Here is a 56,626-nt window from a genome sequence, read left to right on the forward strand (position 1 = left end):
AAAAGGTAACAAAGGTAACAGTATTTTCAGTTATCAGTTAACAGTCATCAGTCAACAACCGGTAAGATGTAAAAACTTTGCGCCTTTGCGTCTTTGCGTGAAACAAACAAGGTACCAGCCAACTCGTAACTATTTCAAAAAAGTTACAAAAGTTACACTTTTTCCACTATTTTCTATCAATTATTTTCTCCTCAAAGCTAAGGTCGGGGGATTGAGGGGGCCTATCAATATTTCAAAGAGCTATCGACTAACAGCTAAAGGCTATCGGCTCTGATTACATAGATAAACCTTTTCAAAAAGATTAGACTCTAAATGTTGATTGGCTTTAATAATCTACCTATTTAGCTTTATGCTTCTCCCCGTAGATATGATGTATTATACCATCTACCAACCCCACTTTAGGTACATATATCTCTCCTATTTTACATGCCTTACTTACTATAAGGAATATTTTAAGAGCAGGAATGATGACATCGGCACGGTATGTATTCAATTTAAAATTCTGAATCCTCTCTTCATAACTCATATCCTTCAAGGTATCGTACAATACCTTTAACTCGGGATAAGTCAGATATTCCTTTTCCCTTTTACCCAGCATTTTATGCACCTTGTTGATATTTCCTCCGGAAGCAATTATGCTGAGAGGTGCGTATTTCTTATATATTTCTTTCAACCACGATTTGAAGCGTTGTTCCTCATCTTCTTTTACAGCATCCACAAGCATACGTACAGTTCCCAACTGGAAAGAATTCGAAGTGATTTTTTGCTGGTTACCGAATACTACGACCTCGGTACTTCCTCCTCCTACATCAACATACAGATAACTACGGTTTTTGTCCATCAAATTGTTCAAGCCTCCGGCTTCATATATTATATCAGCTTCCTCCTGTCCACTAATGATTTCTATATCGATACCGCTTTTTGCGAGGATGGTCCCGGTTATATCTTTCCCGTTCTTAGCATCACGCATGGCACTGGTGGCACAGGCCCTGTAATCCGTAACCCCATAGGCTTTCATTATATGGGAAAAGCCTTGCATGGCATCGATCAGACGTTGTTTCTTATCTTCGCTTATCTCATTTTTAGTGAATACGTCTTCCCCTAGCCGGATGGGTACACGCAGAAAGGCGACTTTCTTGAAGTCGGTACCTGTTCCGGAAGTTTCTATATTATTTATCAATAGGCGGATAGCATTAGAGCCTATATCTATGCCGGCAAATATATCGGTGTTCATCTGGTTTCTTTATTGAGGTTTTTATAAAAGTCGTACAGGGCCATTTGGGAACGGCACGGCGGATTATCTCCTTTCTCTACATATTCGTTACTACCAAATATGGTAAGATCCCGTGCTTTTTCGTTATCAGACCACTGTATACTGAAGAATTCTTTTAAAGTTTCTTTTATCTTTTTATCAAGTATAGGGGTACCTACCTCGACCCGGCGGTCAAGATTACGGGTCATCCAGTCGGCACTCATTATATATATATTTTCATCACCATTATTGTGGAAAATAGCAAGCCGCGCATGCTCCAGATATTTATCTACAATACTGATAACCCTGATATTTTCACTCTGGTCTTTTACCTGAGGCTGCAGGCAGCAGGCTCCTCTTACTATCAGGCGTATTTCCACTCCGGCCTGACTGGCTTTATACAGCAGACTTATCATATCCTCATCGGTAAGACTGTTGAATTTAGCATGTATATATGCTTTTTTACCACCCTGGGCATTCTTTATTTCCTGTTTTACTAACGTTTCAAATTGCTCCCTCATGTAATACGGGGAAATCATCAGCTGCTTAAACGAAAAGTGTTTATGCGTATTAAGTAAGAAATCAAAAACAGCCGCAGCATCGGCAACTATTTGCGAATTGGATGTAAACAGACCGAAATCACCATAGATTTGCGCTGTCGATTCATTAAAGTTACCAGTACCAATATAGGCATATCCTCTATCTTTACGTTGCACCAGTACCAGTTTGCTATGTACTTTCAATCCATTTGCGCCATGTATGACTTTTATTCCTTCCTTTTGCAGCAATTCGGAATATTCAACATTCTGCTCTTCATCAAAGCGCGCAAGTAGTTCGAGCAGAACGACGACTTTCTTTCCGTTCTTCGCCGCATTTATCAGCGCATTTATCACTTTCGAACGTTCTGCCACACGGTAAAGCGTTATATATATGCTTTCCACTTTGGGGTCGATAGCCGCTTCACGGAGAAAGTCGATAAAATGGTTGAATGTATGATAAGGATAATTAAGTAGAATGTCTTTTCTGCTTATAACTTTTAATATACTCGAAAATGCTTTTATATCAGGATGCTGTAAGGACTCAGGACTTTTACTTTCCAGATCGGGACGGACTTTCGGAAATTTCATCAGATCACGCATCAAATGGTATCTGCCGCCGGCATCCAGTCCTTCATTTCCTTTCAGTCTCAACTTAGTGGCGATTATATCTAATAAGTCATCCGGCATTTCCTTGTCGTAAATCAGGCGTACAGGCTGTCCGTGCAGACGGTTCTGTAATCCGTCTTCCATCTTTTCTATCAGGCTCTTCGATATATCGTCATCCAGAGTCAGCTGTGCGTCACGCATCAGCTTGAATGTATAGGCCGATATATATTTGTAATTGAACATGAAAAATATTTCGTCGAGGCACAGCCGGATAATATCATCAAGAAAAATAATATCATTCCTGTCTTTCACAGAAGGCAACACGATGAACCGGGGACATGAACTGCTTACCGGTATCTGAATAATAGCATACCGTGGATTTTTACAGTTCTTACCTGAGGTCATCTTTACGGCATGATAGATATTGTTATCCTGCAAAAATGGTATCTGAGTTGTTTTCTTTAAAATAAGAGGAACCAGTCGCTGACTGACAACAGATGAAAAATAATCGCGGCAGAATTGTTTTTGTTTTCTGCTCAATTGCTTTTCATTAATAACATATATTCCCTGTTGTTCCATTTCGTCGAGAACCTCGGTATAGGTATGCACAAACTTTTTTTGTCCCGCATATACTCCGGCATTTACAAGGGGTAGCAGTTCTTTGCCTGTGTATCCACCCGAGAACCGGGGCGTTTTTTTCCCCTTTATCTGGCTCAACCGGACAATATTGGCTACCCGGACCTTGATAAATTCATCCTGGTTGTTCGAGAATATTCCCAGAAAGCGGAGCCGTTGCATCAAAGGTACGCTCTTATCCTGCGCCTCCTGCAATACACGTTCATTAAAAGCCAGCCAACTTAAATCTCTGTTATTTATCATTACACAAGTGTTGTAAGGTGTCTGAGAAAGGTTTTTTCAGCCGAATCCACCCATTTGCGGAATGAATCGCCCGAATTTTCCTTCGTTTCCATATAATTCAATAACACACTTATATTAAAATTGTTCCCGATAACCCCTCCCCCAAAAGATACGGTATCAGCAGCATTTACTTCTTGTTCTATATGTGCCGGTATCATCATTATAGGTTTATCGAGGTAAAGGGCTTCACATACCGACTCAAATCCGGCAGTGGTAACATATCCCCGGCATCCGCTCATAAAGTTAAGGAATTTTTCATCATCAATTGTGTGAAGTGTTAAATTTTTATCGATGTATTGCTCTTTATCAGCATCTTTTTTATCCCAGAAGAAATGCAGATTAATATCGGGATGCTTTGCATGCCATGTTCTTACTTCTGTCTCATAACCGTGGTTCAGCATATAACCCAATATGTAGTCTCCCTTTGTAGGTGTAAGGTCTAATACTTCTTTCCTTAGTAATGGGGGAACTACAGCAATACGTTCCGGTATATAATCCTTCAAAGGATAAAATGATAGGGCAAGGGTCTTGGTGGCCCCTACGCTACATAATAAAGTATGCAGGCGAAGAAACATCATACCCTGCCCGTCTCCTTTGCCATGTGTATATCCGGGATGTTTGAGAAGGTACTGGTGTCCTATGTTAATAACGGGAACATCCATACTGAAACGCAAGTGGGCAAAACCAGTCAGTATTTCATAGAAATTGATTACGACATCCGGCTCGTTTTTCTTTATACGCCTGTGTATTTTTTCTATGCTTTTCTTATACTTTCTGAGCCTTTTAGGTGTAATGTTATATAATATCGTTTTTAGCAGGTGTATATGTTTTTTATCTTTTTTGAAACTGAAAGACAGTGTGTCGAAATCCCGGACTTTCGCTCCTATTTTTTCATAAAAGAAATCCGGTATCTCCCTTACTTTACTTTTCCCGATCAGTACTTCAACTACTTCGTGCCCGTTGCGGCGCAGTATTTCGGATAGGGCTATGGCTTGTGTCATATGTCCGCGACCGTCTCCCTGAACGATGAATAGGTATCTCATATGGCTAATTTTACTTTTTCAGGGATTTTATCCTCTTTTACAACTTCCGTCACCTTTTCTTCCTGAGCGTACATGACTACTTCCCAGTTTCCGTCATAGTCCTCAGTCAATGCGGATAAGGATTCTACCCAGTCACCCGAATTGAGATACAATATTTCATCATAATAAGCCTTTTCAGGGTGGTGAATGTGCCCGCAGATAACACCATCGCACTTTTTCTTCCGAGCTATTTCCACAATATGCTTCTCGTAGTCACTAATGTAGGAAACGGATGCTTTCACCCTTTTCTTTACCTCACGCGAAAGTGAATAATACGGCAAGCCTTTCTTCAAACGCCTGTTGTTGTAATATTTATTTACCCACATCAGGAGGGTATAACCTATATCGCCGATTTTCGACAGCCAGCTGTAACGGCTGGTAACCATATCGAATACGTCGCCGTGTATCACATAGAAACGCTTGCCGTTGCTCGTATGTATGTAATCCTTTACAATCTTTATATTCTGGAACTGGAGAGGCAGGATACGATCAAGAAAGTCATCATGATTCCCTCTCAGGTAGATGATTTTCGTATCGTGTTGGATATCCAGCAAGAGCTTTATAAAGTTGCTGTGGCGTTTTTTCCATTTTGCTTTTTTTCCGCGCATGAGTTGCCACCCGTCAATGATGTCACCGCATAGGATGAGCGTGTCACATGTATTTTCTTTCAAATACTTTGTAGCTTCTTTGGCTTTCGACCATTTCGAACCTAAATGTATGTCCGATAAAACGATGGTCTTGTGATGTTTTTTTTGATTCATATCTATTCTTTTTTTATCGTTAACAAAAGAATAAATATATTATGACAGCACTGTTAAGGTCTCATGAATAAACAGTTAAGCGGGCTGTTTTCCTCTTGACTGAGGCTGAGAAGATTCTTTAATATCAGGTGTTGATACGGGCATATAGTTTTTCAGGTATAAATCTTTGATTATACCGTCGGCTACACCGATTATAGGTGTTTCTATAACCAAAGCCCGTGCCAGTTTCATTATACGCAGATATATATCAATGGCCGGAAGGAGAACATCTGCCCGGTTCAGGTTTATGTTATATTTGAGAAGACGTTCCTCGTAACTCATCTTTCTCAGTTTACACGAAAAACTAACGAGTTCTTCCCGCCTTATGCGTCCACAGCGGCGAAGCAGTGAGTCCAGTTTATTTATATTGCCTCCGGAGCCTATCAGGGATACTTTTACAAAATCTTTGCAATATTCGGCCAGCCAGTCTTTCATTCTTTCCCATTCGGCTCTTTCCTCTTCCTGAGATAAATTCCGTAAGGTTCCCAATCTGAATCCCTCCGTGGCAATCTCTTTATTCTGATGGAATATAACCATTTCGGTGCTTCCGCCACCTACATCAGTGTATATATAGGCCCGATTTTCTTCCAGAAGTTCGTCTATACTGTTTGTCAGTATAAAACGCGCTTCTTCTTTACTGTCTACTATCTCTATTTCTATACCCGATTTGGCATATACATAATCGAGCACTTCATTAGCGTTTGTTGCTTCCCTGATGGCTGATGTAGCACAGATACGCCATTTTTCCACATCATTTACCCGAATCAGGCCATAGAAAGCCTGCATCAGTATAGCGAGTTTTTCTTTTTTCTGTTCACTGATCAATCCGGTAGAAAAGGTGTCTTCTCCTAACTTTAGAGGTATGCGTATCAGGGAATCTTTTTTGAAGATTGCTTTGCCATGATAGTCGAGTACATCCGTAATCAGCAGACGTACTGAGTTGGAGCCAATGTCGATAGCCCCCAATCGTTTTATATCCATCTCTTTACATTTTTGTTTCGTCAAAAGTATGAGAAGGCGATTACGAAACGATTAAGCAGCGGTTAAGTTTGGAATCAGGAAACTAAAATTCGTTAAACAAGTTATTAAACAACCTTTTCGATGAAGATTGCTTCAAATAAATTTTTGGCTTTTTCTTTTACTTCCTCCATATCTACTTTATAGCCCAACTCTTTCTCCATTGAAGTTACTCCTTTGTCAATAAAGCCACAAGGATTAATAAGCGAAAAAAAAGATAAATCGGTATTTACATTCAGTGCAAATCCATGCATAGTTACAAAGCGGCTGCTACGTACTCCGATGGCGGCGATCTTCCGCGTTTTTGAAGGTGTGGTTGTATCGAGCCATACGCCTGCCGCACCATCGAGGCGTTCCGACCGGATATCATAAGTTCGAAGAAGCCGGATAATAATTTCCTCTACGTTAAAGATGTATTGACGTAAGCCTATACTATAAAATTCCAGATCAAATATCGGATAACCAACAAGTTGTCCAGGGCCATGGTAAGTAATATCACCTCCCCTGTCTATTTGGAAAAGTGACACACCTTTTTCTTTCAGATAAGTTTCCTGAAAGAGTAAATTCTCTTGTTTGCCATGTTTGCCGATTGTGATAGTATGGGGATGTTCGCAGAAGAGCAGATGATTTTCGGGCCTGATCCCTTTATCCTTGCAGGCTAAGGCCTCTGCGAATAGCTGCTGCTGATAGTCCCACGCTCTGCCGTATTCTATTGTTTTCAGATCTTCGTATATCATATGAGTTATCTATTTTTTTACTTTTCCCGGATTTTTATTTATGTAATCTTTCCAACTTGTAAATTTTACTTCCTGAGAAGGGTTGTTTGTTTGAAAAAAATGGCAAACCGCAGCAGCTAATCCGTCGGTGGCATCCATCTGCGGCAACATATTTTCATCCGGTATTTTCAGAAAGTTTTGTAACATATAGGCAACCTGTTCTTTAGCAGCCCTTCCGTTTCCGGTAATCGACATCTTTATTTTCAATGGAGCATATTCAAAAATGGGAATATCCCTCGATAAAGCAGCAGCCATAGCCACACCCTGAGCGCGACCGAGTTTGAGCATACTTTGCACGTTCTTTCCAAAAAAGGGAGCCTCAATGGCCAGTTCATCAGGTAAAAATTCGTCAATCAGGCCGATTATCCGCTCAAAAATACGGCGAAGTTTGAGATAATGGTCATCATACTTACTTAACTGGAGTATACCCATAGCCAGCATCTCAGGTTTGTTATTCACCACCCGGAGAACGCCATACCCCATTACCTGGGTTCCCGGGTCGATACCCAGAATAATCCGTTCCTTTTCTATCATTATAATTCGATTTCTTCCAGTAATGTAACAAATCCCAGAGCTTTATTCCCGAAGCGTACCGTAATTTCTTTTTGTAAATCCAGACCTTCTGTCTCGAACCAGTGGTTGAGTGTGTCTACATTTTTCACTTTGAATTGCAGGGAATAACTGCTGCCGCTTTCCTCATGTTGTGCATGGATACGGGCGAATCGCGGTTCATGCAGGAATCCGCTGGTAGCAGCTTTCGGGATATATGTTTCTTTCATGTAGCTAATGTAATCACTGCAAGCATCGTCTTCTACATGAAAAGTCGTATTGAATATTATCATTTGTAAGTTTATTATATTTAAACAAAAGTACAAAAAGTTTATCTATATATAACTTTTGGCTGCCAGCTGATAGTTGATAGTTCTTTGAAAGAATTAATTAGCAAATTTGAAACATCGTTCAACGGAACGAAGTGTAGTTAAAATTAGCATATTAGCAAATGTTTTAAACTAAAAGTGGTAAGTGAAAAATTAAAAGTGATAAGTGAAAAACATTCTTCGTTTAAAAGTATTTTTTGTTATCCATTCTTCACTTTTCATTCTTCGCTTTTCGTTTAAGAATATTTTTCGTTCTTCATTTTTCGTTAAAAACATTGGCACATCGGCAAATTGATTAATCGGTACATTGATTTCTGTTACCTTTGTTACTTTTTAACAATATACAGTTGATAAAATAAAAAGCGGATTAAATTATTAATCGTCAAACTTATCCGGGAGGGGAACGGGCAATGTTTAAGTTTTTAAGAGATAAAAGAAAAGCCTGATAATTAATTATGCAGGCTTTCATAAGAATTATTATTTTGTTTACTCGAAAACAATCTGTCGGTCTTTGATATATTTTTCTATTGCATTTTGTAATTCTGTTTTCTTCAGTTCATCTGTTACAAGCTCATATATAGGAATAAGTTTGTCTAAATTCAAGTCTACAAGGGCAGTATTATCTTCGGTTAAAGATTGAAACCATTTATTGATGTTTAATTGTGGATATTGTTTCTGTAGATTGTAGACTCCGGATGGTATCAGGCTATTGTCACCTCCATGGTTTTCAATATAGAGGATAGGAATACCATTTAGTTTTACATTGTTTTCATCTGGCGGATTACCCGGCCCATTAGGCCAATAGCCAATACTCCTGACAGTGTGCCTTATTCCATCTTCGACATACTGTTCTGTGTAGTATGTACCATCATACTCTGGGCTCACATAACCCGATTTATCTACCTTAGACCTATATATTAAATCCAGACGCATCCCTGTAACATACTCAATAATAATATGAGTACCGTATTTTTCAATGATTTTGTTTGAAGGCAAAGAAGTGAGGTCATTCGTGAAATCCGTTGTCAGATAATCATATAGATATTCAGGCCCGGTGTTTAGCGAGTGCCTGTACCAATAGTAATAATAGTGGATGCTTGCAAATGAGTAATCCTCTTTATTTTCATCCTTTTTGTTATACAGCATTTCATTATCAAGGATTACACCCGAGAAAGCGGCAATATTATCGGGTATCAGATTCCAATAGCTGTCATTGGATATATTTGTAAGATGTTTCGTATAACGCCATGCAGTGGAACCGGAAACCGTAAAGTTAGAACTTTCAAAGTATCCCATTTTATAGTAACGGCGCGACTCCTCAGCCAGGTATTTCTCCATGTCGATGATGGACTCTTTTACTGATAGATCGCTTGCATATGAGCCTGTATAATCATAACCCTTTCCTAACAAATCTTTTTTATTTGTAGCTGATTTTGATTTAAGGGGGGTAAATGCGTCCATCGGGTTGACTTCTTCCTGTTTTTCTTCAGGTTCATCTACTGTAAGATCATCGTCACTGGAACATCCTGTGAAGAATAAGAATAGGCAACATAGAAGCAGGGCATTAATTTTTTTCTTCATGTTTTTGTCGTTTAGGTTGTTCCAAAGTTAAAAAAAATAAATTGAAAATGAAATAAAAAAGTCCGTACAGGAATGTACGGACCTTCATATATAAGCGTTGGATATTAATATCCTCTGATAGCTTTAATTCCCGGAAGAACTTTTCCTTCGATGAACTCAAGCAATGCACCACCGCCAGTAGATACATAAGATACCTGATCGGCAAGGTTGAACTTGTTAACAGCAGCAACAGAGTCTCCGCCACCTACAAGAGAGAAAGCTCCGGCTTTGGTTGCAGTAGCAATCGCTTTGGCAACAGTTTCGGTACCATGAGCGAAATTGTCGAATTCGAATACACCCACAGGACCATTCCAAAGGATCGTTTTGGAAGCCATGATAACATCTGTGAATTCTTTTTCACCTTTAGGCCCTATGTCGAAACCAGACCATCCGTCAGGGATATTGCCGGCATCAGCAAACTGTGTATTGGCATCGTTAGCAAATTTGTCACCAAGCTTGGCATCACTTGCTATAACAAGATTTACACCGTTGGCTTTAGCTTTCGCCATAATGTCTTTGGCAAGTTCCAGTTTGTCATCTTCGCAAAGAGAATTACCAATCTTGCCACCATTCGCTTTTTCGAATGTGAAAGCCATACCACCGCCGATGATAAGGTTATTCACTTTGTCAAGCAGGTTTTCGATGATATCTATTTTCGAAGATACTTTAGATCCTCCGATAATTGCTGTGAACGGACGTGCGGTATCTTTCATTACTTTTTCTACAGCGTCTATTTCTTTCTGCATCAGATAGCCGAACATTTTATGTTCTGCATCGAAATAATCAGCAATAAGTGCAGTAGAAGCATGTGCACGGTGAGCAGTTCCGAAAGCGTCATTTACGTAAACATCCGCATAAGAAGCAAGTGTCTTTGTAAATTCTTTCTGGCTTTCTTTGATTGCTTTCTTTGCAGCAGCCTTAACTTCATCGCTTGCATCATCAGCCAAACCGCGTGGCTTACCTTCTTCTTCGGCATAAAAACGAAGATTTTCAAGCAAAAGAGCTTCGCCCGGTTGAAGAGCAGCCGCTTTTACACCAGCTTCTTCGCCTACACAGTCGTTAGCGAATTGTACATCGACTCCAAGAAGTTTGGATACATGGGCTAGAATATGTTTCAGCGAATATTTTTCTTCTACACCTTTAGGGCGTCCAAGGTGAGATGCGATGATCGGGCTACCACCGTCGGCTATGATTTTTTTTAGAGTCGGCATAGCTGCACGGATACGGGTGTCGTCTGTGATGTTGAAATCTGCATCCAGAGGTACATTGAAGTCAACTCTGACGAACGCTTTCTTTCCTGAAAAATTGAATTTGTCAATTGTAATCATGATTGTCTGTAATTAAATATAATTAATATAATTGATTATCAATATGTTGTTTGCTTGGATTTCCTATCCTTAAAAGCGGTACAAATATACTAAATTCTATGGAAGATTTTTTGCTTCAAAATGAAATTATAGTGAATTTTGACTTATTAGTATACATTACTCTGTTATTTGTTAGTCAGACTTTACAAAAGCAATGTGTTTCTGAAATTAATCGGTACAAAACAGTATAAATGCGGAAGAGATTTATCATTAGAGTGTCGACAGAAAGAACGGATGTGCAATTTTTATACAAAATCCGGTAAATGTATCGGATATGTTAAGGCTTGATATATCTTTGTTGAAAAATAAGAATATGAATGAATTGTTAGCCTACGGACTATTGGTCTTTACATCTTTTTTTACCCTTATAAATCCTATTAGCGCAATGCCTGTTTTCCTGGGACTTACTTCCGATATGGAATCGAAAGACAGGGTTGCCGTGGCAAAGCGGGCTGTATTGGTTTCGCTCATTATTGTATTGGTCTTTGCTTTCTCCGGGCAGTTTCTGTTCAGGGTATTTGGTATATCAGTCAACAGTTTCCGGATAGTAGGAGGCGCGATTTTCTTCGTTGTCGGTTTCGATATGCTTAATGCCCGACTGTCTCCGATTAAGGCTAAAGGGTCGGAAATAAAACAGACAATCAAAGATATTGCTATCACGCCGCTTGCCATACCTATGCTGTGCGGGCCCGGAGCGATAACGAATGCTATTGTTTTGATGGAAGATGCCGACAGTATATTGCTGAAAGTTGTATTTGTGGTGGCGTTATGCCTTATGTTACTGGTTACTTATCTCATTCTTATCAGTTCATCGAAACTGATAAAACGGTTTGGCGAAACCGGTATCAATGTAATGATGCGTCTGATGGGACTTATAGTGATGGTAATAGCGGTTGAGTTTTTCCTGGCAGGGATAAGGCCGTTTTTAGAGAGTCTTTTTAATTGAGAATTTCGGAACCGAAGGGGGTATCAAAACTCTTAAATTAATAATATGATGTATGTGTTATACACTATTTAATTTATCGGTTTAAATACTTCGTTCCGCTTAATTTTTTTTAACTCCGAATTATCGGTTTTCAGATTTAACATTTCTATTTTTGTCGTGCTTAGTAAAATAGGAGTGATATACCCGTAAAATATCTTGGGTTAATCTGAGTTTACTAATTATATTTGAGAAAAATCAAACATAAATATAAACGCAAAATAGAATAAAAGTATGGCGCAAGTTGATATTCGAGAACTTACCGAAAGGATACAAAGTAAAAGTTCATTTGTAGAGTCTCTCACAATGGGTATGGACAAGGTGATTGTAGGACAGAAGCATCTTGTGGAATCACTCCTGATCGGTCTCTTAGCCGATGGACATATCCTTCTTGAAGGAGTGCCGGGATTGGCAAAAACACTGGCTATAAAATCATTGGCATCGTTGATTGATGCTAAATATAGCCGTATACAGTTTACTCCGGACCTACTGCCTGCCGATGTTATCGGTACAATGATTTACAGCCAGAAAAACGAAGAGTTCTTCGTAAAACACGGACCTGTATTTTCAAATTTTGTATTAGCAGATGAAATAAACCGTGCTCCTGCCAAAGTACAGAGTGCATTACTCGAAGCCATGCAGGAACGCCAGGTGACGATCGGGGAAAAGACATATAAATTACCGTCCCCATTTCTGGTGATGGCTACTCAGAACCCTATTGAGCAGGAAGGTACTTATCCGCTTCCGGAAGCGCAGGTAGACCGTTTCATGCTGAAAGTAGTGATAAATTATCCGAAGAAAGAAGAGGAAAAATTAATCCTGAGAAACAACCTGACCGGAGATTATGGAAAATTAGCTCCGGTAATGAAAGCGGATGAAATCATTGGCGCCCGTGAAGTGGTGAAAGATGTTTATCTGGACGAAAAAATCGAGAAATATATTGTCGATATTGTATTTGCAACACGTTTCCCAGAAGAAAACGGCTTGACATCGCTGAAAGGAATGATCGGTTTCGGAGCCTCTCCGCGTGCATCTATCAGTCTGGCTTTGGCATCACGTGCATACGCGTTTATCAAACGTAGAGGCTACGTTATCCCTGAAGATATCCGTGCAGTATGTCACGATGTATTGCGCCACCGTATCGGACTGACATATGAAGCGGAAGCCAATAATACGAATTCCGATGAGATCATCAGCGAAATCTTGAATAAGATTGAAGTACCTTGATCAGTAAACAGTTGACAGTAAACAGTAAACAGTACTGAAATGATTCAAAAAGATAGTATAGTTTATGAGAAGGCTTATTCACTTGCAATAAAAGTTGTAGGATTGCATAAATCCTTAAACGGAAAGAATGAATATATCTTGTCGAAACAAATACTTAGATGTGGAACATCTATCGGTGCAAATATTGCTGAAGCTAATGGTGCAATATCGCATGCTGATTTTTCGGCAAAAATGAGTATTGCATACAAAGAAGTGCTGGAAACTAAATACTGGTTATCCTTACTTAAGGATACTAATTACCTGGAAATTGATACTTTTACAGAGATATATAAGAATGTGGATGAAATCGCAAGGATATTATTTTCGATACTAAAAACAACCAGAATAAAGTGACGGAAAATAGTGTACGATACTGTTTACTGTTTACTGTTTACTGTTTACTGTTTACTGAATTTATGGAAACAAGCGAATTACTAAAAAAAGTACGTCAGATTGAAATAAAGACCCGTGGCTTGTCGCGCAATATATTTGCAGGGCAATACCATTCAGCATTTAAGGGCAGGGGGATGGCTTTTTCGGAGGTACGTGAATACCAGTATGGAGACGATATCCGCGACATAGACTGGAATGTGACAGCCCGCTACAACAAACCCTTTATTAAGGTATTTGAAGAAGAGCGTGAACTGACAGTTATGCTTTTGGTGGATGTGTCTGCCAGTCAGGACTTCGGAACAAGGAACTCTCTCAAACGCGATATGGTTACGGAAATTGCGGCAACCCTCGCATTCTCAGCCATACAGAACAATGACAAAATCGGGGTGATCTTCTTTTCCGACAAGATAGAAAAATTCATACCTCCCAAGAAAGGTAAGAAGCATATACTGTATATTATCCGGGAACTCATAAACTTTCAGGCAGACAGTGCCAAAACCGATGTGGGAATGGCTTTGAAATATCTGACGAATGTTATCAAGAAGCGTTGTACGACATTTATGATATCCGACTTTGTAGATGTTCAGGATTATAATAATGCTCTGACAATCGCCAATCGTAAACACGACATCGTTGCTTTGCAGGTTTATGATAATCTCGAAACCCAGCTTCCAAATGTAGGACTTATGAAGGTTATGGATGCGGAGACCGGAGTGGAACGTTGGGTAGATACTTCGTCCAAAAGGGTACGTCAGGTATATCAGGACTGGTGGAAAAAACAGCAGGAGAATATGCAGACATCATTCAACCGGAGTAAGGTCGATAATGTTTCTGTCCGTACCGATGAAGATTATGTAAAGGCATTGATGGCCTTGTTTAAGAAGAGAAGCTAAATAATTTACTAATGTGAAAATATGCCAATGTGCCAATGAATATAAATATTGATAAACAAGATTGGCATATCGGCACATTAACAAATTGGCACATTAAATATATGTTGAAACTAAAAAATATACTATTGCTTGGCTTGCTTTACTGCCTGGGTTTTTCGCTATCGGCGCAGAAGTCGACGGTAAGGGCAACAATACAGCCATCGGATATCCTGATCGGTGAACAGGCAATCATTAATGTAGAGGTCATTGCCCCCAAAGGACGGGACATTATCTTCCCTGTCTATCCGGATACGCTGATAACAGGTATCGAGGTGCTGAAAATGCTGAAGCCGGATACGGTAATGACAGAGGTAATGACTATCAGTCAGAAATATGTCGTGACTTCGTTCGATTCCACACTCTACCATGTGCCTTATATGCAAGTGCTGGATGGTGTCGATACACTTCGTACAAACGATTTTGGGCTGAAAGTTTCCGCGCCGCAATTATCGGAGCAATCTTTAGCATACCTGGAGCAATTGAAGAATCACCAGACTGATTCCATAGACTTTGAAAAGCTCCAGATATCGGATATAAAAACAGTGCAAGACCCGCCGTTTGTATGGCAGGACTATCTTGAATATTTGTTTATTCCTCTGATTATACTATTGATCCTTGCTCTTATCGGGCTTGCCTTCTACTTCTATATACGGAAGAGAAATAAAGGTTATTTCTTTACCCCGAAAGTAATTTTGCCTCCTCATGTGGTCGCATTACAGGGATTGGATAAGCTGAAAACTTCTAAACTATGGCAGAAAGGACAGGAGAAAGAGTATTATACCGAACTTACAGATATTCTTCGCGAATACATTGACAGGCGATTCAATATAGATGCTCCGGAAATGATATCAGAGGATATTATTGCTTCCGTACATTTGGCTACTGATACAAAATCGGCAACAGATGGCTTATCTCAGATACTGAAATTGGCCGACTTGGTTAAGTTTGCCAAATACACTCCGTTTGCCGATGAGAATGATTTAAGTCTGGTAAACGCTTACCTGTTTGTCAATCAAACAAAAATAGAAGATAGACAGACACTGGAAGAGCAAAAAGATAATCTGGCAGAGAGTCAGACACCGAAAGAAAAAGAAAATAAAGAAGATAAAAAACAAAGCTAAAGATATATGATGGATATAGTATATGCCAATCCGAAATACTTATACTTACTCTTATTGCTGATACCGCTGATTGCGTGGTACATCATTAAGTTGAGGAAGATGCAGGCTGCATTTAAGATGTCTTCAGGCTTTGCTTTTGAGAAAGCACCTTCTACAATAAGAGTTTATCTGCGGCACTTTCCGTTTTTGCTACGGGTGGTTGCAATCGCGTTAGTTATAATTGTGCTGGCCCGTCCGCAGAGCGTCAATTCTTCGGATATATCGAACTCTGAAGGGATTGATATTGTAATGGCTCTCGATATTTCGGGTACGATGATGGCGCAGGATTTCTCGCCTACACGTCTCGAAGCAGCAAAGAAAGTGGCCGCCGAATTTATAAACGACAGGCCTAACGACAGGATTGGTCTGGTCATATTCGGTGGGGAAAGCTTTACCCAATGCCCGCTGACAACGGATCACAAGGTATTGTTGAACTTACTTACAGAGGTTAAATTCGGCATGATAGAGGATGGTACTGCCATCGGGCTAGGCTTGGCTAACTCTGTAAACCGGTTGAAAGACAGTAAATCCAAATCGCGGGTTGTAATACTTTTAACTGACGGTTCCAATAATGCCGGACAAATTGCACCTTTAACAGCCGCGGAACTGGCAGCGTCTTATGATATACGTGTTTATACCATAGGAATCGGTTCCAGAGGGACATCTACAGCAAGGATAATGACACCTTACGGCTTGCAGACTATGCAGGTATCAGGCGACTTTGACGAGCGTACATTGACGGAGATAGCAGCCATTACCAAAGGGCAATACTTCCGTGCGACGGATAATACCAGCCTGAGTGCGATTTACGATGAGATAGATCAAATGGAAAAAACCCATATAAGTGTAAATACTGTAACCAAGCGTAAAGAACTTTACTTGCCATTTGCCATCTTTGCTTTAGCTTTGGTGGGACTGGAATTGGTTCTTCGCCGTACATGGTTGAGGAATATACCTTAAAATAATTAGAAATTAGGAATTAAGAATTAAGAATGATGATGGGCTAAGGGTTTGTTTATAACGTATTAAAGCTTGTAACTCGTAACCTGTAACTCGTAACTACGAAATAGTATGTTTAAATTTGGAAATCCTGAATATTTGTACCTGTTTTTTGCCATACCTGTTTTTGTGATAGGCTTTATTTTCCTGAATATAAGGAAAAGGAAAAGTGTGGAAAAACTGGGAACACTTGCATTGGTAAAAAGAATGATGCCTGAACTTTCATTGAAACGTTCATATCTGAAATTCTGGGTTATACTTGTAGCCATCGGTTTTGGCATAGTTGTTCTTGCACGTCCGCAGTTTGGGACTAAAGTAGAAAAAGTGGATAAAAAAGGGATAGAACTGGTTATTGCCATAGACGTATCTAATTCGATGATGGCTGAAGATATAAAACCAAGTAGGTTAGCTAAAGCAAAGCAAATGCTGACCCGTATTATCGATGAACGCAGGGACGATAAGGTGGCTATAGTTGTATTTGCCGGAGAGGCTTTTATCCAGCTACCTCTTACACCTGATAATCAGTCAGCTAAATTATTCCTGGAAACTATTGATCCCAGTCTTGTGCCTGTTCAGGGTACAGCAATCGGTAGTGCAATAGATATCAGCATGAGTTGTTTTTCTAATGATACGGATATAGACAAGGCTATTGTCTTAATTACCGATGGTGAAGGACATGAAGGCGACGCGGAAGGAGCCGCAGCGCGGGCAGCTGAGAAGGGTGTACATGTCAATGTTGTGGGCATAGGTACTACCGAAGGTGCAATGATTCCTGTATCGCCGGGTTCAAACAATATGAAACGTGATACTCAGGGGCAGCCGGTCGTGACAAAGCTGAATGAAGAGATGTGCCGCCTGATAGCAAAAGCCGGAAAAGGGCTTTATGCGCATGCCGATAATTCGAATAGTGCACTGAAAAGCCTGCAAGCGGAGTTGGAAAAATTACAGAAAAAAGAAATAGATGGAATAGCATATTCCGAATATGATGAAAAATATCAGATTTTCGCTTGGGTTATGTTGGCACTGCTTCTACTGGAAATATGTATTTTTGATAAAAAGAACAGGATATTCCGGAATATTAGATTGTTCAAATAATTGAGAATGTGAAAGAAATGATGAAAAAAATTATATTTATAACATTATTCGTATTTGTAACTATCAGCCTATCCGCCCAGAAGGGAGTTAGAAAGGCTGTGCGAACAGGAAATAAGGCATATAATGAACAACGATATGGTGCAGCTGAAACCGAATACAGCAATGCGCTGAAAGAAAATGCAAGTTCGAAAGAAGCTTCTTTCAATTTGGCTAACACATATTATAAGCAGCAGAGATGGGATGACGCGCTAAAAGAATACCAGCATTATCTGACTTTGGAGAATGAAGATGAAACAAAGATGAGTTCAGCCTGGAGTAATATGGGTAATACATTCCTGAAAAAGAAAGGGAATGAAAAAGGACAGCAAATGCAGATGGCTCAGGGGGGACAACCTCAACAGGGGGGAGGACAACAGGCGGATAATTTGAAGCAGTCGATGGAAGCCTATAAAAATGCCTTACGCCTGAATCCTAAAGATGAAGAAACCCGCTACAATCTGGCTGTGGTTCAGAAAATGATAAAAGATAAAGAAGATCAGGACAAAGACCAGAATAAAGATAATAAGCAAGATCAGAATAAGGATCAAAAGCAAGATCCAAAACAAGACCCTAAGCAGGATCCGAAACAGGACCCTAAGCAGGATAAGCAAGACCAGAAGCAGGATCAGAACCAAATGTCTCAGCAAAATATGCAACAGATACTTCAGGCTTTGGAACAAGACGAGAAAGAAACACAGGAACGTGTAAAACAAGCTAAAGCTCAGGAACGAAAACAGAAGAACGAAAATAACAGAAAACAAAATAAAGACTGGTAATGAAGAGAAAAGGATATAGCTATTCAATTTGTCGGTTCTGCTTGTCAGTTGTATTACTATTCCCCTTTTTGTCGATGACCATAGGCCAGAATGTCAAGATAAATGTAAAAGCGCCCGAAACAGTGTTCACAGGGGAACAATTCAGAGTGGACTATGTAGTTGAAAGCGATAATGATATAAGAGAACCGGTAATAATAAAGAATATGGAGGGCTTCACCATATTGTATGGCCCTTCTGTTTCATCGTCGAGGGCAGTCAGGTTTAATAATGGCAAACGAATAACAATGTACATGACTACATCTTATTATTATCTGAAAGCCCCGAAAGAAGGGAAATATACTTTACCCCGGGCCGAAATAACGGTAAATAATAAGAAATACAAGGCCGGGGCGGTCAAAGTAGAAGTGAAGTCGCTAAAAGATATGGCGGACGAGGTCGATGCTTTTGTAAAAACAACCGTATCCAGAACAAGTGTAAATTTGTCTGATACATTGACGCTGACATATAAGTTATATACAACTAAAGAAATTAAGCGTATAATAAATACGGATTTTCCTGTTGTGAAAGATTTTTATACAACTAATGTAACACGCTCGCGTCAAACCTTTACTGATGAGGTTGTGAATGGTAAAACTTATAAGGTAGTCGAGCTTAGGCGCTTAATACTTCAACCTCGTAATCAGGGGCAAATGACTATTCCCGAAGGGCAGATATCGGTAGAATATTCTACTCCGACAGGCCGAAAAGTACGAGATATGTGGGGAGACGTGTACGATGAGACGATAAGAAGTGAAAAGTCTTTAATAATAGAGCCCGTAATAATACGGGTACAAGACCTGAAAGCAATATAAGTAAACGTTGATATTTAATATTACACTTTAAAGTTATGACTTTCGACCGATGCTATATTTAGATGGACAAACAACGTTCGACGGAACAAAGTGTAGTCAATAAGTAGGTCTGAGACCTTAAAGTTATTATTTTTGTATTTTGAATAAAAAAATAGACCTAACGAAAAAGAGTAAATAAAGTAATGAAAAAGTATCTGATTTTATTGACATTATTACTCATAAGCATTTCAAGCATATTTGCTGATAACATCACCTTTGTTATTAGCGCCCCTGCTTCTACAGTGAAGGGTGCACAAATCCAGTTGCAGTATGTATTGAAAGGTGGTGAAGGCCGGGAAATCCATGTACCGGATGAGATAAAAGGTTTTGACGTGCTTTACGGACCATCTGTTTCGCAAATGTATAGTTCTTCGAACATCAATGGAAAAGTGACTTCGGAGAGTAACATAACCTATACATATCTATTGTTGGCAAAAGAAGAAGGTACCTTTACCTTACCTTCAGCATCAGTAAAAGTAGGTGGTAGCAATTATAAATCGAATACTGCCCAGATAAAGGTCTTACCTCCCGATAAGAACGCTCAGCCGCAACAGCCCGGACAGCAGGTAAAGCCCACAACATCTTCTTCTACAGCCGGAAATGTCAATCCGAATGATGCTTTTGTAAGGGCGATATTCTCCAAAACTAAGGTGAAAGAACAGGAAGCGGTGACTGTAACATTCCGTTTCTACACAGTACTGAATATAAGAGATGTAGGGAAGATACAATTTCCTGAATTTGAAGGCTTCATGACCGAGGATTTCGAACTTCCGGCAAATCGCCAGATGGCTTTGGAGCATTATAACGGACGTAACTATTATACTGTAGATGTAAAGAAAACGCTCTTGTTCCCTCAACGGTCGGGTAAAATGACGATACCGTCGGGTACAATGGAAATCGTATTTGAAGTGGCTTCGGGTAAAAAAGTACAGACGTTCTTCGGCCCTCAGGAAGTAATGACCGAGGCTAAAAAGACATTGAAGACAACACCTGTTACAGTCGATGTATCTGCGCTTCCGATACAAAATAAGCCCGCTAATTTTTCGGGAGGAGTGGGAGACTTTTCGTTCAAACCGTCTATATCCGCAGAAAAAATTAAGGCAAACGACGCTGTTACTATCAAGCTGGACATAACAGGGACGGGGAATCTCAAACTTATAAAGAATCCCGAAGTCAAGTTCCCTAAAGATTTTGAAACTTACGATCCGAATGTAAAGAATGATTTTAAGTTGACTGAGAATGGTTTATCGGGTACAAAATCAATAGAATATATGTTCATTCCCCGTTATCCGGGTAAATTTACAATACCTGCCATCGAATTCTCCTACTTCGATACCAGAACCAGTTCTTATAAGACCGTTTCATCCCCATCATACACACTGGATGTAGATAAGGACCCAAATGCAGGAAAGAATGTGTCTACCAGTTATTCGAGCCAGAAAGAACTTGAAATGGAGCAGGATATCCGTTACCTTAAAACAGGGAATTATTCATTTACAGACCCTCAAAGTTTCTTTGCAGGCTCCCTTTCATATCTTCTGTGGTATCTGATTCCGTTAGTGCTGTTTATTACATTTACTATAGCATACAGGAAGCAGATAAAGGCGAATGCCGATATAGCTATGATGCGTACCAGGAAAGCGAATAAAGTGGCGACTAAGCGTCTTAAACTGGCAAAGAAATATTTACAGATGCAACAGAAAGATAGTTTCTATGAAGAAATCCTGCGTGCTGTATGGGGTTATCTGAGTGACAAGCTGACAATCCCGGTTGCAGACCTGAACAGGGAAAATATTGAAATTGAATTGTTGAAATACGGTGTGGGAGATGATCTGATAAGCCAGTTTATTAACATACTGGATACAGGGGAATTTGCCCGTTATGCTCCGTCCGAATCCGGGCACGCAATGGATGATCTCTACAACAATACAGTAGATGCTATCGGTAAAATGGAAAGTACAATTAAGAAAATAAAATAAGGTCTGATGAAACGAATCATATTATCTTGCCTATTCATATTTGCTATATATTCTGTTGCTTATGCACAGGATTCTATCCCGGTTGCGAGTGATTCGCCGGCAACTGCGACAGAAAGCCAACAGCAACCCGAAACTTCTTCCGATCCGGCTACAACGGCTTACAATGAAGGTGATTTCCGTAAGGCTATTGAAATACTGGAAGCTCAGAAGAACGAACAATTGGAAAAAGGGTTGGAATCAGCCCAATTGTATTATAACTTAGGCAATGCTTATTTCAGGGTGAATGACTTGGCCCATGCCCGCCTGAACTATGAAAAAGCCTTATTGCTCGATCCGGGAGACAGGGATACCCGTCACAATATTGAATATCTGTCTACAAAGATAGAAGATAAAATACTGGTTGCGGATACATTCTTTCTCAACATATGGTTCAGAGCCGTTCAGAACTTATTCAGTTCGAATACCTGGGCTGTCATAGCAGTAGTTTCATTCCTTTTACTGATGGGATGCTTATCCATGTTTTTCTTCAGCCGTTATGTCTTCACGAAGAAAACAGCTTTCTATATAGGAATAGTGGCTTTGGTTTTAGTTATACTCGCAAACGTATTTTCGTTCGGTCAGAAGAACAAGATCAAACACAGGGATACCGCAGTTATCATGACCGGTTCGGCATCTGTGGTCAGTTCTCCGGATATTAACAGCAAGGAGTTATTCATATTGCACTCGGGAACAAAAGTATATATAACAAAAGAAGACCGCAACTGGCTCGAAATAGAAATAGACAATGGCAGTGTGGGTTGGATTCAGCGCGAAAAGCTGGAAGTAATATAATTTGTCTTAAAATGAAAAACAGCTGATGAGCCTTGTAGAAAAGATATTGCCATACGAACGGAATTTATTTCTATGGCTCAACGAACATCATACAGACTATTGGGACACATTTATGTGGATATATAGCGGTAAACTTATCTGGTTACCATTAGCTATAACCGGTCTGGTTGTATTTGTATATAAAATAAAATGGAGGGAAGCCCTTTTGCTTCTTATTTGTGCTGTATTAGTCGGAGTTTTATGTGACTTTGTTTCGGCGAATCTTATCAAACCCTATTTTGAGCGATTGCGCCCCACACATCATCCCGATTTTGAAGCCTTTGTGGAAGTAGTAAAAGGATATCGCGGAGGACGTTACGGGTTTATTTCCAATCATGCAGCCAATGGTTTTGGAGTTGTAGCTTTCACCTCCCTGTTATTCCGGTATAAGTATCTCACTATTACAATGATAATATGGGCTACCATAACAGCGTATTCCCGCGTTTATCTGGGAGTTCATTTTATTTCCGATGTTGTCGGAGGTGCTGTCTGGGGCACTTTAATAGGCTTTTTAGTGTATTATATTTATTTAACCTCTCGCCGGCATATTCTGAAAGTTCCTAAAGAGGAGGTTAGAATACCTGTCTATAGCAAAGAAAGAGCAAAGATACTTGTCGGCGCAATATTGCTCACGATAGCATCAATTGCTATATATAGTGTAATATTTGATATTCCTTCATGAAATCCGTTGTTTTTCAAAAAAGAATTTTATAACTTTAGAACATATTCCTAATCATTTACCATTTAAAACTTAGAGAGTATGACTAGAGTTATTACATTTTCAGAGCTTCGCAAAATCAAGGATAGTTTACCGGATGGAAGCATACATCAGATAGCTGAAACTTTACAAATCCCTGTAGAAACGGTTTGGAACTACTTCGGAGGATATAGCTACGAAAAAGGGCAAAGTTGTGGCGTACATATAGAACCCGGGCCGGACGGAGGTTATGTTTCTCTCGATGATACCACTATTTTGGACATGGCTTTAGAGATGATGGAAGCGAAGGAAGCTTAAGAAAAAATACAGAGATGAATGCCAAAAGTGTTCATCTCTTTTAAAATAAGTACAACAACAATAAATATATACAGCAATGGGAGACAAATTGGTAACACTTGCGATTCACACAAACGAAAAAGCCCAGATATTGAAAGGCGTATTGGAAGGTGAGAATATTGAAGTCCATATCAATGATGTGGATTTGGATAATCCGGGAGTATCACCCGGCGTTCGTATCCGTATCAAAGAATCCGATCTGCCCAAAGCCCTGAGCGTAGTGGAGAGTCGTCACTTATTCAGCTACGATGAGGAAGAAACATACAGGACTGATGACGGGCGCAAACGCATCCTTATTCCGGTCGATTTCTCCGATTATTCGCTTAAAGCATGTAAGATAGCCTTTAACCTGGCTCGTGATCTCAATGCGAAAGTAAAGATACTTCATGTATATTTCAATCCCTACTATCCAACTGCACTACCGATGGCTGAAGCATTTGCCTATCAGGGAAAGGAAGAAAAGGAATTCCAGAATATTATAGAGAAAGTAAAGGAAAATATCCAGAAACTATGCAATACGATAGACCAGAAGGTTTCGGAAGGGGAATTCCCTTCGGTAAACTATTCTTATGTATTGCGTGAGGGCTTGCCCGAAGAAGAGATAGTGACTTTTGCCAAAGAATATAAGCCGACACTGATACTTATGGGCACCAGAGGCAAGGATCAGAAAGATGCCGACCTCATCGGCAGTGTAACGGCGGAGGTGATAGAAATGACTCACGTTCCGTTAATTGCAATTCCGGAAAACACACCATTCTCGGATTTGAGGGAAGTGAAGAAAATGGCATTCCTTACAAACTTCAGTCAGAGAGATTTGATCTCATTCGATTTGCTGGCAAAACTCTTGCAACCATATAGCGATGTACAGATTGTACTTACTCATATAGCCGTTAAGAAAGGTGACCGCTGGGACGAAATAAAACTTGCCGGAATCAAAGATTATTTCAGTAAGCAATATCCGGGCTTGAATCTCGACTATAAGTTGATCGACACCAATGATATGCTCAAAAGCCTGGACGAATATATAAAGAATGACAAAATACAGATATTATCCCTGACTACCAGTAAGCGAAATATCTTTGCCCGTATGTTTAGTCCGAGTATCTCGCGTAAGATGCTGTTTCACTCCGATACGCCTTTGCTGGTGTTAAGAGGTTAGAAAACTAAGTATATAATAGCATATAAATCTATTCGTTATCTTTGATGTTAACGGATAGATTTTTTTAGTAAACAGTCAACAGTTAGCAGTAAATTCAATTAGCAAATTGGTAAATTAGCATATTAGCAAATCGCGCGAAGCGACAAAACTTGTAACTTAAAAAAAGTAACAAAGGTAACACTTTTTTCAGTAAACAGTAAACAGTTAGCAGTTAACAACTTGTATCTCGTGTCTTGTCTACTCGTAACTTCCCCAAAAGGTAACAAAAGTAACACCCGCTCGCGCAGACGTCGCGTCTGTGTGTTGCGTAGCAAACATTTTCGCCCTGTCAACAAGACACGGACTGGAAGTCCGCGCCAGCAGGGGTAACTCTTAAAAAAGGTAACAAAGGTAACAGTTTTTTCAGTAAGCAGTCATTAGTTTACAGATCGTGACTCGTATCCCGTCTACTTGTATCTCGTGTCTCTTTTACTTGTAACTGCCCTAGGGCGAAGTAACTTGTAACTTTTTCTAAATCATTAAACCTTGAATCTTTAAAATCTGAATCCAATACTTCAAAGAACTCCCTTTCTTGTAAATCAGTACACTAAAAATAGTATAGATAAAGTTTGAGAAAAGTCTTTATCCTAATTAAAAGCAAATCATTACATCAAACTCCAAAAAAACAGTAATTTTACAGATACTTAAAAAATAATTCATTAATCGTAATGGAAATATCACCAAATGCAGATTTCTCAATTGTCATTGATGGTATCGGTCAGGTAATCCGAATGTGGGAGAATAAGCTGTTAAATCTTCCTGTAGAAACGATATCTGAGAAACGAAACACCCAGAACAGGACAATAAAGCAACTGATAGGGCATCTGATAGATTCGGCGTCGAACAATCAGCAGAGAATGGTGCGTTTACAATACAGCACCAATCTTGTATTCCCTGATTATACACAGGATAACGATCTCTGGATAGCCATACAGAACTATCAGGAATCGGATTGGATAAGCCTTGTAGGTTTATGGAAGTATTATAATCTTCATATCATTCAGGTGATAAAGAATGTAGACATATCTAAGCTGGGGAATATATGGACCGATTTCGAAGGCAATGTGGTAACGCTGGAAGATATGATTAATGGCTATCTCGGTCATTTACACCTGCATATGGGCGAAATAAAAGAGTTAGCCGACTGGAAATAGATAAGAATTTAAATTATATAATTAAATGAAAAAAACAATATTAATAACTATGACCGGATTATCAATGATGTTTGCCGGCTGCGGAGGGGGGCAAAAAGCACCGGAGAAGCAGGCTGAAGCGGACACTGTCCCTGCTAATTTCAAATATGAGGTAGATGCTTTTGCCGACCTCGAAATCCTGCGTTATTACGTTCCCGGATTCAACAATCTGACTTTGGAGCAAAAAGAACTGGTTTATTATCTCTCTATGGCTGCTGTCGAAGGGCGGGATATTCTTTTCGACCAGAACAACCGGTATAACCTGGCCATTCGCCGCACGCTGGAGGCTATCTATGGAAATTATAAAGGAGATAAGAGCTCGGCTGATTACAAAGAGTTTGAAGTATATCTCAAGCGTGTGTGGTTCTCTAATGGGATACACCATCACTACGGCGAGGAAAAATTCCTGCCGGGTTTTTCTAAAGAATTTTTCGCAGAGCAGGTAAAAAACTTACCGGCGGAACTTGTTCCGGTAAAAGAAGGTCAGTCCGTAGATGATTTTATAAAGATGCTTACGCCTGTCATGTTCGACGCTAAGGTAATGGCAAAGAAAGTGAACCAGTCGGGAGGTGACCTTATCCTTACTTCTGCCAATAATTATTATGGTGAAGGAGTTACCCAGAAAGAAGTCCAGGACTTTTACGGGGCAATGAAAGATACAACCGACCTTACGCCTATATCTTACGGGCTAAATAGCCGTTTGGTAAAACAAGACGGAAAACTGGTCGAAAAGGTTTGGAAAGTCGGCGGCTTGTATTCACCTGCAATCGAAAAAATAGTTTTCTGGCTCGAAAAAGCACAGGCTGTAGCCGAGAATGACGCGCAAAAGAATGTGATCTCAAAACTTATTTCATATTATAAGTCCGGTGATTTGAAAACGTTCGATCAATATGCGGTGGCATGGGTTGAAGATTTAAATTCACAGGTCGATTTTGTAAATGGTTTCACGGAAGTTTATGGAGACGCGCTTGGTATCAAAGCCAGTTGGGAGTCCATTGTAAACTTCAAAAATGTAGAAGCGACAAAACGTACCGAGATTATCAGTTCAAACGCGCAATGGTTTGAGGATCATTCACCTGTGGACAAAAGTTTCAAAAAGGAAAAAGTAAAAGGCGTATCTGCCAAAGTAATCACCGTAGCTCAACTTGGCGGAGACTGCTATCCTGCGACGCCTATCGGCATCAATTTGCCGAATGCGGACTGGATACGCAAAGATCATGGTTCCAAGTCGGTGACAATAGAAAATATCATGGAAGCATACGACGCGGCAGGCGCGCATACCGGATTTGGTAAAGAGTTTATGTGGTCTGACGCTGAGGTGAATATGATAAAGGAATATGGCTTCATTACCGATGTTTTACATACCGATCTCCACGAATGTCTGGGACATGGTTCGGGAAAATTACTGCCCGAGGTTGATCCTAATGCATTGGGAGAATTCAGTTCTACCATCGAAGAAGCCCGTGCCGACCTGTTCGGACTGTATTTCCTTGCCGATGCCAAACTTGTAGAGTTGGGCATTATCCCGAATGCGGACGCTTACAAAGCAGAATACTATAAGTTTATGATGAATGGCCTGATGACACAACTTGTACGTATCGAACCCGGTAAAGACATCGAGGAAGCGCATATGCGTAACCGCCAGTTGATAGCCAGGTGGGTTTATGAAAAAGGAAAAGCTGAAAATGTTGTCGAATATAAAATAAAAGATGGCAAAACATATGTTGTAGTAAACGATTATGCCAAATTGCGCATATTATTCGGCGATTTACTTGCCGAAATCCAACGAATCAAATCGGAAGGCGATTTCAATGGGGCAAAAGCTATTGTAGCGAATTATGCGGTAAAAGTTGATCAGAAATTGCATAAAGAAGTGCTGGAGCGTTACAAGACATTGAATATGAAACCATATAAAGGTTTTGTGAATCCGGTATTCCAATTGGTACAGGATAAGGACGGAAAGATTACCGATGTGAAAATCTCTTATACCGAAGGCTATGCGGAACAAATGATACGCTACTCGAAAGAGTTTTCGACATTGCCTACCTATAACGATTGATTCGGAATCCTGAGTTAGAGAAGAATGAATATAAAAGAATCCTGCAAGATAAATCTTGCAGGATTCTTTTATATCAGAACATCAGCATTTTCAACCCGAATGATAATCTTAGATATTCCTTCGGCCCCAGATAACTGTTCGTGAAAGCACTGGCGATATACAGGTCATTACTGCTTATTTCATAGAACAAAGTGAGGGACTTGGCAAAGAAGCGTTTGTCCGGCGGAATATTATATGTGATCCGTTGTCCCAGATAGATATTGAAGCGCATCTTTGTAGAGAATGAGTAATAGCTGTTCGGGTATTTGTCGGGCTCATTTACCCAGAAATCCCCGTCGAAGATAGTATTCACATACAGCCCGGTAGCCAGGGGATCTATCGAGAAATGTTTATTCAAATTCTTTTTCCATGGGATAAAGTTCTGCTTCAGGGTAAACGTTATTTTAGAACGCTTGGTCGAATATTTTGGCAGATATCCAAAGAATATATCCGTTTCCCACTGATTGTTTTTTCCGTAATCCCATCCCAAACCTAATGATATCAGTCCCATTCCACCGGCATACTGCACTTTGGTATAATTGGGAATAAGGTTTTCCCATTGCGATTTATACCTCTCAATGCGTCTGTCATAGCCATTTTGGGCAGCAAGTGTATTTGTTATAAGAAGCATTACAATAATGCTCAGGCATAATTTATATTTAAAATTCAATAACTTCATAATCGTATGTATCGTCAGGCTTAATTGTCAGCAGTAAATATTGGCGTCTGGCCACATTCGGAGTACCATAGTACATCACCCCGTCGTTGAACAGGTCGTCTACCTGTGCCCAGTGGTCGTGTGCATTCAGACAAAACTGCAATTTCCGGAATTCCTTTATATATCGTTGAAAAACATTAGCTACATTATTATTGAACTGTTCCGAATAAGGGCGTACATGCATTGCAAATATCGTCTTTTCATATTCTTCCCTTTCGTCCTTGTATTCCTGTTCTATGAACTGAAAATCGGGAACAGGATGCGAATAGTCGAATTCAAGGGCATTTGTATTCAGACAGATAAATTTAGTGTTACCAGCCAGAAACGAAAAGTTCACCTCACCGAATACTTCATGGAAGACATCTATACCATTAGCCAGGCAGTCATGGTTCCCCAGAAGTACCACATAAGGCACTTTCAGCTTATTCATAATATCCCTCTGCCACATAAACTCTTTCGTAAGGCCAAAATCCGAAATGTCTCCGCCGTGAATAACGAAATCGACATCATTCCGTTTATTTATAGTTTTCACAAAATCCTCGGTTTCATCATAGGCGCGTTGTGTATCCCCCGTCATCACAAAACGGATCGACTTCTTTCCCTTACAAGACTCTTCTATACGTGCAATGTTTTTTGCATTAATTCCCGTTTCCCCTTTTATACGCCCGTCATAGGGGTGGTACTCTATCATTTCACACGCGGTGAAAGTCAGAAGAGCAAATAAGGAGATATATATTTTCTTCATAAAAATTTAATAATAGTAAAGCAGGAGCAAGTTTACGGGTAATAATAGTTTTTAGTATCCGGTAAGCAGGAAATGTACCGGCACCGGTTCTTTTTTATACTTATTTTAACTAAACAGCGACCTTGTTAACATATTAGGCGACTGAAAAATCTCTTTTCTTAACGAGTACATGATAAATAAAGAAGTTCAGGTATCAATCATATTTTTTATAAAGGATTACGGGAACGAAGTATTATCGGATTATAATTCCTATCTTTATTCTAAAATAATACAACATGAAATTTAAAGAAGAACAAAAAAATAAATCGGTATTAACGACCAGTTACGTACTGACTAACGGTTCGCCCGTTACCTTCGTTTTATATGATGAAGACGGCGACTGGCAGCTCTTCGGTGAAGAGGATGTGACCGATGATGAAGATGCCTATCTCGTATCTGTGGACGAAATGCTGGAGATGGAGCCTGCACTACGCAAATTACCCGATTTACAGCCGGGACAAGCAGCTACCCGCGAAAAGGACAGCACCCGCTGGTTTATAGTAGAGGAGGAAAAGTAGATATTTAACATAGCCCGAACGGGATACCTATGCGGTATTCCGTTTTTTTTGTACTTTTGCCAGACTGAAACGACTTGAGACAAATCGTTTTTATTTTATTATTTATTAAAATTTTATTTCTATGAACAACGAAAAAGGACTGGACTTTAAATCCACGACTGAAACCGGAGAGAAAAAACTGTTCATCGAAACCTATGGCTGCCAGATGAATGTGGCGGACAGTGAGGTTGTTGCATCTGTAATGCAGATGGATGGTTATACCATGACAGATAAGCTCGAAGATGCCGACGCTGTGTTTGTAAACACATGTTCGATTCGTGATAATGCCGAACAACGGGTTATCCAGCGACTCGACTATTTCAATGCCCTGAAGAAAAAGAAGAAGTCCAAAATGATTATCGGAGTTCTTGGGTGTATGGCAGAAAGGGTGAAAGAAGAACTGCACGACAAACATCATGTTGATGTGGTAGTTGGCCCCGATGCTTATCTCGACCTGCCTAATCTGGTGGGTGCCGCAGAAAGTGGCGAAAAAGCAATCAATGTCGTTTTGTCAAAAACCGAAACATATAAGGATGTAATACCTTTGCGTATCGGAGGAAATCATATTTCGGGCTTTATATCCATTATGCGCGGATGTGATAAGGTTTGTTCGTACTGCATTGTACCTTATACCAGAGGACGTGAGCGTAGCCGTTTGCCTCAAAGTATATTGAACGAAGTTGCCGACTTACGCGATAAAGGTTTTAAGGAAGTAACTTTGCTGGGGCAGAATGTAAATTCGTACCGCTATGAGAACGAAGATGGTACAGTGGTAGACTTTTCCCGTTTACTCGAAATTGTAGCACTCGAAGCCCCCAAAATGCGTATCCGGTTTACCACTTCATACCCAACGGACATGACCGATGAAACGCTGGAAGTGATAGCGAAGTATGATAATCTTTGCAAATTTATCCACCTGCCCGTACAGTCGGGAAGCAGCCGTATGCTGAATGTAATGAAACGTAAGTATGACAGAGAATGGTACCTGAACCGTATCGAGGCTATCAAACGGATTATTCCGGGATGCGGGCTCTCTACGGATATAATGTGCGGATTCCATTCCGAAACGGAAGAAGACCAGCAGGAAACTTTGTCTCTGATGCGTGAAGTATGCTTCGATTCGGCCTTTATGTTTAAATACTCGGAACGTCCGGGAACATTTGCGGCTAAGAAATTGGAAGATGATGTGCCCGAAGATGTTAAAATAAAGCGTTTGCAGGAAATTATAGAATTACAGAACGAATGTTCCCTCGAAAGCAATAAAAGGGACATCGGTAAAGTGTTTGAGGTATTAGTTGAAGGATTCTCCAAACGTTCCAGAGAACAACTGTTTGGACGTACTTCTCAGAATAAAGTTGTTATCTTTGACAAGGGAAGTCATCGTATCGGAGATTTTGTAACTGTCAGAATTACAGGGAACACTTCGGCTACATTATTTGGCGAAGCTATATAAGGGTTTATTTAAATTTTAGCGGAAAATATTATTACAGACTCTGATAAAATATTACTATAAAATTTAAAGAGGCTCTAAGTTATAGATTGAATTAATAATGCATCTTTAAATTATAATTTATTTTCATTGTTTTACTTATCGGAGTACTAAATAGCTCTATGACGGTGAAATATATACATAGTTTAGTTATTTTTATTAAAGATTTTTCCTGCTTTTTCAAAAAGTAACTATATTAGATGTCCGTTTTGGAAAACATAGAAAGGAAATATTTGTTATAGAAAAAAGGATTAATTTAAAAATTTAAAGAATTATGAATAAAACTGGCTCTAATTTATTATTTTTAGCCATAGGCGCAGCATTAGGTGCTGCAGTAGGCTATGTTGCAGCTTCTGATAAGAAAGAAGAATGGTTAAAAGATATAAACAGCCTTGTAGATAAAGTAAAAGGCAATGTAAAACATGCAGCAGGCAGAGGCCGGGAAAAAATAGATGAGTTGAGGAACGATGTTGAATGACCAGAAAACAGACAAAAGCTTAAATACTCTGGTTGAAGAAATCAAATTAGAACTATTAAGCTATATCAACAAAAGAATCCGGTTATTTAAGCTGGATGCTTTTGAGAAGTTGAGTCTCTCGGCTTCTGCAGTAGGATATGGCTTAATAGTTCTGTCTATCGTCGCTGTACTTATGTTCTTCCTGCTTATCGGGCTGGCATTTTTCATAGGTGAACTTCTGAATAGTCTGGCAGCCGGATTCGGTATTATGGCTCTGTTTTCTTTGTTCGTTCTATTGATCGTTTTTCTGTTCAGAAGAAAGATAAAAGAATCTATACTGAATAGTACTATAAACTTTTTCAGAGGAATGGAGGATGATGATGAGAAATAAATTAACACCATTAGAAGAACTCCGTCAGGAAAAAGCAATAGCGAGGCGTGAGTGCGCCGAGAGTGAAGAGCGTCTGGGCGAACACTGGACGTACCTTTCCGATAATGCGGGCCCTCTCCTTTTTCAGAGCGCCATGAATACCGTACTTCGTCAATTCGGATTCGGACCGAAAGAAAAGTCTAAAGATACCGGAGATAGTGGAACTATAGCGCACAGTGGTTTACTGGGTAGCCTGATGGCATATTATCCTATTGTATGGGAAATAGTGCAACCGATGCTGTTACGTTTTGTCGTCAAAAAGATAAAGTCTATTTTTTCAGGAAAGAAAAAGAAAAGACGGAGAGACTGTGACGATGACGACGATTAATTCAACCGAAAAAGAAATAACAGGAGACAAGAGAGTGGTGGAGAGCCGTTTTCTTGTTTTTTGTTCTTAGATAATTCATATTAGCAACTGCCTAAATCTTTTCTTCCTGTATTATAAGTAAAATGCTTACAAATAGAGTTGAAAATATACTGCACAAGATGAATATGCACGGCAAAGAGAAACGACCATTTCTTTTTGCTGTTAACTTTGAACTGACTGAAGGTTTTTTTTCAGAAAACCCTTTGGAACAGACAGAGATATTATTCGATATAAGGGGGCAAGGTAATTCTCATATAGGAAAACAGACTGAAAACGATATCCTATTTAGTCCGCAACCTCTTACCTATGATACCTATAAAGCAAAATTCGATATTGTTCATCAAGGTTTATTGAAAGGTTATTCCTATCTTACTAATCTGACGATAAAGACACCTATATCTACTAACCTATCACTCGCTGATATTTTCGCATATAGTAATGCTCCCTATAAACTGCTATTGCCCGGGCGTTTCGTCTGTTTTTCTCCGGAACGGTTTGTGAAAATATCGGATAAAATTATATCTACCAACCCGATGAAAGGGACGATAGATGCCTCTGTTCCCGATGCCGAACGGATAATTCTGAACGACTATAAAGAGACGGCGGAGCACAATACGATCGTAGACCTGTTGCGTAACGACCTTAGTATTGTAGCTGACAATGTAAAAGTCAGCAGATTCAGGTATATCGACCGGATAAAGACCAATACAACTGATATTTTGCAGGTGAGTTCCGAAATCACAGGACGGTTACAGGATGATTGTGCTGATAATTTAGGAGATATCATTTTCGGGATGCTTCCGGCCGGATCTATATCGGGGGCTCCAAAACCGGCAACCTTAAATATTATCAGAGAGGCCGAAAATGAACTCCGTGGATACTATACCGGAATATTCGGCTACTATGACGGTAAAGAACTCGATACGGCAGTAATGATACGTTTCATAGAAAGGGAAGATAATCGATACTATTTCCGGAGCGGTGGAGGTATAACAGCCTATAGCGATTGTGAGAGCGAATACAAAGAAGTATTAAGTAAAATCTATTTACCTATAATATGAAGCAACCTGTTTTTACCGAAGCACTAAAAATACTGGACGGTAAGTTTTGTAACCTGCCTTTTCATCAGGAACGTATTTTTCGCACATCAAAGACCTTTTTTGAAAAGCCTGCACGGATCGACTTATCAGAAAGCGATATTCCCCTTGAATACAGGAATGGAATAGTAAAATGCCGTATAATATATTCCGGCCATGTGATAGGTATTGAATATCAACACTACAAGTTCAGAACAATCCGGAAACTTAAATTGGTTGTTGATGATGCCATAGACTATTCCTTTAAGTATGCGGACAGACATGATATAGATAACCTTCTCTCCCGAAAACACGAATGTGATGATATACTGATTGTAAAGAATGGCTGCATAACCGACACATCATTCAGTAATGTCGTATTCAGAAATGAATCGGGCTTATATACTCCCGCTTCTTATCTGCTGGCAGGGACCAAGCGCCGGTTATTGCTTGAACAGAGCATAATACAAGAGAAAGAAATCAAAGCAGAGGATATAAAGGAGTATTCAAGACTATATATAATCAATACGATGATAGGCCTTGAAGATAATGTAAGTCTCGATACTTCTGACCTGATATAGAGTCTATTTCAATAAATTACTTTTTACAATAGTCTCTACTCTGGTTTTGGTCGAATCAGTCGAAATAGCAGTAACATCTCCCGTGCAGTTAGTGAAGTACACATAGTTGCCCCGATCATAAAAACGGTATACTTTACAACCTTCATGTTCGAAAAGGTACTCTACCTTATAAGTCTGATTATTATCGGAGGCTCTGCTGGCAACAGGCCGCTGTGAATAACACGAAGATAAATTTATGATCGCTATGCCGGTTAAAAATAAGGTAAAGAGTGTTTTCATATCTGTATTCTTAAATCAGTTAGACCCCTGTTCCTACTCATTACTCATCGTCTTTTCTCTTCGAATCGTACTTCTTTCCTGCAAAAATATCATATCTGCGGAACTCACATTGCAATGAACCGTTAACAAGCTGTATCTTCTTAGATGGTTTAAGTCCTATCTTATCGAAGCATTCTTTTTTATAACTGAGTACCCATGCCGAATATCCCATAAATACATGTTTGAGACGCTCCCCTATCATTTCATACAAACCACTCAGGTCTTCCGGTTTTATACGCTCTCCATAGGGTGGATTAGTAACCAATATTCCTTTTTCGGCAGGCGCCTGTGTGTATTTCTCAAATGGCTTCACTTCAAGATTGATATGACGTTCCAATCCCGCGCTTTTGATATTCTTTGCAGCTATATCGATAGCTTCCGGAGAAATGTCCGAACCATATATCTTGTGATTAAATTCACGTTCTCCGCTATCATCGTTGTATATGGTCTCAAAAAGGTCTGCATTGAAATTCTTCCACTTTTCGAAGGCAAAATTCTGCCGATATATACCCGGAGGTACATTCATTGCTATCATGGCGGCTTCGATAAGCAAGGTCCCGGAACCGCACATCGGGTCCACAAAGTCGGATTCGCCCCGCCATCCTGTTTTAAGTATCATTCCCGCTGCGAGTACTTCATTCAAAGGAGCTTCCGTCTGGGCTACACGGTACCCTCTTTTATGCAATGATTCGCCCGAACTGTCAAACGACAAAGTACATTTGTCATGCGCGACGTGAAAATTGATAAGCAGGTCGGGATTTTTTGTATCCACAGACGGCCGTTTACCTGTTTTTTGCATAAAGTAGTCTGCAATGGCATCCTTTACACGATAGGCAACAAATTTAGAATGGGTGAAATAGTCGGAAAAAGTGATGGCGTCGATGGCGAAGGTGCTGTCTTCTGTCAGATGCTCATACCAGTTCATAGCCTTTACCCTCTTATATATTTCATCCGTATTCTTGGCTTTGAACTCAAATACGGGACGAAGTACACGTAAGGCTGTCCGGCAGTGTATATTTGCTTTATAGAGCATTGCCAGATCTCCTTCGAAGGAAACCATGCGTTTACCTATCTCCAGATTGTTTGCGCCAAGTCCGGTAAGCTCTTCCGCCAGAATATCTTCAAGACCGGCCATCGTTTTAGCTATCATTGTAAACTCTTTCTTTATCATAGTTTGCTCGCCAATTTACAGTTTTATCTTCTTTGACTTCCCTTTCGATTCGTTGTGGAAAGCGTCTACTGCCGTAACTACATATTTGTATTCCTTTTTTCCTCCTTCGTAAGGCAATACAAGGCTGTTGTCCCGTGTTATGGCGACAATATACTGAGGGTTGTCCAGATTCTCTTTTTCTCCTTTTGCAAAACGATAAACCACATAGTATTGGGCTGTTTCCGGATCGTATTTGTCCGAATTACTTTTCCAGTTCAATGTATGAGAAGTTGCTGTATAGGATTCCTCCACCTTGTTCACCTTCTTTGGGTTTTTGTTGTGCATATGCTTATATGCCGGAATAAGGGCAGGGTATTTGTGATAATTATTTTTCAATTGGGTAGCAATGCCCTTGTAGTTATCCAATAATTCGTAGGCAGGCCAGAAGCAGTTGCCATGTACAGTTGTAAAACTACGCGAAAGCACCATCTTTTCATTCAATTGGTTATCTCCCGAAGGCTGTGTATTAGCATCCATTGTACGTTTTACATCCTGACCGATATAAAGGTGCTGGTTGTAGTTGTTAAATGCCCACCATTTAATAAGGGTTTTATAATCGGCAGCTTTGTGACCTATCTCCCAATATACCTGAGGCATATTATAATCTATCCAGCCATTTTTTACCCATAGCTTTACATCGGCGTACAGGTCATCGTAGTTTTGCAGGCCATTAGTATCGCTTCCTGAACCGTCAGGGGTACTTTTCTTATTGCGGTAAATACCAAACGGGCTGATTCCGAACCTTACCCATGGTTTTGAAGTCATCAGGGTATGTTTTATCTCCTGTATCAGCAAATTCACATTGTTGCGCCGCCAGTCGGCCAGTTGATTCTGGGAGAATCCCTGTTGTTTTGCATATGTATTAAAACTGTTATCGTCAGGGAATCCTTCTCCGGCAATAGGGTAAGGATAGAAGTAATCATCCATATGTATGGCATCCACTTCGTAGCGCATTACAATATCCTTTACCACATCGCAGATAAATTTGCGGTTGGCGGGAATACCCGGATCGAAATAAATTTTACCGCCATATTTTACAAACCGTTCAGGGTATTTATGATATATATGGCTTTTTGCGAACATATCGTTTTCACCGGCCGATACGCGGTAAGGATTGAGCCATGCATGTAACTCCATATTCCGTTTGTGGCATTCTTCAACAAGGAAAGCTAAAGGATCGAATCCCCCTTCGGGAGCCACACCTTGCGTTCCGGTAAGGAAAGCGCTCCAGGGTTCCAGTTCCGATTTATAGAATGCATCAGCATAAGGACGTGCCTGAAAGATAACGGCATTGATTCCCTCGGCATGAAGTTCATCCAGCGTTTTTATGAAATATGTTTTCAACTGTGATACTGTCATTGTCCTGTATCTTGTTTGCCAGGCAGTACTTAACCATGCACCTCTAAATTCCCTTTTGGGATGGGCTATATCAGTAAATGAGACGCGTTGTTGCTGGGTTTTACAGGAGGACAGTACAGATAGAACAGCAACTATCAGGAACAGATGGAGGACTTTATTTTTATTCATGGAGTCTGTTTAAAATATGTATTTATTTTTTATAGTGTAAATAAACTTTCACCGGATAATGGTCTGATGGTAAACGGGTTTCGGCTTCCATAGAAAATACTTCTTTCGGAAAATCACCTATATGCAGCTCTTTACTGTTTTCTACCGGAACACGGTACGTATCGGTAAGTACACCGTATCGGTCAACCACAAATTTACCAGTTACGAATATATGGTCGATACGGCTGTTAGTCATCAGGTTGGGTTTGAATGCGTTGAATGTACCATTGAGTGCATAGCGAACTCCGGCTATCTCATACGAATCGAACAGGATATTCGAATTTGCCAATAGCTTATAGCTTTCGTGGGTCTGATCCACATTGAAGTCGCCAGTCAGGATTACAGCATCTTTGCCACACATTTCCTCTATCTTTTTCAGTACCAGCCGGGCGCTGTGTCTGCGGGCTTCTACGCCTACATGATCCATATGCAGATTGAAAAACCATATTTTTTTCTTCTTCTTCCTATCTTTAAATTGGGCCCATGTACAAATACGTGGCAGGGCTGCATCCCAGCCTTTATTCGGATAGTCGGTTTGCTCTGCCATCCAGAAATGCCCTGATTTCAATAATTCAAACCTGCCTTTTTTGTAAAATATGGGAGCATATTCTCCTGCGGTTTTTCCATCATCACGGCCTACCCCTACATATCCGTACTGAGGTAATTCGCGCTGTAAATCTTCCAGCTGATTGTGAAGTACTTCCTGCGTGCCCAGGATATCAAAATCGTTAAATGAAATCAGTTTTGTGATTACAGGATAACGGCGTTCCCATCCATTGCCTTTCTCCGCATCACCCTGATTGTTGTAACGGATGTTATAACTGCCCACTACTAAATCCTGCGAATAAATAAAACTCACACATAGGAATACAAAAACCGATAAGGAAATAATCTTTTTCATAAGGAAAAATATATCAGAAGTAATAATCGTTAATATATAATCACAAAAGTAGGAATAATAACTAAGATGTCTTTTATATAAAGTAAAGTAAACGCATGATTATATAAAATTTGACATGAAATTAGCTTTTAACTGATGGGCATAAACAAATACAGATATCAAAGGATAAACGATAAATACTCGTCTATCACAAAGTTAGAGGTTATCTCCTTAGCTGCTTCATCCGGCGCTATCATCAGGGAAGTGGAAAGAACTTCTGCGTCAATAGCATTTATCGCCTTAACGGATACAATCTTCCGTACTTCGCTATAAGTTCCCGTATGAGGGTCTAAAATATGCTTCGTATGGCTGGGCATATTTCCGGAAGTGGATAGTGTATTATCTTTTAGTTCCACTATACCCAGTGTATTCTGAGGGTTATAAGGATCTTCTATTCCAATAGACCAATTATCCCCGAAGGGATGGGAACCCAATGCCAGCACCGAACTATTGCCGAAATTTATCAATGCGCAATTAATACCTTTCGGCAGCAGAATGTCCCTGATCTTCTCCAATGCATATCCTTTGGCATAAGCACCTAAATCCAATTGAATATCTTGATTTTGAAAAAAAACAGTGTGTCTTTTGCTATCTAAAAGGACCTGATTGAAATCTTTCAGACTGATATCGAAATAGCCTAAAGTCATTGCATGATATTGCCTGCAATCCACAAGCACCGACCATAATTCGTCCTTCACCGAAACCGGGGAATAAGCTGCCTGCCGGTTGACCGCATACAATTCGCTTTCTTTATCAAATTTATTGAATAACTTACTTAACCGGAAAACCTCATTTTCAATTTCCAGCCAGCATTGCATCGATATATTTTTGTCCGGATGCAGAATTAAAGCATCCAGTCTGGTACCCATTACATGCACCATAGCCCCGTGAAACAGGTTGGAGGATTCATAGAAATTTGAATAGGAATCTGACATATTTGAAAATCTTATGGATTGATCTTACAAAACAAAAATACTGATAACTTTTAGTTTTACAGTACTCGATTAACTTAAACTCTATAAATGAAAAAGAAACAATGAAAGAGGATATGAATTTTAAATCATTCATTCCCCTTTCATCACTTCTCCAGAGCCTTATTCAGGCTTCATCGATCATGATAATTGAACGCTTCACTTATATACTTATATCAATTCCATCCCGGATTTTGTGTGAGATTCGGATTCAAATCCATTTCGGCTTGCGGTATCGGCCATAAATAGTAATGATCGGGAAATCCTCTCTGGCGAATATTTACGCCTGTAAATTCAGTCATCCAGACTCCGTCCACTACATCTTTTCCGATTCTCCACCTGCGAATATCAGAATACCTTTGTCCTTCTCCACAAAGTTCCACCATTCTTTCATGCCGTATTCTTTCGCGCATCTGTTCTTTGTTCAGACCCGAAGGGAGATCCGGCATACCTACCCTGTCCCTGACATCATTTACAGCATCATAAACAGACTGATCCGGGGCCGCAAGAGCCTCATTCTGGGCTTCTGCATACATCAACATCACATCAGCCAAACGAATAAGCGGGAAATTCAGCGGCATATTATCCTGTAATGTATATACAGATCCCGTTTCCACAAACTTCCGCCACGCGTAACTGCCATTTGTCCAAACAGGAACAAAGGCGGTAGGATCAGTTGTTACAACCGGAAATTTATAGGTATATGATATACCTCCCGCACCTACAAACTCAGACCAGGGCACTATTATTCCTGCATGTAGGCGAGGGTCCCGGTTTTCGTATAATTTTCTGACAGAAGCTTCATCGTTCCAGTCTGTTACACTATTTGGATTAAATGTTTGCCCATTCGCATTTGTATAGTTATTAAAATCGAATGGAGTACCATCTATCATCTCATATGCATTTACCAGTTCAGGTGTAGGACGCGTACGTTGCGAATTTGACGTTGCCCCCCTTCCGGCTCCATAATTCCGGTCTGTTGCTATCCCATGACCTGATTCGGCCACATATTGAACATCGAAAATGACTTCGCTATTATTATTACCGGCTACCCTGAACAGAGTATGATAGTCGCCGAGTAACGCTCTGTCGCTTTGCTCCATTATTTCTTTAAAGTCCGCAGCGGCTTTGTCATATTGCTTTGCCCAGAGATGAGCTTTGCCCCGCATTGCCAAAGCAGCCCACTTTGTGGCACGCCCTTTATCTGATTGACCGTAACTTTCCGGCAAAAGGGAAATAGCGTCTGTCATATCCTGTACAATGAAATTATAAACTTCCTCATCTGTACTACGGGCTTTATATCCTTCGTCAATATTCATCGGATAATCATAGATTGGAACGCCTCCGAAATAATCCCATAGTTTGAAATAGAAGTATCCTCTGAAAAATTTGGCTTCACCCAGACAACGATTTTTTATCGTTGCATCCATCCCGGAAATATCCGGTATATATTTTAATGCCGTATTGGCTCTGTAAATACCTTTGTAGAATATTCCCCAGGAAGTAGAATATATCGCCGCGTTAGTAGGGTTGACACCGGTAGTCAGACCTGTAGCCCACGACTGATAAGAAATATCGGTAAAGTCATCCATCATTCCATATATAACTATGCTATTGACAAACTCACGATTAGCATGATATAACGGATTTATGCCCTGTATTGCATCTTCCTGCGATTTCCAGTAATCTCCTTCCGAAAGTCCGACAAGGGAGTTACGATCGAGGAAACTATCGCTGCAAGAAGATATAAGACAAACAGATAGTAAGATTAATATTATTTTGTTTTTCATGTCTCTTTTATTTAAAATGTTACATTTAAACCAATAACCCATTGCTTCATCAGAGGGTATGCCATACTTGGGTTTTCCGGATTGTAGCCATCAAAACTCGTAAATGTGAAATAATTTTCGAGGTTCGTATACACTCTCAATCTTTCAACCATAAACTTAGAGGTTAACTTTTTAGGCAGAGTATATCCCAGCTGTATCGATTTTATCCTAAAGTATGATGTATTGTATAGCCAGTAATCACTGTATGCTGTATTTAGTGCAGATCCCGATGTCAGCAGACGTGGATATTCGGTAGATGGATTCTCCGGTGTCCAGCGATTTAAAATCTCAGCCCTTTGAAGGAAGCCTTCATTTATATTGAATGTATTAAATCCGTCATTTCCCCAATACCCTCTGGCTCCACTAACACCTTGTCCTACTATATTAAGATCAATATCTTTATATGCTGCGCTGATATTAATTCCATAAGTCATTTTAGGTAATGAAGAATAATCTTTAACTACACGATCTTCCAGATTGAATGTTTTATCTCCATTCGAATCCTTATATAGCATATCACCGGGTTTAGGTGTACCACCTATATCGCTGCCAAACTTATAGCCATCCGCTACCAACTGATCTATTTCTTCCTGGGTCTGCAGGATTCTGTCAAATTCCAACACATAAAAACTCTGGTAAGGCTTACCTTCTTGTGTTATAGTAGCACCACTGATTAACTTATCCCCATTATATTTTGTTACTTCATTGCTGATTGTTGATAAGTTCCCACTAACACTATAAGTAAAATCTTTCCCTATGTTTCCATGATAATTCAGTTGGAATTCCAGACCTTTATTTGACATCTCTGCGATATTTTGCCAAGGCGGGGTGAAATTCCCAAACACCAGAGGAATTGGAATTGTAGTCAATAGGTCGGTTGTACTTTTATTATAATACTCGGCGCTTAATGATAATCTGTTCTTCAATAGGACCAAATCCAAACCGATATTAGTCATAGTGGTAGTTTCCCATTTGATCTTGCTATTAGCCAGTTCTTTCGGAGCTACACCTTGTTGAAGCTGGCCCCCGAACGGATAAAGAAGGGAGCCATATACCACCTGGTAACCATAGTCACCAATCCTGTTGTTCCCGAGTTTTCCCCATGAACCTCTGATCTTCACGTCATCAAAAATGTTCTTTAATGGTTGGGCAAATGATTCTTCAGTCAGTCTCCATCCTCCGGAGAATGAAGGGAAGAATCCCCACCTGTTATCTTTGTGAAACCGTGAAGAACCATCATACCGGGCATTTGCTTCGAATAGATATTTACCTTTATAATCGTAGTTGATACGTCCGAAATACGATCTGAGGGCATCATCTGTCCCGTTTCCTGTGATTGATTCATTCTCAACACCGGCATCCATGATATAGATGGCATCATCTCCCAATATGTCACCTTTTCTTGCATCAAACCTATCCATACGGTTGTACTGCTGGTCGAAACCGAGCATTACTGCAAAATTGTGTTCTTTATTCAAAGAATAATTAAAGCGTAATAAAGAGTTCAGTACAGTTGTATAGTCTCTGCGGGTTCCATTGAATAGCTTATCTACGTTAGAACTTGCCTGATATTCATAGCCTGTCTGAAAATTCCATAACGAGTATGGTCTTGTATACTCCCAATTATACCTGTTGTCATAATTGAACCCAAAGCTGTTTTCCCACTCCAGATATTTCAGGAATTTTATTTTCGCATAAGCCTTTAATCCTAGCTTTTGTCTTTCATAATTACCTCTTATGTTATCGATATATGCTCTGGGATTCCCTACACGCGGAAAGTTTTCAAACATTGTTCCTCCATAGCGTCCATCTTCATATTGAGGAATAACTCCGGGCGTGGTATTTCTGATATTATCATAAAAGCTGGTTACATTGATAGGGTCCCTGTCTGACCAGGAACCATAAACATTTCCTCCCATATCGAGCCAGTTTGTAACTTTCGAATCAACATTGATACGGAAAGAATATTTCTTATAGCCTGAGTTATCGATAATACCTTTATTGTCAAGATATCCGAGAGACATGGAAAAATTCGTATTTTTACCCCCTCCCCGCACTGTCAGATTATGTTCTGTCACCACAGACGTATTCAGCATTTCCTCATACCAATTGGTATTCGGATAAAGAGGATTGCCAGCCGCAGATTCCGTTCTCCATTGTTCTATCAGAGCAACCGGATATTTTTCGCGGCCTTCCGCTTCATTGACTAATTCCATGTGGGTAGCCATATCGTTTATAAAATCTATTGTTTTAGCGGCTTTCTGCCAACCGACATAACCACTGTAGGTAACATTAACTTTGCCTTCGCTCCCTCTTTTTGTAGTGACTAATATTACCCCATTAGCTGCCCTGGAACCATAAATGGCAGATGATGATGCGTCTTTTAGTATGGATACACTTTCTACATCATTCGGGTTGACATCATTCAATGCTCCCGGAACTCCATCAATAATAACCAATGGTGAAGCATCGTTCATAGTTCCTCTACCTCTCACCAATATATTGACATCCTCTGCACCGGGCGTTCCCGATAACTGCGAGATATTCAATCCTGCGCTCAGTCCGGTCAACGCGGAAGACAGATTCATAGTAGGACGGCTCGACAAGGCTTCATCAAACTTAACTGCCGATACGGCACCGGTAAGATTCTGCTTTTTCATTGTGCCATAACCGACAACGATGACATCATCGATCATATGAGAGTTTTCTATCAACTCAATATCATAGTCATTACTTGATCCAACTGTGATCTCCTTCGAGTGGTAACCAAGATATGTGACAACTATTACTGAACCCGGATTTACAGTTAACGAAAATTTTCCATCAGTGTCAGTCATAGTGGCATTGGTTGTACCTTTTACTGTAACGCTCGCTCCTATAAGCGGCTCACCCTGTTGATCCTTAACAATACCTTGTATTTTTTTCTGCTGTGCCGGAGCGGGTGGTAACTCTTGTGTTTTACTACCATTTTCCACTCCATCATGAGTATATGCATATGCAGTAATATTGGACAACCCCAACATCACAGAGCAAATAAATGCCCATAAAATAAGTTTCTTTCGGTTTTTCATTTTATAAGGTTTTTCAATTATACGTTGGTTTTTCAAACTAGAATGACATCTTTTACAGCCAGTAATTCTGTATTATCTAAGGATGCCACCATTCTCAAACATCTTTCTTATTTCATAATTATTAGAGTTTATAGTAACATTTTATTTACTATTCAATATGAATGTCAATTCAATAATGGATGAAAAAGCAGTCTATTATACACCTATCTTTCAATACTGACATTAATATTTTAACGAGTTTAATTCATGAAAATCATGATTTTTCAAGAACTACAGCTAAACTTACATATCCCTTTGCACTATAAACAAAAATATCTATTCTTTCATTTTCATAATGTCACATTCGAGTTAAAGAATCCTCATATTACGTCATTCTGAATTTATGCTTGAATCTGCATTAGGGATATCAGGAAAAGCTATTCAACGATCGTAAAACTGTACAGGGATACAAGAGTGCCGGGTTTATGCCACACCTGGCATACAATGTATTAAGAGGGCATTTACTACAATTGATCTTATCGTATAATAAAGCAATTATGGTTCTATTTAGTGAGCTCGTACTTTCGTCCCGGAGCAATATAATATTCACCTCTCCCACCTTTGAAGAAAATTGTATTTTTTCCCGGTTCAACCTTGAAGTTGAGGTCAATATTTTTTTCTTTGTCACAAACATACCAGAAACCAGGTTTTAAATCAGCAATCAGGATTTGAGACTCAACATCCTTATTTACGATTAAAGTAAATGGCTTCTGTATCTGTTTGTAATCTGCGCTCATACACACCATCCGGTCTTGTAGAGAGATAATATATTGATTGTCTTCTTCCCTGAAGTCTACAGGTAATGGTTCAGTATTATCTGCCGCCATTTGAAGAATTGTAAGAAAGCGGCTATTTTTTTTATTCTCCCTGGGATATACAACAACCTGATAGCCATCTGTTTCAGGCAAAGCCGATTTTATCTGATACTGCGGGCCTAATATGCCTGAAGAATCCTTCAGACTGGATATCTCTATTTCCCGTTCTTCCGGCAACGGAAGTAACACATTCAGATGAGTCCTACCTATAATATCATCTACGCTATTGTGTAATATGACGCCGATATCCGAATAGTCAGGCTTATTCAATGTATTAACTTTCCAATACTTTTCGAAACTGTCCTTAGATGTAATCAGATCGTCAGCAACTATGACAGCTGCCGGAATATCCTCTCTGTTCAGATTCAGGAAGCAGAAGCTACGGGTATAATTACTCACTTTGCTATAATAAGCAGCTGTGAGATCCGCTTTGAAATAACTATATGACGGTTTTTGAGTATTAGCTTCAAAATCTGAGGAAAGTACAGTTCCATAATCGAACCACGGGTCTGTTTTCGTTTCATGGGGAGTTCTTGGAGTCCTTTGGTTGAAACGGCTTCCTCCATCATTAATTGTTGTCCTGTGCTCTAACTTTTCGTCAGGGTCTTTAACCAACATCATACTGTGAGCTACCGACCTTTTGTAGAAATTAAAGTCATAGGGTGTACCATAAGCCCGGTATATACCAAGGTCGGCTATTTGTTGTCCGCGATAATAAATCTGGAAAGATCCTGCATTGGCATGCTGATGATTCCCGAAATGATAACCGCCACCTTTTATTTCAGCAACTACATCATTACTTTCTTTACCCATATTCCATCCTGTACGGGCAATCATCCCTCCCAGAACGGCACCAAAATCTATCGTCAACGGAAGTGATTCCAGACTTGAATTTGCTTTAAGGTCAGGATCGTTTACCAGAAGGAAAAGTACAGGATTATCTTTAGCCCGGGAGAGGCCGCCATGGCGCTCAAATTCTCCTTTTGTTACGGGATCGTTTGCATATGCATAATCCAGTAATAAAGTCTCCGGATAAGATACATGAGTTTTTGAGAATTTATCCCCATCCGATAACCTGCCTCCATTTGGTAACTGCATATAGACCCAGTATTTTCTAAGGCCGGAAATATTATCATTGAATATACGGCTCCCTGTCATCCGGTAAAACATCCACGCCGCATGCATTTCCCAACCATGCCTGTATGCCCCATAGTCAAACCCTTGGTTATGGCGGGGCGACTGGTATTCGAACGCCCGCATCGGAATTACCTTTTCAAGCATCAGATAAGATGTATATTTATAGGGTTCCGGGTTCTTATCGTATATAGCGATGCTCATTGCCAATAAATCTCTGTTAACCTGCGCTTCACTGGCATGCCCGTTTACAATGTTTTCTTTAAAGGGAGGCCAGCTGATTTCCATATCGGGGGCAAGCCGCATCATATTCTCATAGAGTGCCTGCTTATCATCTTCGTTCAGCAGGTCATAACACCAATCATATGTAAGCGCTGCCGTATAGATAGATTTACCTATCTCCCTAGTGATATCACCATGCCTGACATTCCCGTACTCAAGGACTGATAAGTAACCGGTCATCAGGCGAACCACTTCATAGCCAACAGCACGGTCACCGGTCATGAGATAATAAAAAGCCTTGATAATTGCTACGTCTTCCAACTCATTATTATGAAATACTTCTTTCCGTATATCGAACTCAAAACGGAACGGTTTTTTAGCTGTTTCCTCCACTTCCTGCCATATAGCAAGGTTCTCGCCTTTGGTCAATCGTTCTCTGACTTCGGACAAGTTATCTTTGTTAACCCATAGCCGTGGATGGCTTGCAGGAGGTGTTATAGTTGGTGTGTAAGCTGCTGCCCCGGCAGGAACCTTTTCCGGAATATATGTTTTTATTCTGATCGCTTCGAAAAAGATTTTTTCGGGAAGCCATATTTTCAATTCCTGTCCCGGTTTGAGATTGAATGTACCGAGATCATGCCCCGAATATTCATGAAGATTGGACACTATTCGTCTTGTTATACGCTGATTATCTATCTGAAGTTTAACCAACCGGGTCTCGACTGTCATTCCCGGCTTAATCTCCTCCTCTCTCACCACATCAGCAAATATCCTGTACTTCCCGGCTTCGGGAACATTTATGACATATATAATATCCGCTCCCGCTTCGGTATCATTACTGACTCTCTCGCTTACTCCGTCTTTCAATGCCACATATTTCGTTTTCAGAGAAGCTGATTTACAGCTTGTTTTTATAGTCTTGTCATTAACTTTTGCTATGTCTACAGGCAAAGTTATAGTGTAATTTTCAGAAATATTCTGGGCCGATATGCCTGCACCTGACATCAAGAATATCAGGAAAGAAACAAAATATAGTCTATATTTTTTATCGTTATTCATGGTCTGTTTTTTTCTTATACAGAGATCCGGTCGATAGATATTGCAGGCTTGTTGACTTATGAAAAATCTCCCGAAGCCCTTCAGAAACGGAGCTGAATCTCTCCTGTGAATAAACTTTGAGGAACGGGACGCCATATTCCGGCTCGCTTTGGACAATGCCGAAAAGAACAAAATATTTGAACGAATAAAATTGAATCCGCTACTTTATCAAATTCGTTATTCTTACGTTGACATTCTCCGGGTCAGTCCGGACATCTTTTCCGACCGGATTAAGTTGAGTAATCTTATTAAAATGCGAATTATGGACAGGCGCGAGAAATTCCAGAGCTATATCCGCTTTATAAGAGATAATGTCGTTCATATAGATATTATACATGTTCCCGGGCTTGAAACCTTGTCCGTATTGTCCGTTCCCGTAAATACGCATGACTTTTCTTTTTCCGCCTTTGGGACCATCGCTGATATTGGAACAATAAATATTGTATATCTTCGGCTGCGAAGGGAGAAGAATCATCACATGGTGTATACCCGATGTTTCAATATTGCGGCAGGTAATGTCATGTATGTCTCCACCATAAGAATAATCGGAATATCTGACTGGCAACAAAGGGAATACATATTTATTATTGCTCCATCTCGATTCATCGAAGGCAGCCAGAATAATTGAGTCGTCGGACGTTTCCCCTGTAATGTTCTCAATCAGAATATCGGACCCTCCTTGTATTATACTGACCCCGTCCCCGTTTTTTACAGTCGTGTGTAACTCGAGATTGTTGACATGGCCGTTCTTGCATCCGTTGGTCAGGACAATACCCCAGCTGTGTGTTTTCTGGACTTTCAGTCCGGATATTTCGAAACCATCTACATAAGAAAATAATATAGTGAAGTTTCTCCATCCCCAATAATCGCCCAGCCATTTTTCTCTGACACCTGTTTTGGGATTAACTCCTTCGTAAAAATTTTCAGCACCTTCGATTACAGCCCCGTTCTTACCTATAATCTTGATATTCTTAGCAGGTAATAACTGTTTTACATAGCTATTCGGATTCTGTTCATCTATATCAAGATTACCGGAGCGGATGATATTATCGAAAATCTGGTCTGCCAGTTTAATTTTGCACCCGTCGACTATCATCGTCGTATTGGATGGCAGAACAATAGCTTCTGTGATAAGGTAAACATCATCATCTTTGAACAAAATAGTGCCACCGTCACACTCTTTCAGAAAACTGAGGGCATTAGAAATTTTTTCAGATATATTCTTTCCTTCAAAATCTTCAGGTTTGACTACAATGGATTTGTCGCCATTTTCAAGATTCTTTGACCCCCGGGCAAATACACCAACCGGACAAAAGGAAAAAATCAGAAATGCAAACAATATCAATCTCATTATTCAGTCGTTTTATTAGTTGATTTCTTACGGATTATACTACGGATCAGCCAGTATAACAACCGGAAAAACAGGATGAAGAAATAGAAACCTATACTCAGACTCAGCACCCATAACAATTGTGTATAGAGTTCTTTCCATTCCGTATCAAAAGCAATAATGGAATATACATTCAATAAGAAAGCGAATACAAAACACGCTCCCCATATGATTAACTCTGTCCGTTGCCTTTTTGCTGTTATTTTAAATTTTATATCTTTCATATCAGTGTCTAATTATAAGTAAGGTATTTCGTATTCTTTAGGAAACTCGATTACAGAACGCTCTTCCATCGCTTTATTTCCCAACAGGGCCAGAACGGATGCATAATATGCTTCCTCTACCAGCATCGGCATAGATTCTCCGGTGATGACAGAAGTACAATAAGCCGATACAAGAGCCAATGAACCATCATCTACTGCAGCGCCTGTAGTGTTAGACCCGTCGTGTGTCTGGATATTATCTAAAATAGGCTCGCCTAAAGCTTTAGATGCGGTTTCAGGCACCCAGCTGGGACCGGCAAACGGTATACTGTCGAATACCTTATGTTCTATCTGATTTATCAGTTGTTGTATTCCCGGCGCCGGTTTTGGATTTTCCATATATAGCAGCCCCTGAGCCAGTTCGAGTGTACCCTTATGACCGAGTACCTGCTCATCCATTCCGTAATGCTTATTCGAGATAATGGATTCGAATGTCATACGCAACCCGTTGGAATAATGGTAAATAACGCTTACGCTGTCGTAAACTTCTCGTCCGTCTTTCCAGAAAAGGATATCTCCGAAACCTGTAATATAGTCAGGCAGGGACTTATTTACCCAAGTGCCCATCTGTAGCTGATGCGAAGCAAGTTCAGTCATCAAACCGCCCGAAGACTCCCTGTATAAACGCCAGTTTATCTGTTTCTCCAACGATGGTTCAGGTACAGGTCTACGCCAGTCGTTATTCCTATACCAGAAATTGCGAAGCCCTACGATCTCGCCAATTGTACCGTTTTGTATGAGCTCCAGAGCTTTCAGGTATTTAGGGTCAAACAAGCGTTGTAGCCCAATGTATAAGACTTTGCCGCTTTCTTTATAAACCTCATACATCTCTTTACACTGTTCGATAGTTCTTGCCATCGATTTTTCGCAAAATACATGCTTTCCGGCTTTAAGTCCGGCAATAGAAATAGGTGCATGCTGATGAAGCGGGGTAGAGATCAGGATACCATCGACATCTGCGGCATTAATCGCTTCGTTGTAATCTTTATATTGCTTTGCCTTTGGGCATAGCTTTGCCGCATTATCCAAGTGAGGCTGGTAAATGTCACATATAGCCACTATTTCAGCATGAGGAATCCGCAATAGATGATTAATGTGATACATTCCCCTCGAACCCGTTCCGATAATTGCAAGCCGGGCTTTAGATCCGGCCACATCCTTCTCTTTTTTAAGGGCATATGCATGCAGTAACGGTAAAGAAGATAACAGAAGTCCGCCCCCTCCTACTACACCCATATTCTTCAGGAAATCTCTGCGAGATAAATTTTGTGTTTTCATCGTCTATATTGTTTTTTTAAATATCATCTCTTTTATTGCCTCAATGCACCGAATCTTTTTCTTTAGCAAGTTCGAGAGCAGTAGTTGTTATATAATATTTTACCAGCATATTGGGTACTTCCCAATCGGGCATTTCACGTGTAATCAGAAAGTTGAAGTATTTCTCCGCTACTTTCGAGAAGTGCGCTTCGTGGCCGTCATCCATACTCGGAGATATTTCTATCTCCAACATGCCGTCATATGCTTCTTTGAGCGATACGGGATAAATATTTTTCAGGTCATTGATGGCCCTTTCAATATTCCTCCGGAAATCGCTTTCGGTAGCTTCTGCTCCTTTTTTGACATAAAGCCGGGATTTATAATCTTGCTCTTTCCCCTGTAGTACCAACAGTACCGCTTTGGTCCCGTTAATAATTGTCTTATGCGTATCTCCGGTACCCTCCGGTGCCTGATAGTCCCACACAACTTTTATGCCGACATTCACGCCTTTTACCTGATAATTGATCGTTCCGTTAGCATTAACGTATAATACAGAGTCTTTTACATATTTATTCAAATAATCCGGAAATTGCTCTGCCTTTGTAGAACGACGGAATTGCTCTAAAGTGACAGGTGTTGCCCAATGGCTGGCATCCGTTACTTTTACATCTTTTTTATAATCGAGTGCGACTTCAGGGAAACATTTCCAGTTGACGATATCAATCAGATGTGTGGTAACATCCACAATCCCTTCACCCTGCTGCTCTACATCGTAATACCATGCAGGACGGGTGAGCGGTGTGCCTGAGACAATCTTGAAGAAGTGGTGCACGCTTTCCATCTCTACTCCGGGATTTTCCGGCGTACCTTTGGTTATCGTGCCAAAGAGTTCTTTGTCCTGCATAAGAACCCTGTTCAGTATATTGATAAAATTATAGCGTTCGGTCATGATATCATACAAAAGTACATCATTCTTTGCAGAAAGTATAAATGCTTCTTTCAATTGTTCGAAAGAAGCTTTATCTATTGCCATCGGTTTATCGGCAAGAACATTCAACCCCGCACCCACAGAACGTAGTATGTAATCAGTCTTCAACTGGTTGTTTCCGGCCAGCACTACAACATTTCCACTCTTATCGGAGAGCATTTTTTCGAAGAAATCATCTCCTGTATATACTTTAAGGTTCCAATATGTCGGATTATTCTCCCGGGTGTTATATGAATTAATCAGATCCACATAATTATTGAGTTCAGGCCCGTTCGGAGCATATACCTGTACATTGTAATTCAGTTGCTGCAACATGGACTTCTGCAACAAAGCAGCATGGAAGTGTGCGGGTGCTACTGTGATCAAGCGCACTTCTCCTTCCGAACCGTTAAATTTCTTATTTCCCGATTGCATATTACAAGCTGTGATTAGAATCAAAACCGGAAGAAAACAGAATATATATTTTATGTATTTCATATCAAATGTCGCTTAATTTTTGGTTTCAAAGACCATGATTGAATCTTATGGCCGTATACAGCAAAGAATATCAGATATATATAGCATGGAATCAATACCCAGTAAGCATGTTGCAAATCCCAGAGGTCTGCAAAGCTCCCGTAAACTATCGGCATTATCGCATTTCCGCTCAACCCCATAATCATCAGTGAAGACCCTATCTTTGTAAACCGTCCTAATCCTTTTATCGACAGCGGCCATATGCCGGCATAGATAAGGGCATTGGGCAGTCCCAGCGCACATAAGAACCAAATGGAAAGAGTACTTTCATGACCAAGAATAACAACTTCCTTACTTACAAGGATAATAGCGAAAGACAGTAACAGACCGAGTGTACAGCAAACCTGCAATGCCCTTGTCTGAGAGACATATTTTGGGATCAATACAATTCCTATCATGTAGCCGATTATAGTCGCCGTCAATGTATAAGAAGGGAAAGCCTTGGCCTCCAAGAGATTCATACCCATTGAGCCTGCATAACTGATAATGGTGTCAATGGCTATAATCTGTGTCCCTACATGAACGAACAAAGCAAAAGCACCCAGTATCAGATATGGAAACTGAAAAATGGAAGTTCTCTTGTGAGTACAATTCTCCTCTTCTTTATTATTTTCTTCAGGATCGATTTCCGGCAATACGGAATAGCGTACGAATACTCCGAACAAAAATAAAGCTACGGATAATATAGCGTAAGGCTTTATTACCCTGCGGATAAGGTCATCGAGCATCATATTTTTAGAGGCTTCGTCCAATGTGCCGGATTCCAGGAGGGTGAACAGGCTACTGTCCGTAACCTTCAGTACCACGGCAGCAAAAATAAGAGGGGAGACTATACCCGCGAATTTGTTGAATATCCCCATCATACTTATTCTCTTAGCCGCACTCTCGATAGGCCCTACGATCGTTATATAAGGATTGGCCGCTGACTGGAGTATCGTCAGCCCCGCGCCTATTACAAACAATCCGGCGAGGAATATTCCATATGTCCGGGTAAGGGCAGCAGGGATAAACAACGCCGCCCCCACGGCCATACAGAAGAAGCCATACATTATCCCCCGTTTATAGCCCACTTTATTTAATATATGGGCGGATGGAATAGAGAGGCAGAAATAGGCTATATAAAAGGCAAATGCCACGAAGTAGGATTCGAAGTGCGTCAATTCACACGCAATCTTAAAGTATGGAATAAGGATCGCATTAACCCATGAGACCAAACCGAAGATAAAGAACATCGCACCTACAATAACTATTGCAATGGTTGTATTACGTTTGTTTAATTGTTGATTGTTTATTTGGCTCATGGGTATTTTTATATTTCAAGATTTTAAAATTTAAAGATTTAAAGATTAAAAATACTCATTTACAGTTTCATTTCCCAACCAGGCTGATAATCGCGACTCCAGTATTTCATCGCGTCCGTATCCTGCATGATACGCCCGTTTGCCGGGTCTATGTTCAACTGCCGCCCTACGCGTTGAGCAATGTTACCGACCTGCATCAGCAATGTACTCTTATGCCCTGAAACTATATCCGAATTCAATTTTTCTCCTTTTCTGATACCATCAAAGAAGTTGTTTATATGCAAAGCGTCCAGACTTTCGGCAGGATTCATCAGATTGCGCGGATCTATCTCAATCTTGCTATACTGCTGTTTTACTACTTTATTATCCATATCGAAAACTCTGTAACCGTCACTTCCGGTAATCAGCATACTACCCTTGTCCCCGTAGAACATAGAGCCTACGCTGCTACCTTCGATGGTTCTTCCATTACAGCTACGGCCTTCCCAAGTCATGGATTTGCTTTTGCCGAACTCCATATTTATCACCTGAGTATCCGGAGTCTCCCAATCATCCCTGAAGAAATAACGACCTCCCGCCGAGTTCACCATTGTAGGATATTCCAGTTCCATACCCCAACGCAATATGTCGACCATATGGGTGCCGTTATTCATAGATTCGGCTGTTCCCCAGCGCCAGAACCAGTGCCAGTTGTAATGTACTATATTATCTTTATAAGCAACGCGTGGCGCAGGCCCCTGCCATAGATCCCAGTCGAGCCACTCGGGTACGGCAACCTCTTTTCCTATACCTATCGAAGTACGATTGTTGGTATACCATGCCTTCCCGAAGTGTACATTACCGATAATGCCTTCTTTTATTGCCTGTATCCCTTCCTGTACATTTGGCCAGGAACGTCTCTGGTTACCCATTTGCAGAACCCTGTTATACTTTGCTACACCATTGATAAGTATTTCGCCTTCTTCGGGACAATAGCTACATGGTTTTTCCAGATATATGTCTTTGCCTGCCTGCATCGCCATTAAAGCCGCGGGAGCATGCCAGTGGTCAGGAGTAGCAATGATAACCGCATCCACATCTTTCGATTCGAGAACTTTCCGCAAATCCTTTTCACCCTTTGGACTGAATCCCTGAATCTTAGCTACGGCATCGGAACATTTGGCGATAGCGCGGCTGTCGACATCGCATATATAGGCTATCTCACAACCTTTTTGTTTCGCAAAGTTCGCTGCCAAGGCCCCTCCCCGCGAATTAACTCCAATTGCGGCAACACGTATTTTATCGTTTGCCCCGTTGATATTGGAATAACTCTTTGCACTTAAACCGTTTAATACTCCTCCGAACGAAAGAGCTGATGTGCTCACTATTGCCTTTTTTATGAAATCACGTCGTGTACTCATGATAATGTGTTTTATAGAGGTTAAATTTGATTCTCAGTTACTAAATACAAAGAAAATCTTATTTGATCCAAAACCGAACTCAAATGACGCCTTACTATTCTCAAAAAACGTCAACATCAATCCGTAATACTACAACACCTTTATTATCCAGATTTTATCAGACATCCTGAATATTACGGATACTCTTTTTGGCATTAAGGACAGATAATATAAAATTTAACAGCAAATGAGGTCATTATCCCGACAAACAACCAACTCATTGCAATACAGGGCATTTAAATCCATACAGATTGGTATATACAAATAGTAAGGAACGGTATTTCTTCGTATTTTGAATTTTATGTTAATAATCTATTAATAGTATGGTATCCATATCAAGGTATCAATTTCATTTACAAATTATTTTTATCTTTAGCCACTGAATATTTCCGGCCTGATATAAAAAAATATGTGGAGCCGTTATACTTCTTCAAGTCTAAAACTCCATATTATACTTATAATATAGTTTCGTATTTGCTACTATAGTCTAAATATCAGTTTGAGGCATATAAATAACTTTACTTAGCTTTCTGTTTGGAAATATAAAAATTAAATTTGAATATTTTGGCGATTAAACAATGTTTAGATTATTTTTAAGATTTGGAACTGGCTTAAATTTTATCTGCCCTATTGTACAATCAACCTATCGACCATAAATAAAAACACTTTAAACTAAACCTATCTAACTATGTTAAAGATACTTGTATTGACAGATTTTTCGAGTGGCTACAGCCGCCGGCTGTTGGAAGGTATTATTCGTTATTCAAGAGAAGTAGGACCATGGTCATTCCTGCGAATGCCTCTGTATTATCAAATGATGTATGGCGAAGCGGGTGTTGCCGACTTTGCAAAGAAATGGAAGGCAAACGCTATAATTGCACAGCTTCGGGACGTTAATCTCGAATTATTCGAAACATTGGATATTCCTATTATTGTACAGAACTATCGCGACAGGAATAAATCCATTTCGAATCTGACAGGTGACTACTACGAAACCGGTGTTATGGCTGCCGACTTCTTTCTGGCAAAAGGTTACCGTAATTTTGCATACTATGGATATCCCAATGCGATCTGGTCGAGAGAGAGAGGATTAGGATATAAGGATAGGATTGAAAAAGCCGGGTATAAATGCAAGATACTGGAAAACAAAAATCCCGACAACAAAGAATGGCTTTACAATACAGAATATATGGGGAAATGGCTGCAATCCCTGCCTAAGTCGACTGCCCTTTTCGCCTGTGACGATTATTATGCCCTGCAAATATCGGAAACCTGCAACATATACAATATTAATATACCTGACGAAATAGCAATACTCGGTGTAGACAACGACACATTATTATGTAACTTATCCACTCCTACTCTATCGTCTATTGTCCTCGACGTGGAAAATGGCGGCTACCAGGCGGCTAGATTGCTTGACAAATATATCAAAGGGGAGATAAACGAAGCCTTCAATATAGTAGTCAAACCCCTGTATATAGAGAACAGATCGTCGACAGATAAATATGCTGTTTCGGATGAACATATAAGGATAATACTGGATTATATTAATGAAAACTACAGCAATAAAATATCTGTCAATGATATAGTCGACATTGTCCCTTTGTCGAGAAGGGTTCTTGAGAAAAAATTTAAAGCTTTAGTGGGTACATCTATATATCAATGTGTATTGGATCATCGTATCAATCATTTTATAAAACTACTGTTAACTACCGATGAACACTTACCCGATGCCGCAATACAGGCAGGATTTGATGATTTTAAGAATGTATCGCGGATATTCCGGAAGTATAAATCCATATCACCTGCAGAATACAGGAAATTATACAAGAAACAATAAGAACTGATGGTCTTGGGCAAAGAGCCCAAGACGCATAATAGTTCCCGAATCATTCTCGTATAAAATCTTCTGTAAAGAACAAATCCATTTCCGGCTTTATCAGAATGCTCTCATAGCCGGCAATATCACACTCAAGCTAGGTTACAACCGTTGTTTGAGTACATTTATCATATCAGCG

The 56,626-nt window shown here is 40.0% G+C and carries 50 protein-coding genes and 1 pseudogene; 25 read left to right on the forward strand and 26 right to left on the reverse strand.

The window, feature by feature from the left end; all coding sequences use genetic code 11:
- Positions 1 to 274, forward strand: a 274-nt coding sequence (locus B3317_RS03635) for a hypothetical protein (protein ID WP_291108738.1), incomplete at its 5' end; no start/stop codon positions are given.
- Between the two features lie 63 nt (positions 275 to 337).
- Here B3317_RS03635 and B3317_RS03640 read toward each other — a convergent pair.
- The 10 genes from B3317_RS03640 to B3317_RS03685 form a co-directional block, all read right to left on the reverse strand.
- Positions 338 to 1,234 carry a hypothetical protein gene (locus B3317_RS03640; protein WP_291108740.1) on the reverse strand — a complete coding sequence of 299 codons (897 nt, stop codon included), beginning with the start codon at positions 1,232 to 1,234 and terminating at the stop codon, positions 338 to 340.
- The gene (gene ppk1 / locus B3317_RS03645) at positions 1,231 to 3,276 is read right to left on the reverse strand and encodes a polyphosphate kinase 1 (RefSeq protein WP_291108742.1); all 2,046 of its coding nucleotides are present in this window, start codon (positions 3,274 to 3,276) and stop codon (positions 1,231 to 1,233) included. The genes B3317_RS03640 and ppk1 overlap by 4 nt, the downstream gene beginning before the upstream one ends.
- Entirely contained in the window at positions 3,276 to 4,358 is a 1,083-nt protein-coding gene (locus B3317_RS03650; RefSeq protein ID WP_291108744.1) for a glycosyltransferase family protein, read from the reverse strand. Before B3317_RS03650 ends, ppk1 begins: the two co-directional genes overlap by 1 nt.
- Entirely contained in the window at positions 4,355 to 5,158 is an 804-nt protein-coding gene (locus B3317_RS03655) for a UDP-2,3-diacylglucosamine diphosphatase (RefSeq protein WP_291108746.1), read from the reverse strand. The genes B3317_RS03650 and B3317_RS03655 overlap by 4 nt, the downstream gene beginning before the upstream one ends.
- Positions 5,159 to 5,233: 75 nt before the next feature.
- Entirely contained in the window at positions 5,234 to 6,178 is a 945-nt protein-coding gene (locus B3317_RS03660) for a hypothetical protein (protein ID WP_291108748.1), read from the reverse strand.
- Positions 6,179 to 6,282: 104 nt separating this feature from the next.
- Positions 6,283 to 6,951: a lipoyl(octanoyl) transferase LipB gene (gene lipB / locus B3317_RS03665; RefSeq protein ID WP_291108750.1), complete on the reverse strand. Its 669-nt coding sequence runs from the start codon at positions 6,949 to 6,951 to the stop codon at positions 6,283 to 6,285.
- Between the two features lie 9 nt (positions 6,952 to 6,960).
- The gene (gene ruvC, locus B3317_RS03670) at positions 6,961 to 7,521 is read right to left on the reverse strand and encodes a crossover junction endodeoxyribonuclease RuvC (protein ID WP_291108828.1); all 561 of its coding nucleotides are present in this window, start codon (positions 7,519 to 7,521) and stop codon (positions 6,961 to 6,963) included.
- 2 nt (positions 7,522 to 7,523) lie between these two features.
- A complete protein-coding gene (locus B3317_RS03675) occupies positions 7,524 to 7,832 on the reverse strand; it encodes a DUF4286 family protein (RefSeq protein ID WP_291108751.1) in 309 nt (102 codons plus the stop codon).
- A 522-nt stretch (positions 7,833 to 8,354) separates the two neighbouring features.
- The gene (locus B3317_RS03680; RefSeq protein WP_291108753.1) at positions 8,355 to 9,449 is read right to left on the reverse strand and encodes a hypothetical protein; all 1,095 of its coding nucleotides are present in this window, start codon (positions 9,447 to 9,449) and stop codon (positions 8,355 to 8,357) included.
- Between the two features lie 104 nt (positions 9,450 to 9,553).
- Positions 9,554 to 10,816: a phosphoglycerate kinase gene (locus B3317_RS03685; RefSeq protein ID WP_291108755.1), complete on the reverse strand. Its 1,263-nt coding sequence runs from the start codon at positions 10,814 to 10,816 to the stop codon at positions 9,554 to 9,556.
- A 352-nt stretch (positions 10,817 to 11,168) separates the two neighbouring features.
- Between B3317_RS03685 and B3317_RS03690 the strand changes: the two genes are divergently transcribed.
- From B3317_RS03690 to B3317_RS03765, 16 genes are all read left to right on the forward strand, one after another.
- Positions 11,169 to 11,801, forward strand: coding sequence for a MarC family protein (locus B3317_RS03690; protein ID WP_291108757.1), 633 nt, complete (start codon positions 11,169 to 11,171; stop codon positions 11,799 to 11,801).
- Between the two features lie 270 nt (positions 11,802 to 12,071).
- Positions 12,072 to 13,064 (forward strand): AAA family ATPase, encoded by a 993-nt coding sequence (locus B3317_RS03695; protein WP_291108759.1) that lies wholly within the window; start codon positions 12,072 to 12,074, stop codon positions 13,062 to 13,064.
- 39 nt (positions 13,065 to 13,103) lie between these two features.
- Positions 13,104 to 13,457, forward strand: coding sequence for a four helix bundle protein (locus B3317_RS03700; protein ID WP_291108761.1), 354 nt, complete (start codon positions 13,104 to 13,106; stop codon positions 13,455 to 13,457).
- A 62-nt stretch (positions 13,458 to 13,519) separates the two neighbouring features.
- Positions 13,520 to 14,389 (forward strand): DUF58 domain-containing protein, encoded by an 870-nt coding sequence (locus B3317_RS03705; RefSeq protein WP_291108763.1) that lies wholly within the window; start codon positions 13,520 to 13,522, stop codon positions 14,387 to 14,389.
- A 101-nt stretch (positions 14,390 to 14,490) separates the two neighbouring features.
- On the forward strand, positions 14,491 to 15,549 hold the full coding sequence (locus B3317_RS03710) for a hypothetical protein (protein ID WP_291108764.1): 1,059 nt from the start codon (positions 14,491 to 14,493) through the stop codon (positions 15,547 to 15,549).
- Between the two features lie 15 nt (positions 15,550 to 15,564).
- Positions 15,565 to 16,548 carry a vWA domain-containing protein gene (locus tag B3317_RS03715; protein WP_291108830.1) on the forward strand — a complete coding sequence of 328 codons (984 nt, stop codon included), beginning with the start codon at positions 15,565 to 15,567 and terminating at the stop codon, positions 16,546 to 16,548.
- Positions 16,549 to 16,659: 111 nt separating this feature from the next.
- Positions 16,660 to 17,682: a vWA domain-containing protein gene (locus tag B3317_RS03720; RefSeq protein WP_291108766.1), complete on the forward strand. Its 1,023-nt coding sequence runs from the start codon at positions 16,660 to 16,662 to the stop codon at positions 17,680 to 17,682.
- 17 nt (positions 17,683 to 17,699) lie between these two features.
- Positions 17,700 to 18,497: a tetratricopeptide repeat protein gene (locus B3317_RS03725; RefSeq protein WP_291108768.1), complete on the forward strand. Its 798-nt coding sequence runs from the start codon at positions 17,700 to 17,702 to the stop codon at positions 18,495 to 18,497.
- Complete coding sequence (locus tag B3317_RS03730; RefSeq protein ID WP_291108769.1) at positions 18,497 to 19,348, forward strand: BatD family protein; 852 nt, start codon at positions 18,497 to 18,499, stop codon at positions 19,346 to 19,348. The genes B3317_RS03725 and B3317_RS03730 overlap by 1 nt, the downstream gene beginning before the upstream one ends.
- Positions 19,349 to 19,530: 182 nt before the next feature.
- Positions 19,531 to 21,366 (forward strand): BatD family protein, encoded by a 1,836-nt coding sequence (locus B3317_RS03735; protein ID WP_291108771.1) that lies wholly within the window; start codon positions 19,531 to 19,533, stop codon positions 21,364 to 21,366.
- Positions 21,367 to 21,372: 6 nt separating this feature from the next.
- Entirely contained in the window at positions 21,373 to 22,197 is an 825-nt protein-coding gene (locus tag B3317_RS03740) for a tetratricopeptide repeat protein (protein ID WP_291108773.1), read from the forward strand.
- Between the two features lie 25 nt (positions 22,198 to 22,222).
- On the forward strand, positions 22,223 to 22,918 hold the full coding sequence (locus B3317_RS03745) for a phosphatase PAP2 family protein (RefSeq protein ID WP_291108775.1): 696 nt from the start codon (positions 22,223 to 22,225) through the stop codon (positions 22,916 to 22,918).
- Positions 22,919 to 22,996: 78 nt separating this feature from the next.
- Positions 22,997 to 23,251 carry a DNA-binding protein gene (locus B3317_RS03750; protein WP_291108777.1) on the forward strand — a complete coding sequence of 85 codons (255 nt, stop codon included), beginning with the start codon at positions 22,997 to 22,999 and terminating at the stop codon, positions 23,249 to 23,251.
- A 76-nt stretch (positions 23,252 to 23,327) separates the two neighbouring features.
- Entirely contained in the window at positions 23,328 to 24,449 is a 1,122-nt protein-coding gene (locus B3317_RS03755) for a universal stress protein (RefSeq protein WP_291108779.1), read from the forward strand.
- A 707-nt stretch (positions 24,450 to 25,156) separates the two neighbouring features.
- Positions 25,157 to 25,642, forward strand: a complete 486-nt coding sequence (locus tag B3317_RS03760) for a DinB family protein (protein WP_291108781.1) — start codon at positions 25,157 to 25,159, stop codon at positions 25,640 to 25,642.
- 25 nt (positions 25,643 to 25,667) lie between these two features.
- Positions 25,668 to 27,740 (forward strand): dipeptidyl-peptidase 3 family protein, encoded by a 2,073-nt coding sequence (locus tag B3317_RS03765; protein ID WP_291108783.1) that lies wholly within the window; start codon positions 25,668 to 25,670, stop codon positions 27,738 to 27,740.
- Positions 27,741 to 27,813: 73 nt separating this feature from the next.
- Here B3317_RS03765 and B3317_RS03770 read toward each other — a convergent pair whose 3' ends face one another.
- Together B3317_RS03770 and B3317_RS03775 are read right to left on the reverse strand one after the other, a co-directional pair.
- Positions 27,814 to 28,410: a hypothetical protein gene (locus B3317_RS03770; protein ID WP_291108832.1), complete on the reverse strand. Its 597-nt coding sequence runs from the start codon at positions 28,408 to 28,410 to the stop codon at positions 27,814 to 27,816.
- Between the two features lie 28 nt (positions 28,411 to 28,438).
- A complete protein-coding gene (locus B3317_RS03775; RefSeq protein WP_291108785.1) occupies positions 28,439 to 29,242 on the reverse strand; it encodes a metallophosphoesterase family protein in 804 nt (267 codons plus the stop codon).
- Between the two features lie 275 nt (positions 29,243 to 29,517).
- Between B3317_RS03775 and B3317_RS03780 the strand changes: the two genes are divergently transcribed.
- The 7 genes from B3317_RS03780 (at position 29,518) to B3317_RS03810 (ending at position 34,238) form a co-directional block, all read left to right on the forward strand.
- Positions 29,518 to 29,799, forward strand: a complete 282-nt coding sequence (locus B3317_RS03780; RefSeq protein WP_291108787.1) for a hypothetical protein — start codon at positions 29,518 to 29,520, stop codon at positions 29,797 to 29,799.
- Positions 29,800 to 29,920: 121 nt separating this feature from the next.
- Entirely contained in the window at positions 29,921 to 31,291 is a 1,371-nt protein-coding gene (gene miaB, locus B3317_RS03785; RefSeq protein WP_291108789.1) for a tRNA (N6-isopentenyl adenosine(37)-C2)-methylthiotransferase MiaB, read from the forward strand.
- 310 nt (positions 31,292 to 31,601) lie between these two features.
- Positions 31,602 to 31,805, forward strand: a complete 204-nt coding sequence (locus tag B3317_RS03790) for a YtxH domain-containing protein (RefSeq protein WP_006799757.1) — start codon at positions 31,602 to 31,604, stop codon at positions 31,803 to 31,805.
- Positions 31,795 to 32,175, forward strand: a complete 381-nt coding sequence (locus B3317_RS03795) for a phage holin family protein (RefSeq protein ID WP_291108793.1) — start codon at positions 31,795 to 31,797, stop codon at positions 32,173 to 32,175. The genes B3317_RS03790 and B3317_RS03795 overlap by 11 nt, the downstream gene beginning before the upstream one ends.
- Positions 32,165 to 32,542 (forward strand): hypothetical protein, encoded by a 378-nt coding sequence (locus tag B3317_RS03800; RefSeq protein ID WP_291108795.1) that lies wholly within the window; start codon positions 32,165 to 32,167, stop codon positions 32,540 to 32,542. The genes B3317_RS03795 and B3317_RS03800 overlap by 11 nt, the downstream gene beginning before the upstream one ends.
- Before the next feature lie 122 nt (positions 32,543 to 32,664).
- A complete protein-coding gene (locus tag B3317_RS03805; protein WP_291108797.1) occupies positions 32,665 to 33,642 on the forward strand; it encodes an aminodeoxychorismate synthase component I in 978 nt (325 codons plus the stop codon).
- Complete coding sequence (locus tag B3317_RS03810) at positions 33,639 to 34,238, forward strand: aminotransferase class IV (RefSeq protein WP_291108798.1); 600 nt, start codon at positions 33,639 to 33,641, stop codon at positions 34,236 to 34,238. The genes B3317_RS03805 and B3317_RS03810 overlap by 4 nt, the downstream gene beginning before the upstream one ends.
- Positions 34,239 to 34,241: 3 nt before the next feature.
- Here the strand turns inward: B3317_RS03810 and B3317_RS03815 are convergent, their stop codons facing one another.
- The 14 genes and pseudogenes from B3317_RS03815 to B3317_RS03880 form a co-directional block, all read right to left on the reverse strand.
- The gene (locus B3317_RS03815; protein ID WP_291108800.1) at positions 34,242 to 34,517 is read right to left on the reverse strand and encodes a DUF4884 domain-containing protein; all 276 of its coding nucleotides are present in this window, start codon (positions 34,515 to 34,517) and stop codon (positions 34,242 to 34,244) included.
- Positions 34,518 to 34,560: 43 nt separating this feature from the next.
- Positions 34,561 to 35,706, reverse strand: a pseudogene (locus B3317_RS03820) (THUMP domain-containing class I SAM-dependent RNA methyltransferase); the annotation flags it as partial.
- Positions 35,707 to 35,742: 36 nt separating this feature from the next.
- Positions 35,743 to 37,293: a glycoside hydrolase family 10 protein gene (locus tag B3317_RS03825; RefSeq protein ID WP_291108804.1), complete on the reverse strand. Its 1,551-nt coding sequence runs from the start codon at positions 37,291 to 37,293 to the stop codon at positions 35,743 to 35,745.
- Between the two features lie 22 nt (positions 37,294 to 37,315).
- Positions 37,316 to 38,233: an endonuclease/exonuclease/phosphatase family protein gene (locus tag B3317_RS03830; RefSeq protein ID WP_291108806.1), complete on the reverse strand. Its 918-nt coding sequence runs from the start codon at positions 38,231 to 38,233 to the stop codon at positions 37,316 to 37,318.
- A 158-nt stretch (positions 38,234 to 38,391) separates the two neighbouring features.
- Positions 38,392 to 39,207: an FAD:protein FMN transferase gene (locus B3317_RS03835; protein WP_291108808.1), complete on the reverse strand. Its 816-nt coding sequence runs from the start codon at positions 39,205 to 39,207 to the stop codon at positions 38,392 to 38,394.
- A gap of 212 nt (positions 39,208 to 39,419) precedes the next feature.
- Complete coding sequence (locus tag B3317_RS03840; protein WP_291108810.1) at positions 39,420 to 41,033, reverse strand: RagB/SusD family nutrient uptake outer membrane protein; 1,614 nt, start codon at positions 41,031 to 41,033, stop codon at positions 39,420 to 39,422.
- Between the two features lie 11 nt (positions 41,034 to 41,044).
- A complete protein-coding gene (locus B3317_RS03845) occupies positions 41,045 to 44,143 on the reverse strand; it encodes a SusC/RagA family TonB-linked outer membrane protein (RefSeq protein WP_291108811.1) in 3,099 nt (1,032 codons plus the stop codon).
- A gap of 542 nt (positions 44,144 to 44,685) precedes the next feature.
- Positions 44,686 to 47,412 carry a hypothetical protein gene (locus tag B3317_RS03850; protein ID WP_291108813.1) on the reverse strand — a complete coding sequence of 909 codons (2,727 nt, stop codon included), beginning with the start codon at positions 47,410 to 47,412 and terminating at the stop codon, positions 44,686 to 44,688.
- Positions 47,413 to 47,611: 199 nt separating this feature from the next.
- On the reverse strand, positions 47,612 to 48,802 hold the full coding sequence (locus B3317_RS03855; protein ID WP_291108815.1) for a hypothetical protein: 1,191 nt from the start codon (positions 48,800 to 48,802) through the stop codon (positions 47,612 to 47,614).
- Entirely contained in the window at positions 48,802 to 49,065 is a 264-nt protein-coding gene (locus B3317_RS03860; RefSeq protein WP_291108816.1) for a hypothetical protein, read from the reverse strand. Before B3317_RS03860 ends, B3317_RS03855 begins: the two co-directional genes overlap by 1 nt.
- A gap of 12 nt (positions 49,066 to 49,077) precedes the next feature.
- Positions 49,078 to 50,382, reverse strand: coding sequence for a Gfo/Idh/MocA family protein (locus B3317_RS03865; RefSeq protein WP_291108818.1), 1,305 nt, complete (start codon positions 50,380 to 50,382; stop codon positions 49,078 to 49,080).
- Between the two features lie 40 nt (positions 50,383 to 50,422).
- Positions 50,423 to 51,826 (reverse strand): putative oxidoreductase C-terminal domain-containing protein, encoded by a 1,404-nt coding sequence (locus B3317_RS03870; protein ID WP_291108820.1) that lies wholly within the window; start codon positions 51,824 to 51,826, stop codon positions 50,423 to 50,425.
- The gene (locus B3317_RS03875) at positions 51,823 to 53,166 is read right to left on the reverse strand and encodes a sugar MFS transporter (protein WP_291108822.1); all 1,344 of its coding nucleotides are present in this window, start codon (positions 53,164 to 53,166) and stop codon (positions 51,823 to 51,825) included. The genes B3317_RS03870 and B3317_RS03875 overlap by 4 nt, the downstream gene beginning before the upstream one ends.
- A 59-nt stretch (positions 53,167 to 53,225) precedes the next feature.
- Positions 53,226 to 54,566, reverse strand: coding sequence for a Gfo/Idh/MocA family protein (locus B3317_RS03880; RefSeq protein WP_291108824.1), 1,341 nt, complete (start codon positions 54,564 to 54,566; stop codon positions 53,226 to 53,228).
- A 727-nt stretch (positions 54,567 to 55,293) separates the two neighbouring features.
- Here B3317_RS03880 and B3317_RS03885 point away from each other — a divergent pair.
- Positions 55,294 to 56,448: a XylR family transcriptional regulator gene (locus B3317_RS03885; RefSeq protein WP_291108826.1), complete on the forward strand. Its 1,155-nt coding sequence runs from the start codon at positions 55,294 to 55,296 to the stop codon at positions 56,446 to 56,448.
- Positions 56,449 to 56,626: the final 178 nt, after the last annotated feature.

It is taken from the genome of Dysgonomonas sp. UBA7710, assembly GCF_002482385.1.
Taxonomy (GTDB): domain Bacteria; phylum Bacteroidota; class Bacteroidia; order Bacteroidales; family Dysgonomonadaceae; genus Dysgonomonas.

What these genes read in the sequence shown, in the direction of transcription:
- B3317_RS03640 (WP_291108740.1), bottom strand. Translation starts at nt 1,234, where the DNA reads ATGAACACCGATATATTTGCCGGCATAGATATAGGCTCTAATGCTATC.
- ppk1 (WP_291108742.1), bottom strand. Translation starts at nt 3,276, where the DNA reads ATGATAAATAACAGAGATTTAAGTTGGCTGGCTTTTAATGAACGTGTA.
- B3317_RS03650 (WP_291108744.1), bottom strand. Translation starts at nt 4,358, where the DNA reads ATGAGATACCTATTCATCGTTCAGGGAGACGGTCGCGGACATATGACA.
- B3317_RS03655 (WP_291108746.1), bottom strand. Translation starts at nt 5,158, where the DNA reads ATGAATCAAAAAAAACATCACAAGACCATCGTTTTATCGGACATACAT.
- B3317_RS03660 (WP_291108748.1), bottom strand. Translation starts at nt 6,178, where the DNA reads ATGGATATAAAACGATTGGGGGCTATCGACATTGGCTCCAACTCAGTA.
- lipB (WP_291108750.1), bottom strand. Translation starts at nt 6,951, where the DNA reads ATGATATACGAAGATCTGAAAACAATAGAATACGGCAGAGCGTGGGAC.
- B3317_RS03675 (WP_291108751.1), bottom strand. Translation starts at nt 7,832, where the DNA reads ATGATAATATTCAATACGACTTTTCATGTAGAAGACGATGCTTGCAGT.
- B3317_RS03680 (WP_291108753.1), bottom strand. Translation starts at nt 9,449, where the DNA reads ATGAAGAAAAAAATTAATGCCCTGCTTCTATGTTGCCTATTCTTATTC.
- B3317_RS03685 (WP_291108755.1), bottom strand. Translation starts at nt 10,816, where the DNA reads ATGATTACAATTGACAAATTCAATTTTTCAGGAAAGAAAGCGTTCGTC.
- B3317_RS03690 (WP_291108757.1), top strand. Translation starts at nt 11,169, where the DNA reads ATGAATGAATTGTTAGCCTACGGACTATTGGTCTTTACATCTTTTTTT.
- B3317_RS03695 (WP_291108759.1), top strand. Translation starts at nt 12,072, where the DNA reads ATGGCGCAAGTTGATATTCGAGAACTTACCGAAAGGATACAAAGTAAA.
- B3317_RS03700 (WP_291108761.1), top strand. Translation starts at nt 13,104, where the DNA reads ATGATTCAAAAAGATAGTATAGTTTATGAGAAGGCTTATTCACTTGCA.
- B3317_RS03705 (WP_291108763.1), top strand. Translation starts at nt 13,520, where the DNA reads ATGGAAACAAGCGAATTACTAAAAAAAGTACGTCAGATTGAAATAAAG.
- B3317_RS03710 (WP_291108764.1), top strand. Translation starts at nt 14,491, where the DNA reads ATGTTGAAACTAAAAAATATACTATTGCTTGGCTTGCTTTACTGCCTG.
- B3317_RS03720 (WP_291108766.1), top strand. Translation starts at nt 16,660, where the DNA reads ATGTTTAAATTTGGAAATCCTGAATATTTGTACCTGTTTTTTGCCATA.
- B3317_RS03725 (WP_291108768.1), top strand. Translation starts at nt 17,700, where the DNA reads ATGATGAAAAAAATTATATTTATAACATTATTCGTATTTGTAACTATC.
- B3317_RS03730 (WP_291108769.1), top strand. Translation starts at nt 18,497, where the DNA reads ATGAAGAGAAAAGGATATAGCTATTCAATTTGTCGGTTCTGCTTGTCA.
- B3317_RS03735 (WP_291108771.1), top strand. Translation starts at nt 19,531, where the DNA reads ATGAAAAAGTATCTGATTTTATTGACATTATTACTCATAAGCATTTCA.
- B3317_RS03740 (WP_291108773.1), top strand. Translation starts at nt 21,373, where the DNA reads ATGAAACGAATCATATTATCTTGCCTATTCATATTTGCTATATATTCT.
- B3317_RS03745 (WP_291108775.1), top strand. Translation starts at nt 22,223, where the DNA reads ATGAGCCTTGTAGAAAAGATATTGCCATACGAACGGAATTTATTTCTA.
- B3317_RS03750 (WP_291108777.1), top strand. Translation starts at nt 22,997, where the DNA reads ATGACTAGAGTTATTACATTTTCAGAGCTTCGCAAAATCAAGGATAGT.
- B3317_RS03755 (WP_291108779.1), top strand. Translation starts at nt 23,328, where the DNA reads ATGGGAGACAAATTGGTAACACTTGCGATTCACACAAACGAAAAAGCC.
- B3317_RS03760 (WP_291108781.1), top strand. Translation starts at nt 25,157, where the DNA reads ATGGAAATATCACCAAATGCAGATTTCTCAATTGTCATTGATGGTATC.
- B3317_RS03765 (WP_291108783.1), top strand. Translation starts at nt 25,668, where the DNA reads ATGAAAAAAACAATATTAATAACTATGACCGGATTATCAATGATGTTT.
- B3317_RS03770 (WP_291108832.1), bottom strand. Translation starts at nt 28,410, where the DNA reads ATGCTTCTTATAACAAATACACTTGCTGCCCAAAATGGCTATGACAGA.
- B3317_RS03775 (WP_291108785.1), bottom strand. Translation starts at nt 29,242, where the DNA reads ATGAAGAAAATATATATCTCCTTATTTGCTCTTCTGACTTTCACCGCG.
- B3317_RS03780 (WP_291108787.1), top strand. Translation starts at nt 29,518, where the DNA reads ATGAAATTTAAAGAAGAACAAAAAAATAAATCGGTATTAACGACCAGT.
- miaB (WP_291108789.1), top strand. Translation starts at nt 29,921, where the DNA reads ATGAACAACGAAAAAGGACTGGACTTTAAATCCACGACTGAAACCGGA.
- B3317_RS03790 (WP_006799757.1), top strand. Translation starts at nt 31,602, where the DNA reads ATGAATAAAACTGGCTCTAATTTATTATTTTTAGCCATAGGCGCAGCA.
- B3317_RS03795 (WP_291108793.1), top strand. Translation starts at nt 31,795, where the DNA reads ATGTTGAATGACCAGAAAACAGACAAAAGCTTAAATACTCTGGTTGAA.
- B3317_RS03800 (WP_291108795.1), top strand. Translation starts at nt 32,165, where the DNA reads ATGAGAAATAAATTAACACCATTAGAAGAACTCCGTCAGGAAAAAGCA.
- B3317_RS03805 (WP_291108797.1), top strand. Translation starts at nt 32,665, where the DNA reads ATGCTTACAAATAGAGTTGAAAATATACTGCACAAGATGAATATGCAC.
- B3317_RS03810 (WP_291108798.1), top strand. Translation starts at nt 33,639, where the DNA reads ATGAAGCAACCTGTTTTTACCGAAGCACTAAAAATACTGGACGGTAAG.
- B3317_RS03815 (WP_291108800.1), bottom strand. Translation starts at nt 34,517, where the DNA reads ATGAAAACACTCTTTACCTTATTTTTAACCGGCATAGCGATCATAAAT.
- B3317_RS03825 (WP_291108804.1), bottom strand. Translation starts at nt 37,293, where the DNA reads ATGAATAAAAATAAAGTCCTCCATCTGTTCCTGATAGTTGCTGTTCTA.
- B3317_RS03830 (WP_291108806.1), bottom strand. Translation starts at nt 38,233, where the DNA reads ATGAAAAAGATTATTTCCTTATCGGTTTTTGTATTCCTATGTGTGAGT.
- B3317_RS03835 (WP_291108808.1), bottom strand. Translation starts at nt 39,207, where the DNA reads ATGTCAGATTCCTATTCAAATTTCTATGAATCCTCCAACCTGTTTCAC.
- B3317_RS03840 (WP_291108810.1), bottom strand. Translation starts at nt 41,033, where the DNA reads ATGAAAAACAAAATAATATTAATCTTACTATCTGTTTGTCTTATATCT.
- B3317_RS03845 (WP_291108811.1), bottom strand. Translation starts at nt 44,143, where the DNA reads ATGAAAAACCGAAAGAAACTTATTTTATGGGCATTTATTTGCTCTGTG.
- B3317_RS03850 (WP_291108813.1), bottom strand. Translation starts at nt 47,412, where the DNA reads ATGAATAACGATAAAAAATATAGACTATATTTTGTTTCTTTCCTGATA.
- B3317_RS03855 (WP_291108815.1), bottom strand. Translation starts at nt 48,802, where the DNA reads ATGAGATTGATATTGTTTGCATTTCTGATTTTTTCCTTTTGTCCGGTT.
- B3317_RS03860 (WP_291108816.1), bottom strand. Translation starts at nt 49,065, where the DNA reads ATGAAAGATATAAAATTTAAAATAACAGCAAAAAGGCAACGGACAGAG.
- B3317_RS03865 (WP_291108818.1), bottom strand. Translation starts at nt 50,382, where the DNA reads ATGAAAACACAAAATTTATCTCGCAGAGATTTCCTGAAGAATATGGGT.
- B3317_RS03870 (WP_291108820.1), bottom strand. Translation starts at nt 51,826, where the DNA reads ATGAAATACATAAAATATATATTCTGTTTTCTTCCGGTTTTGATTCTA.
- B3317_RS03875 (WP_291108822.1), bottom strand. Translation starts at nt 53,166, where the DNA reads ATGAGCCAAATAAACAATCAACAATTAAACAAACGTAATACAACCATT.
- B3317_RS03880 (WP_291108824.1), bottom strand. Translation starts at nt 54,566, where the DNA reads ATGAGTACACGACGTGATTTCATAAAAAAGGCAATAGTGAGCACATCA.
- B3317_RS03885 (WP_291108826.1), top strand. Translation starts at nt 55,294, where the DNA reads ATGTTAAAGATACTTGTATTGACAGATTTTTCGAGTGGCTACAGCCGC.